General features: G+C 63.9%; 35 protein-coding genes, 2 rRNA genes and 13 pseudogenes (2 of these 50 cut by a window edge). 23 read left to right on the forward strand and 27 right to left on the reverse strand.

Translation table 11 applies throughout. The annotated features are described in order from the left end of the window. Both H9K75_RS13235 and rrf read left to right on the forward strand, forming a co-directional pair. Positions 1-1,862, forward strand: a 23S ribosomal RNA gene (locus tag H9K75_RS13235); it begins 1,014 nt to the left of the window's first position. 129 nt (positions 1,863-1,991) lie between these two features. Continuing rightward, positions 1,992-2,104: ribosomal RNA gene (rrf, locus tag H9K75_RS13240) — 5S ribosomal RNA — on the forward strand. 91 nt (positions 2,105-2,195) lie between these two features. Here the strand turns inward: rrf and ribD are convergent. The 8 genes from ribD to pilV all read right to left on the reverse strand — a co-directional run bounded on the left by ribD (position 2,196) and on the right by pilV (position 9,176). Next, a complete protein-coding gene (ribD, locus tag H9K75_RS13245; RefSeq protein ID WP_226858170.1) occupies positions 2,196-3,332 on the reverse strand; it encodes a bifunctional diaminohydroxyphosphoribosylaminopyrimidine deaminase/5-amino-6-(5-phosphoribosylamino)uracil reductase RibD in 1,137 nt (378 codons plus the stop codon). Positions 3,333-3,360: 28 nt separating this feature from the next. Next, positions 3,361-3,789: a type IV pilin protein gene (locus tag H9K75_RS13250; protein ID WP_187723034.1), complete on the reverse strand. Its 429-nt coding sequence runs from the start codon at positions 3,787-3,789 to the stop codon at positions 3,361-3,363. Next, the gene (locus tag H9K75_RS13255) at positions 3,786-4,520 is read right to left on the reverse strand and encodes a pilus assembly protein (protein ID WP_187723035.1); all 735 of its coding nucleotides are present in this window, start codon (positions 4,518-4,520) and stop codon (positions 3,786-3,788) included. The genes H9K75_RS13250 and H9K75_RS13255 overlap by 4 nt, the downstream gene beginning before the upstream one ends. Further along, complete coding sequence (locus H9K75_RS25185; protein ID WP_319016925.1) at positions 4,520-6,070, reverse strand: pilus assembly protein; 1,551 nt, start codon at positions 6,068-6,070, stop codon at positions 4,520-4,522. The genes H9K75_RS13255 and H9K75_RS25185 overlap by 1 nt, the downstream gene beginning before the upstream one ends. Before the next feature lie 83 nt (positions 6,071-6,153). Beyond that, positions 6,154-6,990 (reverse strand): hypothetical protein, encoded by an 837-nt coding sequence (locus H9K75_RS23955; protein ID WP_226858171.1) that lies wholly within the window; start codon positions 6,988-6,990, stop codon positions 6,154-6,156. A gap of 19 nt (positions 6,991-7,009) precedes the next feature. Next, positions 7,010-7,747: a pilus assembly PilX family protein gene (locus H9K75_RS13265; RefSeq protein WP_187723037.1), complete on the reverse strand. Its 738-nt coding sequence runs from the start codon at positions 7,745-7,747 to the stop codon at positions 7,010-7,012. A gap of 2 nt (positions 7,748-7,749) precedes the next feature. Next, positions 7,750-8,604, reverse strand: a complete 855-nt coding sequence (locus H9K75_RS13270) for a prepilin-type N-terminal cleavage/methylation domain-containing protein (protein ID WP_187723038.1) — start codon at positions 8,602-8,604, stop codon at positions 7,750-7,752. Beyond that, entirely contained in the window at positions 8,595-9,176 is a 582-nt protein-coding gene (gene pilV / locus H9K75_RS13275) for a type IV pilus modification protein PilV (protein ID WP_187723039.1), read from the reverse strand. The genes H9K75_RS13270 and pilV overlap by 10 nt, the downstream gene beginning before the upstream one ends. Positions 9,177-9,464: 288 nt before the next feature. On the opposite strand from pilV, the gene H9K75_RS13280 reads away from it, so the two are divergent. From H9K75_RS13280 to H9K75_RS13305, 7 genes and pseudogenes are all read left to right on the forward strand, one after another. After that, positions 9,465-10,355, forward strand: a complete 891-nt coding sequence (locus H9K75_RS13280; RefSeq protein WP_187723040.1) for an FAS1-like dehydratase domain-containing protein — start codon at positions 9,465-9,467, stop codon at positions 10,353-10,355. A gap of 28 nt (positions 10,356-10,383) precedes the next feature. Then, on the forward strand, positions 10,384-11,553 hold the full coding sequence (locus H9K75_RS13285) for an acyl-CoA dehydrogenase family protein (RefSeq protein ID WP_187723041.1): 1,170 nt from the start codon (positions 10,384-10,386) through the stop codon (positions 11,551-11,553). Positions 11,554-11,605: 52 nt separating this feature from the next. After that, positions 11,606-12,772, forward strand: coding sequence for a CaiB/BaiF CoA transferase family protein (locus tag H9K75_RS13290; RefSeq protein WP_187726039.1), 1,167 nt, complete (start codon positions 11,606-11,608; stop codon positions 12,770-12,772). A gap of 75 nt (positions 12,773-12,847) precedes the next feature. Then, positions 12,848-14,217 (forward strand): annotated as a pseudogene (locus tag H9K75_RS13295) (MmgE/PrpD family protein). A gap of 233 nt (positions 14,218-14,450) precedes the next feature. Then, a pseudogene (locus H9K75_RS13300) lies at positions 14,451-15,415 on the forward strand (tripartite tricarboxylate transporter substrate-binding protein). Positions 15,416-15,795: 380 nt separating this feature from the next. Continuing rightward, positions 15,796-15,960 (forward strand): annotated as a pseudogene (locus tag H9K75_RS23960) (GntR family transcriptional regulator); the annotation flags it as partial. A gap of 191 nt (positions 15,961-16,151) precedes the next feature. Further along, a complete protein-coding gene (locus H9K75_RS13305) occupies positions 16,152-17,150 on the forward strand; it encodes an aminotransferase class I/II-fold pyridoxal phosphate-dependent enzyme (protein WP_226858174.1) in 999 nt (332 codons plus the stop codon). On the opposite strand, the gene H9K75_RS13310 is transcribed toward H9K75_RS13305, so the two are convergent. The 6 genes and pseudogenes from H9K75_RS13310 to H9K75_RS25535 form a co-directional block, all read right to left on the reverse strand. Next, positions 17,122-17,781, reverse strand: coding sequence for a 3'-5' exonuclease (locus H9K75_RS13310; RefSeq protein WP_187723042.1), 660 nt, complete (start codon positions 17,779-17,781; stop codon positions 17,122-17,124). The genes H9K75_RS13305 and H9K75_RS13310 overlap by 29 nt on opposite strands. A 31-nt stretch (positions 17,782-17,812) precedes the next feature. Continuing rightward, the gene (dinG, locus tag H9K75_RS13315; RefSeq protein ID WP_187723043.1) at positions 17,813-20,038 is read right to left on the reverse strand and encodes an ATP-dependent DNA helicase DinG; all 2,226 of its coding nucleotides are present in this window, start codon (positions 20,036-20,038) and stop codon (positions 17,813-17,815) included. A gap of 185 nt (positions 20,039-20,223) precedes the next feature. Next, the gene (locus H9K75_RS13320) at positions 20,224-21,567 is read right to left on the reverse strand and encodes a 3'-5' exonuclease (RefSeq protein ID WP_187723044.1); all 1,344 of its coding nucleotides are present in this window, start codon (positions 21,565-21,567) and stop codon (positions 20,224-20,226) included. Next, positions 21,453-22,232 carry a UvrD-helicase domain-containing protein gene (locus tag H9K75_RS13325; RefSeq protein ID WP_187723045.1) on the reverse strand — a complete coding sequence of 260 codons (780 nt, stop codon included), beginning with the start codon at positions 22,230-22,232 and terminating at the stop codon, positions 21,453-21,455. The genes H9K75_RS13320 and H9K75_RS13325 overlap by 115 nt, the downstream gene beginning before the upstream one ends. Before the next feature lie 90 nt (positions 22,233-22,322). Continuing rightward, on the reverse strand, positions 22,323-23,363 hold the full coding sequence (locus H9K75_RS13330; protein ID WP_404826348.1) for a homoserine dehydrogenase: 1,041 nt from the start codon (positions 23,361-23,363) through the stop codon (positions 22,323-22,325). Positions 23,364-23,443: 80 nt separating this feature from the next. Continuing rightward, positions 23,444-23,884, reverse strand: a pseudogene (locus H9K75_RS25535) (hypothetical protein); the annotation flags it as partial. 108 nt (positions 23,885-23,992) lie between these two features. Between H9K75_RS25535 and H9K75_RS13335 the strand changes: the two are divergent. From H9K75_RS13335 to cobA, 8 genes and pseudogenes are all read left to right on the forward strand, one after another. Further along, a complete protein-coding gene (locus tag H9K75_RS13335) occupies positions 23,993-25,291 on the forward strand; it encodes a nitrate regulatory protein (RefSeq protein WP_226858176.1) in 1,299 nt (432 codons plus the stop codon). A gap of 313 nt (positions 25,292-25,604) precedes the next feature. Continuing rightward, positions 25,605-26,884 (forward strand): annotated as a pseudogene (locus tag H9K75_RS13340) (ABC transporter substrate-binding protein). Positions 26,885-26,943: 59 nt separating this feature from the next. Beyond that, positions 26,944-27,846, forward strand: a complete 903-nt coding sequence (gene ntrB / locus H9K75_RS13345) for a nitrate ABC transporter permease (protein ID WP_187723046.1) — start codon at positions 26,944-26,946, stop codon at positions 27,844-27,846. Continuing rightward, positions 27,843-28,682, forward strand: a complete 840-nt coding sequence (locus tag H9K75_RS13350) for an ABC transporter ATP-binding protein (protein WP_187723047.1) — start codon at positions 27,843-27,845, stop codon at positions 28,680-28,682. Before ntrB ends, H9K75_RS13350 begins: the two co-directional genes overlap by 4 nt. A gap of 174 nt (positions 28,683-28,856) precedes the next feature. Next, positions 28,857-31,344, forward strand: a pseudogene (gene nirB, locus H9K75_RS13355) (nitrite reductase large subunit NirB). Between the two features lie 5 nt (positions 31,345-31,349). Continuing rightward, positions 31,350-31,783: pseudogene (gene nirD / locus H9K75_RS13360) on the forward strand (nitrite reductase small subunit NirD). A gap of 24 nt (positions 31,784-31,807) precedes the next feature. Beyond that, a pseudogene (locus tag H9K75_RS13365) lies at positions 31,808-34,665 on the forward strand (nitrate reductase). 41 nt (positions 34,666-34,706) lie between these two features. Then, a complete protein-coding gene (gene cobA, locus H9K75_RS13370; protein WP_187723048.1) occupies positions 34,707-35,543 on the forward strand; it encodes a uroporphyrinogen-III C-methyltransferase in 837 nt (278 codons plus the stop codon). Here the strand turns inward: cobA and H9K75_RS13375 are convergent. After that, a complete protein-coding gene (locus tag H9K75_RS13375) occupies positions 35,527-35,967 on the reverse strand; it encodes an OsmC family peroxiredoxin (RefSeq protein WP_187723049.1) in 441 nt (146 codons plus the stop codon). The two genes, cobA and H9K75_RS13375, sit on opposite strands and share 17 nt — an antisense overlap. 273 nt (positions 35,968-36,240) lie before the next feature. Here H9K75_RS13375 and H9K75_RS13380 point away from each other — a divergent pair, with 273 nt between their 5' ends. The 5 genes and pseudogenes from H9K75_RS13380 (at position 36,241) to H9K75_RS13400 (ending at position 44,061) form a co-directional block, all read left to right on the forward strand. Further along, on the forward strand, positions 36,241-37,398 hold the full coding sequence (locus H9K75_RS13380; RefSeq protein WP_187723050.1) for an efflux RND transporter periplasmic adaptor subunit: 1,158 nt from the start codon (positions 36,241-36,243) through the stop codon (positions 37,396-37,398). Positions 37,399-37,424: 26 nt separating this feature from the next. Next, positions 37,425-40,537 (forward strand): annotated as a pseudogene (locus H9K75_RS13385) (efflux RND transporter permease subunit). Further along, on the forward strand, positions 40,530-41,807 hold the full coding sequence (locus H9K75_RS13390; RefSeq protein ID WP_226858181.1) for a TolC family protein: 1,278 nt from the start codon (positions 40,530-40,532) through the stop codon (positions 41,805-41,807). The pseudogene H9K75_RS13385 and the gene H9K75_RS13390 overlap by 8 nt, the downstream one beginning before the upstream one ends. A gap of 96 nt (positions 41,808-41,903) precedes the next feature. Then, positions 41,904-42,608 (forward strand): response regulator transcription factor, encoded by a 705-nt coding sequence (locus H9K75_RS13395; RefSeq protein WP_187723052.1) that lies wholly within the window; start codon positions 41,904-41,906, stop codon positions 42,606-42,608. Between the two features lie 16 nt (positions 42,609-42,624). Next, positions 42,625-44,061, forward strand: a complete 1,437-nt coding sequence (locus tag H9K75_RS13400) for a HAMP domain-containing sensor histidine kinase (RefSeq protein ID WP_187723053.1) — start codon at positions 42,625-42,627, stop codon at positions 44,059-44,061. A 26-nt stretch (positions 44,062-44,087) separates the two neighbouring features. Here H9K75_RS13400 and H9K75_RS13405 read toward each other — a convergent pair. Beyond that, positions 44,088-44,482 (reverse strand): annotated as a pseudogene (locus H9K75_RS13405) (YkgJ family cysteine cluster protein). A 725-nt stretch (positions 44,483-45,207) separates the two neighbouring features. Here H9K75_RS13405 and H9K75_RS13410 point away from each other — a divergent pair. Continuing rightward, positions 45,208-45,606, forward strand: a complete 399-nt coding sequence (locus tag H9K75_RS13410; protein ID WP_187723054.1) for a YkvA family protein — start codon at positions 45,208-45,210, stop codon at positions 45,604-45,606. Between the two features lie 141 nt (positions 45,607-45,747). Here the strand turns inward: H9K75_RS13410 and H9K75_RS13415 are convergent, their stop codons facing one another. From H9K75_RS13415 to urtA, 11 genes and pseudogenes are all read right to left on the reverse strand, one after another. Next, positions 45,748-47,205, reverse strand: a complete 1,458-nt coding sequence (locus H9K75_RS13415) for an efflux transporter outer membrane subunit (protein WP_187723055.1) — start codon at positions 47,203-47,205, stop codon at positions 45,748-45,750. 15 nt (positions 47,206-47,220) lie between these two features. Next, entirely contained in the window at positions 47,221-48,363 is a 1,143-nt protein-coding gene (locus H9K75_RS13420; RefSeq protein WP_187723056.1) for an ABC transporter permease, read from the reverse strand. Next, entirely contained in the window at positions 48,360-49,316 is a 957-nt protein-coding gene (locus tag H9K75_RS13425; RefSeq protein ID WP_187723057.1) for an ABC transporter ATP-binding protein, read from the reverse strand. Before H9K75_RS13425 ends, H9K75_RS13420 begins: the two co-directional genes overlap by 4 nt. Beyond that, a pseudogene (locus H9K75_RS13430) lies at positions 49,313-50,280 on the reverse strand (HlyD family secretion protein). Before H9K75_RS13430 ends, H9K75_RS13425 begins: the two are co-directional and overlap by 4 nt. 54 nt (positions 50,281-50,334) lie before the next feature. Then, complete coding sequence (locus H9K75_RS13435) at positions 50,335-50,997, reverse strand: TetR/AcrR family transcriptional regulator (protein WP_187723058.1); 663 nt, start codon at positions 50,995-50,997, stop codon at positions 50,335-50,337. Between the two features lie 110 nt (positions 50,998-51,107). Beyond that, a pseudogene (locus H9K75_RS13440) lies at positions 51,108-51,937 on the reverse strand (urease accessory protein UreD). A 26-nt stretch (positions 51,938-51,963) separates the two neighbouring features. After that, on the reverse strand, positions 51,964-52,656 hold the full coding sequence (gene urtE / locus H9K75_RS13445) for an urea ABC transporter ATP-binding subunit UrtE (protein ID WP_187723059.1): 693 nt from the start codon (positions 52,654-52,656) through the stop codon (positions 51,964-51,966). Positions 52,657-52,662: 6 nt separating this feature from the next. Next, positions 52,663-53,541, reverse strand: a complete 879-nt coding sequence (gene urtD / locus H9K75_RS13450; protein ID WP_187723060.1) for an urea ABC transporter ATP-binding protein UrtD — start codon at positions 53,539-53,541, stop codon at positions 52,663-52,665. Next, positions 53,538-54,739, reverse strand: a pseudogene (urtC, locus tag H9K75_RS13455) (urea ABC transporter permease subunit UrtC). The gene urtD and the pseudogene urtC overlap by 4 nt, the downstream one beginning before the upstream one ends. A gap of 4 nt (positions 54,740-54,743) precedes the next feature. Then, positions 54,744-56,240 (reverse strand): urea ABC transporter permease subunit UrtB, encoded by a 1,497-nt coding sequence (gene urtB, locus H9K75_RS13460; protein WP_226858730.1) that lies wholly within the window; start codon positions 56,238-56,240, stop codon positions 54,744-54,746. A 212-nt stretch (positions 56,241-56,452) separates the two neighbouring features. After that, positions 56,453-57,671, reverse strand: partial view of an urea ABC transporter substrate-binding protein gene (urtA, locus tag H9K75_RS13465; protein WP_187723062.1) — the 3' portion only. It continues 53 nt past the right edge of the window; the window shows 1,219 of its 1,272 coding nt (coding positions 54-1,272); the start codon falls outside the window, past its right edge; it ends in the stop codon at positions 56,453-56,455.

Here is a 57,671-nt window from a genome sequence, read left to right on the forward strand (position 1 = left end):
GGAAACGAAGTGGGAAGGCTAAAACAGTCAGGATGTTGGCTTAGAAGCAGCCATCATTTAAAGAAAGCGTAATAGCTCACTGATCGAGTCGTCCTGCGCGGAAGATGTAACGGGGCTCAAGCCAGTTACCGAAGCTGCGGATGTGCAATTTATTGCACGTGGTAGGAGAGCGTTCTGTAAGCCTGTGAAGGTGTCTGGAGACGGATGCTGGAGGTATCAGAAGTGCGAATGCTGACATGAGTAGCGTTAAAGCGGGTGAAAAGCCCGCTCGCCGTAAGCGCAAGGTTTCCTACGCAACGTTCATCGGCGTAGGGTGAGTCGGCCCTAAGGCGAGGCAGAGATGCGTAGCTGATGGGAAACAGGTCAATATTCCTGTACCGATCAATAGTGCGATGTGGGGACGGAGAAGGTTAGCTCAGCCAACTGTTGGACATGTTGGTTCAAGCCTGTAGTCGTGCCTGGTAGGCAAATCCGCCGGGCTAAGATGAGGGGTGATAACGAGTGTGCTTGCACACGAAGTGAGTGATACCCTGCTTCCAGGAAAAGCCACTAAGCTTCAGCTATTGACGACCGTACCGCAAACCGACACTGGTGCGCGAGATGAGTATTCTAAGGCGCTTGAGAGAACTCAGGAGAAGGAACTCGGCAAATTGATACCGTAACTTCGGGAGAAGGTATGCCCCCGGTATGTGAAGTTGAACAAACGGAGCAGAAAGGGGTTGCAAAAAATCGGTGGCTGCGACTGTTTATTAAAAACACAGCACTCTGCAAACACGAAAGTGGACGTATAGGGTGTGACGCCTGCCCGGTGCTGGAAGATTAAATGATGGGGTGCAAGCTCTTGATTGAAGTCCCAGTAAACGGCGGCCGTAACTATAACGGTCCTAAGGTAGCGAAATTCCTTGTCGGGTAAGTTCCGACCTGCACGAATGGCGTAACGATGGCCACACTGTCTCCTCCTGAGACTCAGCGAAGTTGAAATGTTTGTGATGATGCAATCTCCCGCGGAAAGACGGAAAGACCCCATGAACCTTTACTGTAGCTTTGTATTGGACTTTGAACAGATCTGTGTAGGATAGGTGGGAGGCTTTGAAGTGTGGTCGCTAGATCACATGGAGCCAACGTTGAAATACCACCCTGGTGTGTTTGAGGTTCTAACCTGGATCCATTATCTGGATCGGGGACAGTGCATGGTAGGCAGTTTGACTGGGGCGGTCTCCTCCCAAAGTGTAACGGAGGAGTTCGAAGGTACGCTAGTTACGGTCGGACATCGTGACGATAGTGCAATGGCATAAGCGTGCTTAACTGCGAGACTGACAAGTCGAGCAGATGCGAAAGCAGGACATAGTGATCCGGTGGTTCTGTATGGAAGGGCCATCGCTCAACGGATAAAAGGTACTCTGGGGATAACAGGCTGATACCGCCCAAGAGTTCATATCGACGGCGGTGTTTGGCACCTCGATGTCGGCTCATCTCATCCTGGGGCTGTAGTCGGTCCCAAGGGTATGGCTGTTCGCCATTTAAAGAGGTACGTGAGCTGGGTTTAAAACGTCGTGAGACAGTTTGGTCCCTATCTTCCGTGGGCGCTGCAGATTTGAGGAAGCCTGCTCCTAGTACGAGAGGACCGGAGTGGACACACCTCTGGTGTACCTGTTGTCACGCCAGTGGCATCGCAGGGTAGCTATGTGTGGAAGAGATAACCGCTGAAAGCATCTAAGCGGGAAACTCGTTTCAAGATGAGATCTGCCGGGGCCTCGAGCCCCCTGAAGGGTCGTTGTAGACCACGACGTTGATAGGCTGGGTGTGGAAGAGCAGCAATGCTTTAAGCTAACCAGTACTAATTGCCCGTGCGGCTTGACCCTATAACTTTGATAATGACTTTGAATAGCTCAAGACTTGTAAGTTATGCCAAGACGCAATCAAAACTGATCCCAGACTCTATGAATTCGCAACGCAGTTCCCCCCACAGAACTGCCAAGCACCCCGTTATGCCTGATGACCATAGCAAGTTGGCACCACTCCTTCCCATCCCGAACAGGACAGTGAAACGACTTCGCGCCGATGATAGTGCGGGTTCCCGTGTGAAAGTAGGTCATCGTCAGGCTCTTACAGCCCAAGACGCCCTCCACTCCTCATGAGTCGGAGGGCGTCTTGCTTTGGGGGGACGAAAATCCAGGAGATATCCTCCTGTCGAATCAAAATCTGTCGTGACCAGCGACGATGGCCTGAATCCGCAAATCCGGCCCCACCAGTGCAGCCTGTTGGTACTCGAGTTGCGGCGCGTCTTTCAATTGCGTCAATTCCATCCCTGAAAACGCCGTCTGTGCATTGCCGAGAATGCTGGGAGCCAAGTAGAGCAGGCATTCGTCTATCAGTTGGGCCTGCATCAGCGCGCCATTGAGCGTGCCGCCCGCTTCGACGTGCAATTCGTTGATTTCGCGCTGACCGAGATCCCGGATCACGGCTTGGAGATCGACCTGGCCATTGCTTGCGGGCAGGTGGAAAATTCTGGCGCCACGAGCTTCGAGTGCGGATTGGCGTCTGGCATCCAGTTCAGCGCAGTAGATCAGGACGTCGCGCGGAACATCGAACAGTTTCGCCGTGGGCGGTGTGCGCAACTCGCTGTCGACGATCACCAGCTTCGGTTGTCGTGGGGTATCAACGCCGCGCACGTTGAGCAGGGGATCGTCTCCCAGCACCGTGCCTATGCCGGTGAGAATCGCGCAGGCCTGCGCGCGCCAGCGGTGACCATCGACGCGTGCCGCCTCGCTGGTGATCCATTGGCTCTGGCCGTCGTGCAGCGCGGTTGCGCCATCGAGAGACATGCCGGCCTTGAGGCGCACCCACGGCAGGCCGCGCGACATGCGGCTGAAAAAGCCGATGTTGAGTTCGCGTGACAGCACGCCAGCGGCGGCGTCGATTTCCACCTTCACGCCAGCGGCACGCAGCCGCTCGAAGCCCTGCCCCGCCACGCGGGGATTGGGGTCGGTGATGGCGCCAACGACTTTCCCGATACCGGCGGCGATCAGTGCGTCGCAGCAAGGTCCGGTGCGTCCGTGATGCGAGCAGGGTTCAAGCGTCACATAGGCAGTTGCGCCGCGTACATCCGAGCCGCGTGCCGCTGCGTCGCGCAGCGCCATGACTTCCGCATGCGGGCCTCCGGCCTGCTGGGTGAAGCCGGCGCCGAGTTCCGTGCGGCCATCGACGCTCATGATCACGCAGCCGACACGTGGATTGGGATTGGAGAGAAACAGCGCGTTGCGTGCGAGCGCCAGCGCCTGCTGCATGGGCGATGAGGGATTTGACGCGGCGACTGCGGAATCGGTATTCATGGCAGGGCGATGTTACTTGAGCCTTCATTCAACGTGCCCAACATTCCTTGGCGACATTGCTCACACTGTGGTTCGATGCGCCGCGCGTCCCCGTGTGCGTGAGTGTCAGATCGCCGCAGGGATCTTTCACCATGACGTCGGTGCGCGTGGCGATCACGGTAAAGCCGCTTGCCGTGCTGGCCGTCAGGCTCAACGTGTAGTGCGCAGGCTTGAGCGCTCGCAGCATGGGCTCCAAGGGCTGGCCGGTCGGATATTCGCCATTGGCGGTGTTGGCGCGCTCCATCCATTGCGCCACCTGAAGCAGAGCGGCCCTGGCCTCCGCACGGTGGCCGCGCGCGAGATGCTGGCGGTAGCTGGGCGTGGCCACGGCGGCGAGGATCGCGATAACCGCGAGCACGATCATCATCTCGATCAGCGTGAAGCCGTTGCGGCGAAGGCGAACGGTGGCTTGTTTCATTTGAGGTGTCTCCAGCTTGGGCGCAGAACGCGCGTGGGCAGCGCCTGCAACCTGTCGGTCGTGCCATCCGAGCCTTGGCGCAGTTGAGCGCCGTCGCTGGCGGGCACGCGCAGCTCTTGCCGCGCGGCGGTGGAGCGGGATGCGGGTGCATCATCGGTTGTGACCTGGCCGTCGCCATTGGTGTCCAGAATGCGTGACTTTTGCGCCGCGCCGGTGAGGATGTTGAGCACGGTCCGGTAGGTCTGCCCCGGTCGCGGGTCCTGCTCGCAGGCTTCGATGGGTTGGCCGTCGCCCGCGATCAGGCCGACGGCAGTGGCGGGAACGCGGCTGGTGATTTCAAGCAGGTTGCCGCCGCCATAAAACCCGATGGGATCGAGCACGCGTTCGCGTTCTGCGGGCAGATCGAGGTACCAACCCCTCTTCTCGTTGAGGCCGCAGGGCGAACGCGTGCAATAGTTGAACGGCGCGTTCAGCAGCTGCCAGAATATCCTGCCTGCGCGGGGGTCGCCGGACACGGGCTGGTCCTGCACCCCTTGGGGCATGAGATCGGCCCGCGAGGCGGCGGGCGAGGGGAGTTCGCGGCGCGTGGTGTCGACGAGCGCCTTGCCCTTGTCCTCGCCGCTCTCCTGAATGCGATAGCGCGTGTAGTCCATCACGGCGTAGACAGTCTGCACGGCTGTGTCGCCGCTGTCGGCCTCGGTCAGTTCCTGCCCCGTGCCGAAGGCCACCATCAGACCCCTACCTCGGGATGTACGCGCAATACCGGCGCGACGGTGATCGGCTGCGATTTGCCATTGCGCACAGCGGTGAACAGGGGAGCGCCGCCGAGCGCCACGGCCCAGCGCTGGTCGGAGGCGGCCGCAATGTCGAATTTCCAGAGCCTCCCTTGCAGGTCGCCCGCGTAGACCGCATCCGGAATGCCATCGCTGTTGACGTCGAGAAACTGCGGCGCGGAGAGCCCGTTGGCGACCATGGGCGTCTTGCCAGCAGTCGTTGGGGAGGGCGCGGTCGCCGCAATCTTGATGAGTTCGCGTGCGCCGTCGAGATACTGGATCAGCAGCACCGGCCTGCCATTGGCGCTGCCGTAGCCGTTTCCCAGCACGACGGCCCAGCGCCCATTGTTCAGCCGCGTGATCTGCAAGGCGCGGCGCGCATTGGCCTCGTCCAGCGTGGGCGCGGCGAAGATGTGGCCGACATCGGGATCGCTGCCGTCGGTGCGATCCATGACCACCAGTTCCGACGCGGCGGACTCGGAGAAGCGTTCGGGCGAGGTCGCGTCGAGCACGAAATACCCAGGCCCGCCCGCGCCCATCGCGCCGACGAGAAAGGTTTTCCACTGCGTGCCGATCAACGCGTCGCCGGTGAACGGAGAGCCATCCACGTAGTAGCGATGGCGATAGTCCTGTGCGGCCAGCAGGTGCAAATGCGGGTGTGCGCCCAGCGGCACATAGGCGACAAGCTCGTCACCGGTTCTTGCGCTGAAGCCGTGCAGCATGCCGTCGTTGCCGCCCACGTACAGCACCGGGGGCCTTGAAGCGTGCTGAATCGAAAAGTCACGGTAGCCCTTGTCGGCGTGGCCCGACATCGGCTTGCCCACGTGCCAGATGCGCGAATGCACGATATCGCCCTGACGCGAGCGACGCATGCGGAAGCCGGTCGATGGGTCGTTGGATTCGAGACTGCGGTCACCGCGCAGAAACTGCACCAGGTTCTGCGCGTAGCTCGCAGACGATCCGTGGGACTGTAGTTGCGCTTGCTGCGCGAGGCTTAACGACTGCCAGCGCAATGGGATTCCGCCACCTTGGTCTGTCGCACCGTTGTGCGTGAGAATCACGCGTTGATCGACGCTGGCGAGCGAATCCAGGCTTGCGGCAGTGCTGTGGCGTGGTGGTAATCCCCACTCCGGATTCGGAACGCCTTTTTCGGGGCCCGGCTCCAAAAGGCTGGCGTGGATCTGGCCTGACCAGCCGGAGGCTTCATACGCCGCCACATACGTCGCGTTGCCGCCATTGCTTGCATACCCGCTGATGACCTGACCATCGCTGGGCACGATACGCGCGATGACGCCGCTCATTGCCTGCTTGAGCTGATCGACCGACGGCCCGATCTGGAAATGCTGACCGCGCGAATTCAGCGCCGCGTGTCTCAGGTCCTGTCGCATCGCGTCGATGCTCGCGAACGGGTCCGGCCACGCGAGTGTGCCCACCAGAAGCTGGTCGTAATCCGCATAGGTGTCGGGGGCCGCACTGGCGCCACCAAAATCCACCGTGAAATTCACCATGTGCTGCCAGGTGGCGGGAGAGTTCCTCGGGTTCCAGTAAGGCTTGAGCGTGATGCTGCGCGACGGAGCCGAATGCACTTCGTCTAGGGGTTGGGGATAGACGGCGGGAACACGGTTTTCCAGCGCGGGTTGCAGATCGGTCGCCCAGTACCGCAGTGCCAGCGACGAGGGCGAGAGCGCGTTGCCGCTGTCGCGGTAGATTGCCAGTTGCGGGTTCGACGTGAGGTCGAAAACCGTGCCATCGGGCAGGGGTGAAAGTGCCGGCGTGCCCGACATCGGGGCGGCGTCGCTCGTGTGGCGAACGCGCCGTCGGTCAGGAACAGGTGATAGGCGCGGCGGCAGGACTTGCGTTGGATGCCTGCGGCCTGAGGAGTGCCGGGGAGGTCGTTCCAGGGGCTTTCCGCGTCGGTCTGCATCAGATAGGTTCCCGCGTTCTCCATCAGGCGATTCGCGGCGATGCCGTCGCCGACGCCGAGCGTGTCAAGCCAGTGCCAGAATGCGCCGCGTGTCGATGCCTCGGCGGGGTCTGCCGTGCCGCGAAAGGATGCCATGCGATGGCTTTGCCGATTGTTGAAGCATGCCGACGGCGTTGGCCGTCCTTCGGCGGGCAGTTGGTTGCATCCATGGGTGGCCTGAAAGGCCAGGCGGATCGCGTCATCCGGCAGGACATCGGGTGCGAGCAGTTCACGCAGCAATTGCTTGAGCGCCTGCAGGCGGGTGATGCGTGTGCCGTCCGCGCCGGGAACATCCCTGGTGTCCATGCTGAGCGCGTTGTCCACCGAGACGATCACATTGGGTGCGGGCATGCGAAAGGCAGACTCGGCAGGGAACTGCGCGAAATTCGGCACGGTGGCCATGAGGGGCGCGACCGGCAACGCGCTGAGCAGAGCGAAACTGAGAATCTCGTGAAGGTACGGCATGCAATGTCTCGCCGGGTTCTCATTCCATGGATTGCAAGGACAGCACGGATTGCAGCACCACCTCGGTTCCCTTTTTCCTGCCGCGTGCGTAGATCGTGATCCGGTACAACCAGGGGCGACGCTTGTCCGGGGCATAGGCCGCAAGATGGGGATTCTTTTCATACTCGGAGAGCAGGCCGGTCTCGGTATCTGCAAATGGCAGGATTTCTATCCAATACCAGGCACCTTTCAGGTCCTTGATCTGACGTGCGGTCTCGTTGATGGCCAATATCGGGTTTGCGCCGGAACCGGAGGAAGCGCCCGTGAATTGCCCATACCGGGCACCGACGTCGGAGGAGGTCATCTTCAAAAGCATCGACGGATCGGACCAGAAATCCTGCACGTCAAGCCGCTTTCTGCAGATACCGAATGCGCAGCCTGTCGGCAAGGTGTCCAGATAGGTAATCAATTCCACCATTTCGGCACGATCCGTTGGAAAACGGATGGGCGTTGAAGCGCGGCAGATATTTTTTGCATCACATGGTTTGCCGGATGCTTGCAGACCGCGAATATCGAATTCCGCATCCGTCATGAGAATCTGAGCCGCCTCGAAGGTTCTTTGATAATCGGCCTCGTTGCCGGTCAGGATTTCGTGAAACATTGCGCTGCGGGCTGCCCATATGGCAAACAGGCTGGTCATCAGGACGATGACGAGGACGATATAGAGAGCTACACCATATTCGTCTGACCGCGCGCCGTTGAAGTGGATTTTGGGCATTTCTATTCTCCGGATGAGCGAATGTGGAATAGCTGCCTTGCCACCAGAACCAGCCGACCATGCCTGACTTGCATTTTTCCGTCACATTGCTGGTATTGGTTTTCTACGTCGGGCATCTTGATTCTCGGACTTTCGAGTTCCATGCAGACCTCTACCGCCTGCACATCCCGCCATCGCTGCGGATTGGCATTCACGTCCTTGGGCGAGGAATATTGAAACTGCGGCGTGCCTTCCCGCGCGCTGCTGGAAGTCTTGAGCAGCAGGCGAACCGCGAAATCCTTCACGTTGGCGATGATGGGCTGCGGAGTGCCCGCTACGCCGGTACACATCAGATTGCCATCGCGCAAGAAGAATGCGCTCGAAATAGTGGGTGAAAGTAAGCGGTTGCTTTTGTTTTGGCCCAAACAATCCCGCAGGACTGAATCCCAGGCAGGGCGACTCGAATCCGCGATGAGGGATTCGATAAAATTTTCGTAGTCGATCCGCAAGGCATCGCCCATGGACTTGGATATGGCAGGCGACGAGATTCCGGGAATGAAGGAGTCCACCGATTTCGCCGGTTCACCGGCATTCAGGATCGGCTCGAAAATCACCGGTCTCAGCGCTGCGGTCTCAAGATTGCTTCCGATAAGCGGCTGGAGATTCAGGGCAATGCTTCCGGCCTGCCGAATCTGCTGGCCCATGATGCGCATGGCGACATTGGCGTCCTGTCGCAGATTAGTGGATTCCGCCACCGTGGTCGAAATCGATTGCGAGGTTTGCAGCAAGACCAGAGCCATGGCGATGACCAGCAGACCCAGAGCCAGCCCCACCATTAATTCCACCAGACTCATGCCGCGTTCGGCATTCATGGGCATGATGCCCTCTCAGCCACGCAATGTCCTGGAATACCGATATATTGCAGGTGGCAGACATATTGTTCAGGACAGGTCTGTTGCGAAGCGTCGCTTGCCGATAACTGAAGAAATTGATTCAGCGCCTTGGTTGTTTCGGGCTCCGCGCCTTCGCGCATGTTTTCCTTCCACGCGATCATGACTCCCAATTGCCGGGGCGTGCCTGAGCCGGAATCGGCAGTGCCTTGAAATACGAGCGCGCGTCCATTACCGAGACTGGATTGCGCCCGCTTTTGCCATTCGGAAAATTCGCGCGCTGCCCAATCGTTGGTGTTGCACGGTTGCGTGCAATCTTCGATGCCGGAAATGTCTACAAAGTGGGTGGACAGATAATCACCCATGGGAGGATTGGCGTGGATTCTTTCGCTCAAATCCTCGATCAGCCGAATGGCCTGTGAGCGGCGCATTCCTGCCTGGGCATCGGCGAGCGTGCGCAATTGGATGCTCAGCACGCCAAATACACCAGTCGCCACCACGAGAATGGCGACCAGCGATTCCAGAAGGGTGATTCCACGTTCGGCTCGGCAAGACGGCATGACGGATGTCCTGATGAATCCCGTTCGCCGGTGGCAGGACGGCCCTGCATTAACGCCGTGGGCGGCGCTGCTCGCAATTCGCTTTTGAGGGAGAAGATGAAATTCGCGCGCCTCGGAGCAGGAGTTGTTGATTCAATTCAAAAAATCCAGCGCGCCGTGTGATTACCAAAGGCTTCATGAATGATGAAGGGGCGCTTGCACAGACTGCGATTGTGCTCGGCGGCGGGGCGGGGGAAGATATCCAGCATTTGGAACGCTGTTCCCTACGCCCGAGTGGTCGCAACAAAGATGAGTGAAATACGCCCCCAGATCGATGAAGCCCAGCTCGCGCACCTGCGCACCTGGCTGGGCAAGAGCCAGACCACGACCGACCAGATCACGCAGGCGCCGGTGCGCAGCCTGAGCGCGACACTGGATCGCGATGATGCCGCGCCCGTTGCCGGTACCGATTTGCCGCCGCTTTGGCACTGGCTTTACTTTCTGCCGCACGCGCGCCAGAGCGAAATCGGCGAGGACGGGCATCCCACGCGCGGCGGCTTCCTGCCGCCCGTGGCGCTGCCGCGTCGCATGTGGGCTGGCGGGCGACTGGTGTGGGAAACCGGCAATCCCCTCCAGGTCGGGCAGGAGGTGCAGCGCGTCTCCACGATCCGGTCCGTGAACCACAAGACGGGACGCTCGGGCGAACTGCTGTTCGTGCTCGTGGAGCATCGCTTCTCGAATCCCAACGGCCTTGCGCTGACCGAGGAGCATGACATCGTCTTTCGCGCCGCCGCCGAGCCCGGTGCACCCGATCCCGCGCCGCAGAAGCCGCCGCTAGCTGGCCAGGCCGCATGGTCGCGCCAGATCGTTCCCGATGACGTGCTGCTGTTCCGCTATTCGGCGCTGACCTTCAACGGTCACCGCATCCACTATGACCGCAAATACGTGACCGGCGTGGAAGGCTACCCCGGCCTGATCGTGCATGGGCCGCTGATCGCGACGCTGCTGCTTGATCTGCTGCGGCGCAATCTGCCGGACGCCACGGTGCGCAAGTTCTCGTTCAAGGCCGTGCGGCCAACCTTTGATCTCCACGCCTTCAGCGTGCACGGCAAGCCTTCGGCCGATGGCAAGAGCGTCGAGCTGTGGGCCGAGGACCACGAAGGCTGGCTGACGATGCAGGGCATGGCCGAGCTTGCCTGACACACCTACGTAACCGGGACACACCGCGATGATCGAACAGACGCAATCGAACAATTTTCAGGAAATCCGCGACGCGATTCGCTCGTTGTGCGCGGAATTTCCCGACGAATATTTCCGCAAGGTGGACGAGGCGCGCGGCTATCCCGAGGAGTTCGTGGACGCGCTCACCAAGGCCGGCTGGCTGGCCGCGCTGATTCCCGCCGAATACGGTGGCTCGGGCCTGGGCTTGACCGAGGCATCGGTCATCATGGAAGAGATCAACCGCTCGGGCGGCAATTCCGGCGCCTGCCACGGCCAGATGTACAACATGGGCACGCTGCTGCGCCATGGCTCCGATGCGCAGAAGCAGAAATACCTGCCCAAGATCGCGTCGGGTGAATGGCGTCTGCAGTCGATGGGTGTGACCGAGCCGACCACCGGCACCGACACCACCAAGATCAAGACGACGGCGGTGAAGAAAAAAGACGGTGGCTATGTGATCAACGGGCAGAAGGTCTGGATCAGCCGCATCCAGCACAGCGACTGGATGATCCTGCTGGCGCGCACCACGCCGCTCGCCGACGTCACGAGAAAAAGCGAAGGCATGTCGATCTTCATGGTCGATCTGCGCGAGGCCGAAAAGAGCGGCATGACGGTACGGCCGATCCTCAACATGGTGAATCACGAGACCAACGAGCTGTTCTTCGAGAACCTTGAAATTCCCGAAGAAAACCTGATTGGCGAGGAAGGCAAGGGCTTCAAGTACATCCTCGATGGACTGAACGCCGAACGCACGCTGATCGCGGCCGAGTGCATCGGCGACGGTTACTGGTTCATCGATCGCGTCACGAACTATGTGAAGGATCGCACGGTGTTCGGTCGTCCCATCGGCCAGAACCAGGGCGTGCAGTTTCCGATTGCCGACGCGTTCATGGAGATCGAGGCCGCCAACCTCATGCGCTGGAAGGCCTGTGAGCTGTTCGACAGGCACGAGCCCATGGGCGCTCAGGCCAACATGGCCAAGTATCTGGCGGCCAAGGCGAGCTGGGAGGCAGCCAACGCCTGCCTGCAATTTCATGGGGGCTTCGGCTTCGCGTGCGAATACGACATCGAACGAAAATTCCGCGAAACGCGCCTCTACCAGGTCGCGCCGATCTCCACCAACCTTATCTATTCGTACGTGGCCGAGCACATCCTCGGTCTGCCGCGTTCGTTCTGAGGAGACCGGCCATGCAGTCCGATCAGGCAACGCGCCCGCGCCCCTCGATGGCATCACCGTGGTGTCGCTCGAACACGCCGTGGCAGCGCCGTTCTGCACGCGCCAACTGGCCGATCTCGGCGCACGTGTCATCAAGGTGGAGCGCCCCGGCAGCGGTGATTTCGCGCGTGGGTACGACCAGCGCGTGCTCGGGCAATCGTCGCATTTCACGTGGATCAACCGCAGCAAGGAAAGCCTTGCGCTGGACCTCAAGCAGCCGCTCGCGCGCGACGCGCTGATGCAGCTTTTGGGCACTGCCGACGTGCTGGTGCAGAACCTCGCGCCGGGCGCGGCGGCGCGCATGGGGCTTTCTTACGAGGCGCTGCATGCCGGATTTCCCAGGCTCATCGTCTGCGACATCAGCGGCTACGGAGCAGATGGGCCGTATCGCGACAAGAAGGCCTATGACCTGCTGATTCAGAGCGAGGCCGGCTTCCTGTCGATCACCGGCACGCCGGAATCGCCCAGCAAGGCGGGCATTTCCGTGGCCGACATCGCGGCCGGCATGTACGCCTATACCAATATCCTCTCGGCCCTGCTGCTGCGCGGCAGAACGGGCGAGGGCAGCCATATCGACGTGTCGATGCTTGAGGCGCTGGGCGAGTGGATGGGCTATCCGATGTACTACGCCCACGAAGGCGCGCCGCCGCCGCCGCGCACTGGCGCGTCGCATGCGAGCATCTACCCCTACGGTCCGTTCGTTGCGGGCGATGGCGGCACGGTGATGCTCGGTCTGCAAAACGAGCGCGAGTGGCAGGCGTTCTGCGACAAGGTGCTGCAAAAACCCGAACTGGCGAAGGATCTGCGCTTTGACAGCAACGCGCATCGCAATCAGAACCGCGAGGCCTTGCAGACCGAGATTCTGCGCATCTTCGGCACCCTCACCGCCGAGCAGGTGGTGCAACGGCTCGACGTGGCGGGCATCGCCAATGCGCACGTGAACGACATGGCGGGACTCTGGGCGCATCCGCAACTCGATGCGCGCGGCCGCTGGCGCACGGTGCAGACGCCGCAGGGCGACGTGCCCGCGCTGCTTCCGCCGGGGCTGAACAGCGCGTTCGACTACCGCATGGACGCGGTGCCTTCGGTGGGCGAGCACACGGCCCAGATTCTGGCGTCACTCGGCTGGTCTGCTTCGCAGATCGGCGCACTCCAATCGGGCCACGTCGTCGCCGACTGACGATCGGCGAGCCTGGCTTTTTTTTCAACGCTGAACCACTCACCAGACAAAGCAGCACACTTCGGAGCACAGACCATGAAGCAGGAAGCCGCGGCCAATATCCATCCCCTCGCCGAGTTCGCAGCGGGACTGCGCTTGAGCGACGTTCCCGACGATGTGCAGCGCAAGGCCGAAGACCTGCTGGTCGATTGGTTCGGCTCGGTGCTTGCGGGCCAGAACGCGCGGCCCGTGCAGACCATCACGCGCTTTGCGCTGTCACAGGGCCGAGGCAGGGCGGCGAATGCGAAGTCATCGGCCAGGCGGGCTCCACATCGCCGATGATGGCCGCGATGGCGAACGCCGCCGCCTCGCATGTGGCCGAGCAGGATGATGTGCACAACGGCTCGGTGTTCCATCCGGCAGCGGTGGTGTTTCCGCCCGCGCTCGCCGTGGCGCAGAGTCTCGGTGCGAGCGGCGAGCGCTTTCTGGCTGCGTGCATCGCGGGTTATGAAACAGGCATCCGCGTGGGTGAATTCATGGGGCGCAGCCACTACAAGATCTTCCACACCACCGGCACCGTCGGCACCATCGCTGCCGCCGCTGCCGTGGGCAATCTACTGGAGCTGACGCCGCAGCAGATGCAGCACGCGTTCGGCTCGGCCGGCACGCAGTCGGCGGGCCTGTGGGAGTTTCTGCGCACCGCAGCGGACAGCAAGCAACTGCATACGGCGCATGCCGCTTCGACGGGGCTTGCCGCAGCGTATCTCGCGAAGGACGGCTTCACCGGAGCGCAGGACATCTTCACCGGCGCACAGGGCATGGCCGCCGGCATGTCGACCGATTCGGATCCCTCCCGACTCACCGACCGCCTGGGCACACGCTGGGCCACGCCCGAGACGTCGTTCAAGTGGCACGCGTCGTGCCGTCACACTCACCCGGCGGCGGATGCGTTGTTGCAGGTGTTGCAGCAGCATGGGCTCCAGCTCGCCGACATCGACGCCGTCGTCTGCCATGTACACCAGGGCGCGATTGACGTCCTCGGTCCTGTGGTCTCGCCCGCGACCGTGCACCAGAGCAAGTTTTCGATGGGCACGGTGCTGGCCATCGCGGCGCGGTTCGGTCATGCGGGATTGACCGAGTTCGACGAGCAGTTTCTCGCGCCGGACACCGTGTCGCTGCGCGACCGGATCAGCATGGTGCTCGATGAGGAAGTGGACGCGGCCTATCCGCAGCGCTGGATCGGCAAGGTCACGGTGAAGACCACCGATGGCCGCACGCTGCATGGCCGCGTGGACGAACCCAAGGGCGATCCCGGCAACACGCTGTCGCGCGAGGAAATCACCGACAAGGCATTGCGCCTGGCCGCCTATGGCAGTGGTGATATCCCTGAAGACAGCGTGCGCGCCGCCGTGCAAAGTCTGTGGAGCATTGCCAAGGCCCCGCAGGTAGGTCGTCTGCTGGCCTGAGGCGTGGGCATTCATGCCGAAGATGTTGAGGCAATTGCAGAGACCGAGAAAGACCCAGAGTCGCAGCAGCTACCGCCGAATCGTCCTGCCCAGCATGGCTTCGCGGCGCTGACTGTCCATCCCATCCGTTGATTCGCCAAGGAGACCCCAGCGTGCACCGTTTCATTTCCCTTTCGACCGCCCGGCCGTCCCGGTCAACGCACCAACGGCGCAGCATGTGGCTGTCCGCCACCATGGTTCTCGGCGGCGCAGCCATTCTGGGCAGCGTGGCCGCGCCGGTGAGCGCGGCGGAGTTTCCCGACAAGCCGATCATCCTGGTCGTGCCCTACAGCGCGGGTGGCCCGACGGACGTGGTTGCCCGGCTGCTGGCCGTGCCGATGGGCGCTTCGCTCGGGCAGACCGTGGTGGTGGAAAACACGGTGGGTGCGGGCGGCACCATCGCTCCCGCGCGCGTTGCCCGCGCCAAGCCCGACGGCTACACCATCCTGCTGCACCACATGGGCATGGCAACGGCTCCGGCGCTGTACAAGAAGCTGCCGTATGACCCGCTCAAGGACTTTGAATACGTCGGCCAGGTGCTGGACGTACCGATGACGCTGCTGTCGCGCAAGGAGTTTCCGGCCAATACCTTCCCGGAACTGCTCGACTACGTGAAGAAACATCAGGACAAGGTGACCATGGCGCACGCCGGCATCGGCGCGGTCTCGCAACTGTGCGGCCTGCTGTTCATGAGCCAGATCGGCGTGACCCTGACGACCGTCCCCTACAAGGGCGCGGGTCCGGCGATGAACGATCTTCTGGGCGGGCAGGTCGATCTGCTCTGCGACCAGACCACGCAGACCGTGCCCGTGATCCAGGACGGAAAGCGCGCCAAGGTATTCGGTGTGACCACACCGAAGCGCCTGGCCTCGCTGCCCAATATTCCGACGCTGGATGAGCAGGGGCTCAAGGGCTTTGACGTGAAGGTCTGGCACGGCATGTATGCGGCCAAGGGCACGCCCAAGGAGGTCATCGACAAGCTGAACAAGGCGCTGAATGCGGCGCTGGTCGATGACAACGTGAAGAAGCGGATTGCCGAGCTGAGCTCGGATCTGGTGCCGCCCGAGAAGGCCACGCCCGAGAGCCTGCGCACGCACTTGACCTCCGAAGTGGCGCGTTGGGCAAGGTGATTCGCGCAGCGGGCGTGAGCGCGGAGTGATTTCGCGCAAGCGCTCTTCCAAAATCTAGCGAAGCCGCCGGGCCGAAACCGGCCTTTCGATTCCCATTTCGATCGCTGGTAGTGCCTGAATTTTGTGCAAATGCGCAAAATTCAGGCACTGCTACGCCGTTTACGAAAATTTTTACCTCCCATCCTTGAGCGTTTCGTCGCTCATCGGGCGATGCCGCCCACTTTTCCCCTCGCTGCGCTCTGCTGAGGCCCCGTTTTCGGCCTTCTTCATACTTTTCAGAGGCGAAAAAGCCTGTTTTTAGGTCAAATTGCACAAATTTTGAGCATCACGACGTTTTTGCCTCGACAACTTTTCGCGAGGCAGCAGGCATACAAAAGTTTGTACTAGTACAAACAATACAATGTATGGGATGAATTGGTCAGCACGAAGCATTCAGGGAAGCAATGCCCAGGACATTGCCATCAGCATCGAAAGCGCATTGCGCACCGGAGAACTCCAGCCGGGCGATGCGCTGCCTGCGGTGCGCCACCTCGCCACGCAACTCGGCGTCAATCCCAACACCGTCGCGGCGGCCTATGCGCGGCTGCGTGATGCGGGGCGGTTGATCACATCGGGGCGGCGCGGCACGCGCGTGGCGGGTGAATCGGCGCAGAGTTTGCCCGCTGGGTACGTCGTGCCCCAGGGCTGCGGGATCTCGCGAATGGGCAGCCGGATGCGGCCTTGCTCCCGCAGCTGCGAGCCAGCGCATGGAACAGATTGCTGCAAATGCCGCTGGCCCTGGACACGGCGTCCGGGGAACTGGGTGATGACGAAGACCTGCTTGCGATCAGTCGCGAATGGCTTGTCTCCCAAGGCATTCCGTACGATTGCATCGGGGTGTTTTCCAGCACGCTTGACACCATCGAGCGGGCACTGCGGCAGCACGCTCGCCCCGGTGATCGTGTGGCGATTGAAGATCCGTGCTGGCCGCCTCTGCTTGCGTTGCTGCGCAGCTTGCGCCTGCGTCCCGTGCCTTTGGCAATGGATTCGCAGGGACTGCAATTGCCTTCGTCCCCGGCGCTTCTTTCCAGTTGTGCCGCCGTGGTGCTCACTCCGCGTGCTCACAATCCCACGGGCATGTCCATTCGCCCCGAGCGTTGGCGCGCGCTGCGCAAGCAACTGCGCGCGCTTCCAAATACATTGGTGATCTTCAACGACTACTGGGGACTGCTCGGCAGCACGCCGCTGGTCTGCGCCGATGCGTTGCCTGGCCGTTGGCTTTATGTGATGTCGCTGGGAAAGTCACTGGGCCCCGAGATGCGCGTATGCATCGCAGCGGGACAGCCCGATCTCATTGAAGGCATGCGTGCTCATTTCGCACTCGGCCCGCGCAAGGTCAGTCTTTGGTTGCAACGCCTTGCAGCGCTGCTGTGGCGTCAGGCTGCCAGAGGAAAAGGGCGGGGATCGTTTGTCGGCATGCGAGATGCCTATTCAGCCCGCAGGCAGGCCTTGTTGGCGGAATTGCGCAAGCAGGGAGTCGCGACGGAGCAGGACGATGCTTGTGCGGAAGGCTTGCACCTGTGGATAGGCGTGCCCGACGAACTGGCTGTCGTGCAGGCCATGGCGTCGCGCGGGTGGGCGGTTCAGGCCGGATCGGCCATGGTGCTGAACGCCAGCTCGCCCGCAATCCGTATCAGCATGGGCGCGCTCGACCGGCGCGACATGAAGCGGCTGGCGGCAGATCTGGCCGAAGCGCTCAGCCTCCAAGCGCGGGCGGTTTACTGAAACACGGCTGATTTTCCTGCACCTGACGCACCAGCCACTTGCCCACCGCAGGCCTTGCGCAGCGCTGCAATCCACTGAGCAGTTCATGGCCGGGCTGTGCAATCCCCCAGCGCTCGCGCAAATCGTGCTGGATTCTCGCGAGCAGGAACGCCGCCATCTCCGCATCCGCTAGCGCCCTGTGGGCGCGCCCGGCGCGCGGCAGGCCCAGGTGATCGACGATGTTGCCGAGACTGTGACTGCGGGCCTCCGGATACATGCGGCGGGAGAGGAGCACGGTGCACGCGAATGGATGAGGCGCGGCGACCCCGGCATGCTGCAACTCGGCGCTCCAGAACTTGCTGTCGAACGACGCGTTGTGCGCCACCATGGGCACGTTGCCCACGAATCTTGCAGCCTCGCGCATGACGAACCCGGCATCGGGTGCCTCGGCCACCATGGCATTGGTGATGCCGGTGAGCTGGGTGATGAACGAGGGGATGTAGACGCCGGTGCGCATCAGGCTTTGAAAGCGGTCCACGATCTGGCCGTTCTCCAGCAGCACGATGGCGATCTCGGTCGCGCGTGCGCCCTGCGCGGGCGTCATGCCGGTGGTTTCAAAGTCGATGACGGCGATGAGGTCGTTGGATGGCATGGCGGATGATTCACTGGCTGACGGACTGGCGTCACGCGAGACGCCGCTCCAGCGTGAACGGCGGCAGCCCCTTGAGCAGCAGTTGCCCGTAGCTCGTGCGCACCAGCCGCTTGTCGTAGCAGTAGACATGCGCGCGGTCCTCTTCGGTGCGAATCGCGCGGCCCGCCCATTGGGCCAGGCGGATGGCGGTGGCGGGCACGACGAGTTCGATGAAGGGATCGCGCCCCGAACCGCGCAGCCATTCCGCGCGCGCCTCACCCACCGGGTCGTCGGGCGGCGCGAAGGGCAGCTTGGTGATGAACAGCGATTCGCACAGCGGGCCGGGCAGGTCGAGCCCCTCGCCGAAGGATTGCATGCCGAAGATGATGGACGCGAGGCCCTCGGCCACGCGCTCGCGGTGTCTGGCCAGCAGTTGCTGGCGCGGCAGCGTGTTCTGCACCAGCACGACGTCGCGCATGGCCGTGGGCAGGGCATCGACGGCCTGACGCATCTGATCGCGCGAGGTGAAAAGCACCAGCGCGCCCGCTTCCACCAGCGAGAGATCGGAGAGCAGCGCGTCCACCATTTCTGCGGTGAAGGCCTGCGCGTTCTTCGGATCGGCCTGGGTCTCGGTGGCGATGAAGGTGCCCTGCAGCCCGTAGTCGAAAGGACTCGCCACCTCCAGCGTGGTGACCGCAGCATCACCGTGCAGGCCCGTCTCGCGCAGGAAGAATTCAAACTGGCCGCAGCTCTTGAGCGTGGCCGAGGTGAGTACCGCGCCGCGCACGGCGGACCACAGGTGGTTGCGCAGCGTATTGCCGGGCAGCAGCGGACTGGCATGGGCCTTGACCACGATGTAGTCGCCATCGACCTCGAGCGTGAACCATTTGGCGGCCGGTGCTGCGCCCTCGGGCGTGTCTTCGAGCAGCAGCGACATCGTGGCGTGCACGCTCTCCAGGCGCGGTGCAAGCGCTCCGATCTGCGCATACAGCGTGGACAGGCGGCGGGCCTCGTCGGGCTTGTCCTTGATCTCGCTGCGCAGCGCCTTGGAAATCGCACGCAATGCGGTGAGAAATCCATCAGCATGGTGCGCGACCTGCGACAGCGGCTCGATCAGCGCCTCGGGCAGCACGCCGCCCGGAATGCGCGCGCGCGTGATGTTGTTGTAGGGCGTGGCGTAGCGCGGCGTGGAGCCGAAACGCCCGCTTGCGTTCGCGCCGGCGGATTTGGGTGGATTGAGCGTTTCGCCGTAGATGTCCATCACCAGCCGCGCCACGTCCTGCAACGTGGCCCGAAGGCGCGCGGAGTGATTCGGGATGTCCGCTATCTCCTGCACTTCGAGCAATTGACCGATGCGCAGCGCGCGGCTGGCGAGCTTGTCGATCCAGGTCAGGCGCGAGAGATCGGCCTCGTTGGCGAACTGGCCGAGCGCGGTGGCGGGCAGGTGGTGCGCCTCGTCCACCACGAGCAGGCAGTTGTCGAGTTCGGGCAGCAGGCGCGCGCCGAGCGAGGAGAGCAGCAGATCGTGATTGGCCACGATGACCTGCGCGGCGACCAGTTCCTTGCGGCGCTCGTAGTACGTGCACTGGCTGAACACCGGGCAGTGCTTGCCGGTGCACGAGCTGGCCTCGGCACCCACGGGGCTCCAGACCTCGGCCTCGGGCGGCGTGTCGAGCGTGTCGCGGTCGCCATCCCATGCGCCGCGCGAAAGCGCATCGGCCATGCTGGCATAGAACTTCATGCGCGCCTCGGATTCGGCGCGCGGGCGCTTGGCGCGCGCCGCCGCTTCCTCTTCGGGAAACAGATCGTCGTCGGGCAGTTCGTCCTCGCCCGATGGATCGGCACCGCCCGCGAGCCGCTCCAGCTTGAGTTTGCAGACGTAGCGCCCGCGTCCCTTGGCCAGCGCAAACTTGAAGGGCTTGCTGATGTGCGCGGCGAGCGCGGGCAGATCCTTGGTGACGAGCTGCTCCTGCAGCGCCACCGTGGCCGTGGAGATCAGCACGCGCGTGCCGCGCTCCAGCGCCATCGCAATCGCGGGCACGCTGTAGGCCAGCGACTTGCCGACCCCGGTGCCGGCCTGGATCACCGCAATCGCGCGATCAGGCGGCGGCGCGTCTTCGTCGTCCGCATCGATCTTGCCGAGCTGCGCCTGGCCGAACGCCTTCGCGACCTGCTCGGCCATGAGGCGCTGGCCGGGGCGGCTGCGGAACCCGCTGGTGGCCTGCACCACGGTATCGAACGATTGCAGGGCCTGATCGGCCCATTGCTGTGCGGACATAAAAATTGGAGGTGGACTGGCTGGCGCGGCGGTGCCCGGTTCTGCTCCCTCTGCCGCGTGCCGGAAAGGGCCGACGCAAGGGCAGTGACTTGCCCTGGCTACCACTGTGCATTCATCCAGCAATCTTAGCCGATGCGTGCGGGCCACGTCCGTGTAGGGCTGTGTGCAAAGTGCGCGACCCGGGTTCAGGTTTCGATGGCTGCGTCCGGCGTGGTGCCCGCGCGCCTGTAGCCCATGCGCTCGACGAACGCGCTGGGCCGCTCCGCATGGGCCAGCAGTGTGAGCTGCCGCTTGGCACGGGTGATTGCCACGTAGAGCAGATTGCGTTCCTCGGTCGATGTGCCGTTGCCCGCAGGGAATTCGCCCTGCGTGAGATGCGGCACGAGCACGTGTGCAAACTCCAGGCCCTTGACGCTCACGATGCTCGCGATGTGCAGGCGCTTGCTGTCCTTGAAGTCGCGCTGCTTCTGTTCCAGCTCGTTCAGAAAATGAAAATAGGCAAACGCCGAATCGAACCTGCCTGCCGCGAGTTGCAGGCCCTCGATGTTCGACAGCGCTTCGGAGCGCCGGTCTCTGGACACGTAGACATCGCTGATGATGGCGTGAATGTCGAGCGCCGCGAGAAAGTCACGCAGAAACGTCGGACCGCTCTGCGTGGCGGCAAGCCGCTGTGCGGCGATCAGGCGCTTTTTCAGGTGCGGCTCGGCCGTGCGCAGCACCTGATTGGTGAAGAACGTCGTGAGAAACATGGCGTTGTTGCGCACGGCGCTGATCGCGTCGGCCAGCAACGTGGCCTGGCTCTCGTTCGGTCGATTGGCCACCTCGATCTGCGTGCCGCTGAAGAAATGCAGCGCGGTGAGCACCTGCTCGCGCGTGTCGGCGTGCGTCAGGCTTTGCATGTCGTCGGTTGCAACCGCCATCAGCCCGCGAATGAACAGAATTTCGGGGCGCTTGAGATAGCTCTCGAAGCCGCTCATCGCGAACGCCAGTTCGTTTTCGATCAGCAGATTCTCGATCAGCACCGACTGCACCGGATGCCGCAGCAGAATCGCGAATTCGCTCATGTTGCGGCGCTCACGCTTCCACTGCAGGGCGGCCTCGACCGCCAGCGCCGCGCATTCCTCGGGTGTGGAAAATCGCTGCAACGCGATCTGCGTGTCGTGTCCGGCATGGGAGCTGTAGCGCTTGGCCGCGAGACGTCCGGCCTTGCTCGCGAGGCTCTTGCCAAAGCGGTAGCTGTGCGTGAGCGGATAGCGCTGGATGCTGCGCGCCGTATGTTCCTCGATGGCGCTGCCCATGAATACCGCGTCCGCTCCCGTGGATTCGTGCACCACCTGGTCAACGTCGCCCATGCCGCAGAAGAAACTTTGCGAGGTATTGAGAATTTCGGCCAGCACGCGGAACATGGCGTAGTTCAAGTCGTGCATCTCATCGACCAGCACGATCTGCGCGTCGAATGGCCAGTTGCGCAGGCCCGCCACGGTCTCGCCGTCGTGCAGGTGGCGCGCCAGATCGTAGGTGGCGTCCATCTCGCCGCGAAATCGGGGCGTGTCCGAGTTTTCCTGGCGGCGGATGCGCTCATAAGCCAGATAGACCTTGAGCTGCGTGTAGTCGATGCCGATGCTGCCGGCGTACTCGGGCTCACATGCTGGCCGTCGCGTTCGAGCACGTCGCGCATCGAGCCCTTGAGCCGTGCGTTGATCTTGAGAAACTCCTCGACAAACCAGCTGTCGCCAATCGCGGGCATGTTGAGTTCGTCGCGCCAGCGCTCGTCCTCGTCGTCTTCCACGCGTTGCACTGCGTCCCAGAAGTGCGTGCGCAACTGCTCGTTCTCGTCCACGTACTCGACGCGGTGATCGTCGATGCCCTGAAGAATGGCCTTGCTGAAATCCTCGAAGGTCTGGATGCGCAGTTGCGCGACCACGTTGCGTGCCACGCCGATCTGCGCGAGCGTGCTTTGCAGCGCCACGCACGCGGGTCCGGTGTGCGTGAGCGCGATCAGCCGGTGCACGGGCACGCCGCGCGTGAGGCTCTCCGCCACGCGCAGTGCGAGCGTGGTGGTCTTGGCCGCGCCCGCGTTGGCCTCGACAATGATGGTGCGCTCGTGCGCCACCTGAATCGCGCGCTGCTCTTCGGATGGTGTGATGAGCCGTGGACTGAATCGCGCTGCGGTGCTTGCGGGCTTGTCGGACATGGGATGGAGGAGTCGGATGGAACGGGAACCGTCTGTACGAATCGATCCATTCGTGCAGCGGATCCCCGGTAGTCTTGCACAGTGTGAAGCTCAATCCTCCACATGAACCCGCAGGCGGCGCACGGTGGCCTTGCATTGCGTTTGTACGCGCGACACGGCGCTGTCTGCCATCGCGTCCGCAACCGGCGCGGTCAGCAAGACCAGCGCGGGCGCGGCGCCATCGGCATGCACCCATTTGCGGCGCGCGATGGGCAGCCCGGATTTTTGGAGCGAGCCCACGACGCTGGCCTCGCACAATCCCTTGTCGGCCACGACGTGCAGCATGTGCGCGCTGACCACCTCGCCCGACGCCAGAACACGCGGCGCTTTCGCGTCACGCGCATGCGTTCCCAGAGTCGGAACGCCGGTGCTGGCGCCATTGCCTGCATGCTCCACGGGCAGTCGAGCGAGATCGATGAGATCGGCCACCACGGCCGAAGCCGTAGGCTCGCCGCCCGCGCCCGCGCCGCTATAGAACGCCGGGCCGCAGGCATCGCCATGCACGGCCACACCGTTGCGGGCACCGTCGACCCATGCAAGCGCATTGCTTCGTGCGACCAGCGCGGGATGCACACGCAACTCCAGTGCCTCGCCACGACGGCGCGCGATGGCGAGCAGCTTCACGGCATAGCCCAGCTCGGCGGCTGCCGTGATGTCCGCACGCGTCACGTCGCGGATGCCCTGCACCTGCACCGCTCCGAAATCCACGGGCACGCCGAACGCGTTGGCCGCCAGCAGCGTGAGCTTGTGTGCGGCATCGATGCCATCGACATCGAACGCGGGATCGGCCTCCGCGTAGCCCTGCTTCTGCGCCTCGGCGAGTGCCTCGGCGAAGTCCAGCGAGTCGTCGCGCATGCGGGTCAGGATGTAGTTGCTCGTGCCGTTCAGAATGCCCGCGACCGCGTCGATGCGATTGGCGGCCAGCGCCTCGCGCAGCGTCTTGATGATGGGAATGCTGCCCGCGACGGCGGCCTCATACGCGAGCCGACGGCCATGCGCGGCCGCCGTGGCCGCCAGTGCTTCGCCGTGCACAGCCAGCAGCGCCTTGTTGGCCGTGACGACATGCTTGCCAGCGGCGAGCGCGGCCTGCACCCAGTCGCGCGCGGGCCGGTGCCGCCCGCCACCTCGACCAGCACGTCGATGTCGGGATGCGTGGCAACATGGTGCGGATCGTTGCAAAGCTCCACGTCCAGCAGCGCCGCATCGCCGAGCTTTTCCGCCGCCCGCGCCCGGTCGCGCACGGCCACGGCGACCAGCTTCAGTTCGCGGCCCGCGCGTGCGGCAATCAGCGCCCTGTTGCGGTTGAGCACAGCCCAGGTCCCCATGCCCACGGTTCCGAGTCCAATCATGCCGATGCGCAATGCGCGTGGCGACGCGGCGCGTACGGCAGCATCGAGTGGAACGGGGCGAAGGCGCGGTTCGCTATACATGGTGGTCAACCTCTCCAAAAGCGGCCTGGTCAGGCCAGAAACAAAAAACCCAGCTTGCCAGCTGGGTCGTCCGTTTGGGGAGGCGATGTTTCCAGGTGGCTGCCGGTACAGCCACCCAACACGCGTCAGGTAGCCGTGTTGGAAATCATCGTAATCATTCGAGCACTTTCGGGACGCGCGCATGCGGCGCTCGGGGCGCGACAGGCAGACACGGCGTTGGAGAAAGTGCGGAACATCGGGCCAGTGTACTGCAAAAGGGCGACTTTCGAGCGTTCGGGCACGGACCTTGCAATGTCTGTTCCATTTCCCATGCACATCACCGGCGCGCTTTCCATGAAATCACCGCTGCACTATCTTGCCGCCGCCAGGCGGGCCGAAATCGCCGAGCTGCAGCAGTTGCGCAATGCCTGTTCAATCGTGATTCGCGTGTCGGCGCTGATCCACCAGTTGCAGAAGGAGCGTGGCCTGTCCAGTCTGCTGACGGCCAGCCAAGGGGTGCAGGGAGCCGCCGCGCTGGCCGCGCAGAGACTGGCCGTGGATGCGGGCATCGACGACGTGCGCAACGCACTCGACGTGCAAGACACGCACCCGCACCACACGGCACGCCTGTATCACGCGATCGCCTATCTGTTGCAGGGGCTTCAGGCATTGCCCGCGCTGCGCGCGAGCGTCGATGCGCTGACGCTGACCACGCACGAGAGCACGGCGGCCTTTGTGCGGCTCGTGGGCGGCTGCCTCGCACTGGTGTTCGACGCCGCTGACGGTGCGTGCGACCCGGACGTGTCGCGCCTGCTGGTGGCGATGTTCCATTTCATGCAGGGCAAGGAACTGGCGGGGCAGGAGCGCGCGACGGGTGCGGCGGCGTTCGGCTCGCGTGTGAACGATGTGCAGCGGCAGCGCCAATGGCTCGACCTGATCGAGTCGCAGGAACAGTGCTTTCAGGTGTTCGCGGAATTCTCGCCACCGGCTGTTCGCGAGCGCTGGCAAGCGGTGTCCGCGCAGGGCGCCGACATGGCGACCATCGAGCGACTGCGCCGCGTGGCCTGCACGGCGCTGGCTGGAGACAGTCTCGATGCGGACGCAGGGGAGCGCTGGTTTGCCGCGTGCTCCTCACGGCTTGATGCGATGCACGCGCTCGAAGCATGGATCACCGCAGAACTGGCAAGGCTATGCGCCGACAAGCTGGAGACGGCACACAGCGCCCTGCATGCATTGCAGCAGCCATCGCAGCAGTCGCAGGAATGCCGGCTTGCCGATCACGGCGGAATGGAATTCTTTGCCGTCGATGCGCCCTGCGACCTGCCACCGCGAGGCGCTGCCGCCTATGGTCCGCAAATCGAACGTTCGATTCAAGCGCTGGTGCAGGAGCAGTCCCGGCGATTGCAGCTCATGCAGGCCGAGATCGACAAGACCCGCGCAGCGCTTGCCGAACGCAAGACCATTGAACGCGCCAAGGGCGTGCTCATGCATCTGCGGCAGATCAGCGAGAGCGACGCCCACAAGCTCATGCGCCAGACCGCGATGAACCAGAACCGGCGCTTGCTCGACGTCGCGCAGGCCATGTTGTCGGCGGCCGATCTATTGCCCTAGCCCCCGCGCGGGCAGGCGGCATTCCAGCGCGCACCAAATTGCGTCAGCGCGATGCTGCGATGCACCATGCAAGGGCCCGATGGCGAGCCTGGACCACGCCGACCGGCAGCAGATCCGGGTAGAGAACCATGGCACGGATCGTGCGAGCAGTTCTCCGCAAGTGTCGGCCAAAGGCGGTCGGCGCGCGGCACTCGTGCCAGAGATTTCCGGACAACGGCGTCCCTCCTTTCCCGTCTGCCATGCGCAGGCGAAAAGGCGGACGCCGTTTTGTTTTTCTGCCCCTGTCACCACGAAGTTTCGATGGAGTCCGATCATGAAGAAAAAGAACGTGAATGAACCCGCAGCGGCGTCGCCGCTGGCCGCACCCACGCGCCGCGGCTTTCTGCGCAGCGGCGCGCAGGCCGCGGCGGGCACGGCGCTCTACGCCACCCTGGGCCATCATGGTGTCTGGGCGGCGGGGTCGGACGCTCCCGAGCAAAAGGAGGTGAAGATCGGCTTCATTCCGCTCACCGACTGCGCGAGCGTGGTGATGGCGTCGGTGCTGGGCCTCGATCAGAAATACGGCGTGAAGATCGTTCCCAGCAAGGAGGCCAGTTGGGCCAGCGTGCGCGACAAGCTGGTCAACGGTGATCTGGACATGGCGCATGTGCTGTACGGCCTGATCTATGGCGTGCAACTCGGAGTCGGCAGCGCGCAGAAGGACATGGCCGTGCTGATGAGCCTGAACCGCAACGGCCAGGCGATCACGCTGTCGAAAAAAATGGCAGACAAGGGCGCTGTGGACGCGGCGAGTCTCGCCAAATCGATGGCCGCGGAAAAGCGCGAATACGTGTTTGCGCAGACCTTTCCCACGGGCACGCACGCGATGTGGCTGTACTACTGGATGGCCAGCGCCGGTATCAACCCCTTCAAAGACGCCAAGATCATCACCGTGCCGCCGCCGCAGATGGTGGCCAACATGCGCGTGGGCAACATGGACGGCTATTGCGTGGGCGAGCCCTGGGGTCACCGCGCGATCATGGACTCCATCGGCATCACCGCCGCCACCACGCAGGACATCTGGCGCGACCATCCCGAAAAGGTGCTGGGTTGCAGCGCGGACTTCGTGGCGAAGAATCCCAACACCGCGCGCGCCGTGATCATGGCGGTGATGGAGGCGGGCCGCTGGATCGACGCGAGCATGCAGAACAAGCTCAAGATGGCGGAAACCATCGCCGCCAAGTCGTATGTGAACACCAGCGTCGATGCCATCAATCAGCGCATCCTCGGGCGCTACCAGAACGGGCTCGGCAAGACCTGGGACGATCCCCATCACATGAAGTTCTTTGCCGATGGCGACGCGAACTTTCCCTACCTGTCGGACGGCATGTGGTTTCTCACGCAGCACAAGCGCTGGGGCTGCTCAAGGCGCACCCCGACTATCTGGCCGTGGCCAAAAAAATCAACCGCATCGAGCTGTACACGCAGGCGGCATCGCAGCTCAAGGTGAGCGTTCCAGCGTCAGCCATGCGCAGCAGCAAGCTCATGGATGGCGTGGTCTGGGACGGCAGCGACCCCGCGCGTTATGCCGATGCCTTCAAGGTCCGGGCGTAACCGCTCGACCGGTCCGCCAGCCTCCATCCCTCATCCTCGATCCACCGGAGCATAGAACCATGGTCAGTGCCGTTTTTCACGATCCCACAGGTGCGGTGGCCGATGCGCCAGCGCTGCCCGCAGCGGTGCGTGCGCGCAAGCTGGAGTCCACGCAGATCGCAGCGCCGCGCGTTCCCCTGGGGCAGCGCCTCGGCGCGGGATTCAACCGCGCATTGCCTCCGGTGCTCGGGTTTGCGTTGCTGCTGGTGCTCTGGTCCATCGTGGCGCGAAGCGATGGCATCCCCGGCCCGCTGGCGACCTGGAAGCAGGCGCTCATCGTGTTCGGCGCTCCGTTCTACAGCAACGGGCCCAACGATCAGGGCGTCGGCTGGAACGTGCTGGCGTCGCTCGAGCGCGTGTGCATCGGCTTCGGTCTGGCAGCCCTCGTGGGCATCCCGCTCGGTTTCCTGATCGGGCGATTCGAGTTTCTCTCGCGCATGTTCAATCCGCTGATCAGCCTGCTACGCCCGGTGTCGCCGCTGGCCTGGCTGCCGATTGGCCTGCTGGTCTTCAAGGGCGCGAACCCGGCGGCGATCTGGACCATTTTCATCTGCTCGATCTGGCCGATGGTCATCAACACGGCGGTCGGCGTGCAGCGTGTGCCGCAGGACTACATGAACGTGGCGCGGGTCCTCCATCTCAGCGAGTGGAAGATCATCACCACCATTCTGTTCCCCTCGGTGCTGCCCTACATGCTGACCGGCGTGCGCCTTGCCGTCGGCACGGCGTGGCTGGTGATCGTCGCGGCCGAGATGCTCACGGGCGGCGCGGGCATCGGCTTCTGGGTCTGGGACGAGTGGAACAACCTCAACGTCAAGAACATCATCATCGCGATCTTCGTGATCGGTGTGGTCGGCCTGTTACTGGAGCTGGCCCTCGTGAAGCTGGCCTTTGCATTCACATTCGAGGAGGTGAGGACATGAGCGCGGTTCTGAACACTGAAGGCGTCACGGTTCCGACGCTTGCAAGGTACATCGACGTGCAACACGTGGAGCAGACCTTCAGGACGTCCAAGGGCGTGTTTCCGGCGCTCAAGGACATCAACCTGCGCGTCGTGCGCGGCGAGTTCGTGAGCCTAATCGGGCATTCGGGCTGTGGCAAGTCCACGCTGCTCAATCTGATCGCGGGGCTGACGACGCCGACCAACGGCGTGCTGATGTGCGCGGGCCGCGAGATCAAGGGACCGGGCCCGGAGCGCGCGGTGGTGTTTCAGAACCACTCGCTCCTGCCCTGGCTCACGTGCTGGGACAACGTGCACCTGGCCGTCGAGCGAGTCTTCGGGCGCAGCGTGAGCAAGGCCCAACTGGCCGAGCGCACCGATGCGGCGCTGGCGCTCGTCGGACTCACGCATGCGGCGCACAAGCGCCCCGGCGAGATTTCGGGCGGCATGAAGCAGCGCGTGGGAATCGCGCGTGCGTTGTCGATGGAGCCGCAGGTGCTGCTCATGGACGAGCCCTTCGGCGCACTCGATGCGCTCACGCGCGCCAGGCTCCAGGATGAGCTGCTGGAGATCGTCGCGCGCACCCAGCGCACCGTGGTGATGGTGACGCACGACGTCGATGAAGCGGTGCTGCTGTCCGACCGCATCGTGATGATGACCAACGGGCCTGGCGCAACCATTGGTGAGGTGCTTTCCGTACCGCTGGCGCGACCACGCAACCGGGTGGCGCTTGCGGACGATCCCGCATACCAGCGCTGCCGCAAGGCCGTCATCGACTTTCTGTACACGCGCCAGGGACATGTGGAGAAGCCGCACTGAAGTGGTGCCTCTATCTGGCACGAGGTTTGCGTGATGGAAGTGTGGCCAAAGTGGGTCACGGAGGCATCGGACAAGGTTGTCTGTTGCACGGGACAAAGACGTCTTGGCCGCCCATGAGCATTCGTGGGCGCTGCGGGACGTCTTTTTTGCTTTCAAATGCCCACGGAGCGTGAGATGAAAAAATCCAGACTGGTCATGATCGGCAACGGAATGGCGGGCGTGCGCACGCTCGAAGAACTGCTCGCCATTGCGCCCGATCTCCATGACATCACGGTGTTCGGTGCCGAGCCGCATCCCAACTACAACCGCATCCTGCTCTCGCCCGTGCTCGCCGGTGAGCAGACGCTCGAGGAAATCGTGCTCAACGACTGGTCCTGGTATCAGGACCACGGGATCACGCTGCACGCGGGCTGCACCGTCACCGACGTCGATCGCGCGCGACGCATCGTGCAGGCGGTCGACGCGAATGGCGCTGTGGTCAGCGCGCCGTATGACCGGCTCATCATGGCGACCGGCTCCAACCCGTTCATGCTGCCCATTCCGGGCAATGAGCTGAAGGGCGTGCTCGCATACCGCGACATCGCGGACACGCTCGCGATGATCGACGCGGCGGCGCGCTACAGGCACGCCGTGGTGATCGGCGGTGGCCTGCTCGGGCTCGAAGCGGCCAACGGGCTGATGAAGCGCGGCATGGAGTGCACCGTGGTGCATGTCGGCGACTGGCTCATGGAGCGGCAACTGGACGATACCGCCGGCGATCTGCTCAAGAAATCGCTGATCGAGCGCGGCATGAAATTCCTGTTGCAGGCGCATACGCAGGAGCTGCTCGGCGACGAGCACACGGGCCGCGTGCGTGCCGTGCGCTTCAAGGATGGCAGCGAGGTGCCCGCCGATCTGGTGGTGATGGCGGTCGGCATTCGCCCCAATACCGGGCTCGCGGAACGCATGCATCTGCATGTGAATCGCGGCATCGTGGTGAGCGACACCATGCAGACCGTGACCGACGCGCGCATCTACGCGGTGGGTGAATGCGCGGCGCATCGCGGTGTCGCGTATGGACTGGTCGCTCCGCTGTTCGAGCAGGGAAAGGTGCTTGCCAATCATCTCGCGGAGTTCGGCATCGGGCGCTATCAGGGCTCGCTCACCTCCACCAAGCTCAAGGTGACGGGCATCGACCTGTTCTCTGCGGGCAATTTCCGGGGCGGTGGCGCGACCGAGGAAATCATCATGAGCGACCCGGGCGGCGGCGTCTACAAGAAGCTGGTGCTCGAGGACGACCGGCTCGTAGGGCCTGCCTGTACGGCGATACCGTGGATGGCAGTTGGTACTTCAAGCTGCTGCGCGAAGGGCGCAGCGTGGCCGACATCCGCGATAGGCTGATGTTCGGCGAATCGAATCTCGGAGACGCCGGTCATCAGGGCCAGAACAAGGCCGCGGCCATGGCCGATGGCGACGAAGTCTGCGGCTGCAACGGCGTGAGCAAGGGCAGTATCTGCAAGGCGATCAAGGAGAAAGGGCTGTTCACGCTCGATGAGGTGAAGAAGCACACCAAGGCCAGCGCAAGCTGCGGATCGTGCACGGGGCTTGTGGAGCAGATCCTGATGTTCACCGCAGGGGCGACTATTCGCAGACCCCCAGGCTCAAGCCGTTGTGCGGCTGCACCATGCATGGGCATCAGGCGGTGCGCGATGCGATCCGTGAGCACCGGCTGCTGTGCGTGAACGACACCTTCCGCTTTCTCGAATGGAGCACGCCCGATGGCTGCGCGACCTGTCGTCCGGCCATCAACTACTACCTGATCAGCACCTGGCCCAAGCTCGCGCGCGACGATCCGCAAAGCCGCTTCATCAACGAGCGCAGCCACGCCAACATCCAGAAGGATGGCACCTACAGCGTGGTGCCGCGCATGTGGGGCGGCGAGACCACCGCCGACGAACTGCGCCGCATTGCCGACGTGGTGGACAAGTACGCCATCCCGACGGTCAAGGTCACGGGCGGGCAGCGCATCGACCTGCTGGGCGTGCGCAAGGAAGACCTGCAGGGCGTCTGGAACGACATAGGCATGCCCTGCGGCCATGCCTATGCGAAAGCCCTGCGCACGGTGAAGACCTGCGTGGGCAGCGAATGGTGCCGCATGGGCACGCAGGACAGCACGCAGCTTGGCAAGGATCTGGAACACGCCATGTGGCGCATGTACGCGCCGCACAAGGTGAAGTTTGCCGTCAGCGGCTGCCCGCGCAACTGCGCGGAATCGGGCATCAAGGACGTGGGCATCATCGGCGTCGATTCGGGCTGGGAGATGTACGTGGGCGGCAACGGCGGCATCAAGACCGAGGTCGCGCAGTTCTTCACCAAGCTGAAGACCGCCGAGGAGGTGATGGAGTACACGGGGGCCTTCATGCAACTCTACCGGCTCGAAGGCTGGTATCTGGAGCGCACGGTGCACTATCTCGCGCGCGTCGGGCTTGACTACGTGAAGCGCCGCATCCTCGACGACGAGGCGGGCCGCAAGGCGCTGTGGGCCGATCTCCAGGCGGCGCTCGAAGGCGAGCCCGATCCGTGGTTCGAGACCCGGCGCGCGGCGGTCGACACGCGCCAGTTCATCCCCATCCTAGCGGCGGCAACCGGCGCCGGGACCCACACCACGGAGATCACGGCATGAGCGCGATGAAACACAACGAGTGGGTCGCCGTCTGCGCGGTCGACAACATTCCGGTCCTCGGAGCAAGGCGTGTGGCGCGTGAGCGCGGGCTGGACGTGGCGATCTTCCGCAACTCGGAGAACCGGGTGTTTGCGCTGCTCGACCGCTGTCCGCACAAGGCGGGCCGCTATCGCAGGGCATTGTGTTCGGCGAAAGCGTGGCGTGCCCGCTGCACAACTGGACGATAGCGCTCGATACCGGAATGGCCGCCGCGCCGGACGAGGGAAGCACGCCGTGCTTTCAGGTTCGCGTGTTGGGCGGCATCGTGCATCTGAGCGCGACCGAGCTGGCGGAACATGCGCTGGGTCTCACGCGGCCGCACGCGGGACCTGCCTGCGGCGGCGCCGCGCACGAAGGCAAGGCGCTGCGCGGCGTACCGATTGCGCTTCAACGCGTTTAGGCGCACTCACCACGGCGGGCCGCCATGCAAGAAACCAGATCCACCTGCCCCTATTGCGGCGTTGGTTGCGGAGTCATCATCGAGTCGGTGGGCGATGACATCACAGGCGTGCGCGGCGATCCCGAGCATCCCGCGAACTTCGGCAGGCTATGCACCAAGGGCAGCACACTGCATCTCACGGCCACGCCAACCCTGGCCGCGCAGTCCCGCTTGCTCACGCCGCAATCACGGGCGCAGCGCGATGCGGAGCCCGCACCGATCCACTGGGATTCGGCGATGGCGCTCGCGGCTTCGCGCTTCGGGGACGTCATTGAGCGGCACGGGCGAGACGCCGTGGGTTTCTACCTCAGCGGGCAGTTGCTGACCGAGGACTACTACGTCTTCAACAAGCTCGTCAAAGGACTGATCGGCACCAACAACATCGACACCAACTCGCGCTTGTGCATGAGCAGCGCGGTGGCCGGCTACAAGGCAACGCTGGGAGCCGATGCGCCGCCCACGTGCTATGACGATTTTCAGCATGCGGGGTGCATCTTCATCGCGGGCAGCAACGCGGCGTGGGCGCATCCGGTCGCATTTCGCCGCATCGAGGAGGCGCGCGCTGCCAATCCACGCATGAAGATCATCGTCGTCGATCCGCGCCGCACCGAAACCGCGGCGCTGGCCGATCTGCATTTGCCGCTGCAACCGGGCACGGACGTGATGCTGTTCCACGGGCTGTTGCACATCATGCTGTGGGAAGGATGGGTGGATGCCGCATACATCGATCGCCATACCCGTGGATTCGGCGAACTCAGGGCGCTGGTGCGCGAAGCAACGCCGGAGCGCGTCGCCGCCATCTGCGGCCTGAGCCGGGACGGTCTGCAACGCGCGGCACGCTGGTTTGGGCTCGGCGGCGGGGACGAGCGCGATGTCGGCGCGCGCTCTGCCACGCTGAGCCTCTACTGCCAGGGGCTGAACCAGAGCAGCAGCGGCACGGCCAAGAATGCGGCGCTGATCAACCTGCATCTGGCCACCGGGCAGATCGGTCGCGCGGGCGCAGGGCCGTTTTCGCTGACCGGGCAACCCAACGCCATGGGGGGCGCGAGGTCGGTGGCCTGTCCAATCTGCTGAGCGCGCACCGGGACATGGGCAACCCTGTGCATCGCGCCGAGGTCGCGGCATTGTGGGGCGTGGAGCGTGTGCCGGACAAACCCGGCAAGGCCGCCGTGGAGATGTTCGAGGCCGCTGCCGATGGCGAGATCAAGGCGCTCTGGATCGCGTGCACCAACCCTGCGCAGAGCATGCCCCGGCAGTCGCTCGTGCGTGCGGCGCTGCGCCGAGCGGAATTCGTCGTCGTGCAGGAAGCCTTTGCGCGCACCGCGACTGCGGCGTTTGCCGATCTCCTGCTGCCCGCCACGACCTGGGGCGAGAAACTCGGAACCGTCACCAACAGCGAACGCCGCATCTCGCGCGTGCGCGCCGCCGTTGCGCCCAGAGGCCTGGCGCGGCATGACTGGCAGATCGGCGTGCAGTTTGCGCGGGCGCTGGAGCAACGGCTCGGCGCGGGACAGCCAAGCCTCTTTCCCTACGACACGACCGATGGCCGGGCCGGTGCCGAGGCCATCTGGAACGAACATCGTGAAAGCACGCGCGGTCGCGATCTGGACATCACCGGCCTCAGCTGGTCCGTGCTTGACGAGCGCGGCCCGCAGCAGTGGCCGTATCCAGAGGGCGCGAGCAGCGGCAGGGCGCGCCTCTATGAGGACGGTATCTTCCCGACCGCCGATGGCCGCGCGCGTTTTGCCGCGCAGTCATTCCAGCCACTCGCGGAAGCGCCCGACGCGCGCCATCCGTTCAGCCTGAACACCGGCCGCCTGCGCGATCAGTGGCACGGCATGAGTCGCACGGGGCTGTCGGGCCGGTTGTTCGCGCACGAGCCCGAACCGCAATTGCAGATGCATCCGCAAGACATGCAGCGGCTGCTTTTGCAGGGCGGCGATCTGGTGCATTTGACCAGCAGGCGTGGTGCCATCGTGGTGCCCGTGAGGGCCGATGAACAACTGGCGCGCGATCAGCTTTTTCTCGCAATGCATTGGGGCGGCGAGTCCTTGGGCGGGCGCAGCGCAAAGGGTCAGGCGCTGGCCGGTGTGAACGCGCTCACCAGCGCCGCGCGCTGTCCACAATCACTCCAGCCTGAACTCAAGCACGCGGCGGTGAAGGTGCTCAAGGCACAGATGCCGTGGCGCTGTCTCGGCATGGCCTGGCTACCCGCAGAGGGTGCGTTGCAGACGCGCGATGCGCTGGCCGCATTGATGAGCGAATTCGATTTTGCGAGCTGTGTGCTGTTCAGCAACCCGGTGTCGCTGGCCGATGCGGCCACGGCGCGCACCGGCGTGCAGTTCCGCGCGGCGGCGTATGAGGCACCCGCCGCTGCGGCCTTGCAGCGCGTGACGCAATTGCTCGGGCTCGACGATCCTCGGGCATTGCGCTATGTGGACACGCGACGCCAATGCAGCCGCACGCTGCGGCTGGTTCAGCGCGCGGATCACAGCGTGCTCGACGCCTTTGCGCTGTATGGCGACGCAAGCGCGGGCCCGTGGCTCGGCGAGCTGCTCAAGGGCGAGCTGTCCACGCAGCCCTTCGGACGCATGCTGCTGGCCTCGGGCGCCAAGGCGCCGGGCGCAGGGCGCGCCGCTTCGCCGCAGGTGTGCGCCTGCATGAACGTGAATGCGGACGCCATCACCCAGCACCTGAAGGCGCATCGAGTGCAATCGGAAGACGAGCGCCTGCAAGGACTCAGGACCGCGTTGGGTTGCGGAACCGGTTGCGGTTCATGCATTCCGGCCCTCCGGCAGATGGTCCGCGAGGTCGAATCTCAGCCGCTTCGTGCGGCGGCGTGAGCAGTACGCAAGCAAGCCCATCAACCATCGGGAGATCCGTCATGAATGCATCGCTGCAATCCTCCATGAAATCGTGTGGTCGTTGCTACCTGGTGGGCGCGGGGCCGGGCGATCCGGAGTTGCTCACGATAAAGGCCTGCAACGCACTTCGAAGCGCGACCGTGGTGCTGGTCGATGACCTGGTCTCGCCGGAAATCGTGGCGCTCGCGCCGAGCAATGCGCGCGTCATCCACGTGGGCAAACGCGGCGGGCGCCTGAGCACGCCGCAGGGGTTCATCGAGCGCCTCATGCTGCTCGCGCTGCGCGAGGGCGAGACCGTGGTGCGCTTGAAAGGCGGAGACCCCTTCATCTTCGGCCGTGGTGGCGAAGAAGCGGAGCATCTGCGCGCTGCGGGGGTTCATGTGGAGGTGATCAACGGCATCACCTCGGGACTCGCCGCGCCTGCGTCGCTCGGCATTGCGCTCACGCATCGCGACCACGCGCAGGGAGTGATGCTGATCACCGGCCATGCGCGCAAGGATCGTGCGGCTGTGAACTGGAGCGAAATCGGGCGCGCCGCTGCCCGGTGCCGCACCACGCTGGTGATCTACATGGGCGTGTCTTCGTGTGGCGAGATCGAGGCCGGGCTGCTCGATGGCGGGCTCGACGCGCAGACGCCCGTTGCGCTGATCAGCCATGCGAGTCTCCCGGCGCAGCACTATGTGATCACGCAGTTGTCACGGCTTGGCGCGGCATTGAACGAAGCGGGCCTCGCCAGCCCGTGCATCTTCGTCGTGGGCGATGTGGTGCGCACACGCGACCCTGCGGCGCTGCCGATTGGCGAGGAAGCCGCCGCATTCCTGCGGCAGCATCAACAGACCATCAGTTTGACAGCGTAGCGACCAGCGAGATTTCGGGCACGCTCGCGAGCGCCTTGGACAACGGGCAATTGGCCTTGGCCGCAGCGGCGATGGACTGGAATTTGGCGTCGTCGATGCCGGGCACCTTGGCATTCAGCGTCAGCGCAATGCGGTCGATCTTGAACGCATCGCCGTCTTTCGCAAGGCGCACCTTGGCCGTGGTGTCCACGGTCTCGGTCTTGATGCCCTCAGCATCACACGCGAACGAAAACGCCATGGCAAAACAGGCGGCGTGCGCCGCGCCCAGGATTTCCTCGGGATTCGTCGCCTTGCGGTCGTCGCCGAAGCGGCTGGCAAAACCGTACGGCGCCTTGTTCAGCGCGCCGGTCTCGGTCGAGATTTCTCCCTTGCCTTCCTTGCCCGCGCCTTGCCAATGTACCGAAGCACTTTTTTCTGCTGCCATGTGAACTCCTTCATTTTTACGAAGCCGCCAAGTTAACCCGTGCGCGGCATGACGCAAAGCGAATGGGGCCAAAAACGGGCGATCTCCTACAACAGCGCGATGGCCGTGAAAACGTCGCGTGTAGGACGGCACCTTACCAAACGTTAATGAAAGCGTTATGCACTGGCTTGGATCGGCTCCGTAGCATCGCCGCATGGCCCGAGAGCGAGACGACGTAACCGTAACGCGCGCATGGGCCGCCCAAGGACGAGGTTCATGATGAGTGGTCAACGGATGAGACGAAATGTTCGAGTGACGGCCAAGGCCGCCATGCTCGCGGCGGTATTGGTGGCAACGACGGGATGGTTGGCGGGGTGCGATTCCTCGAAGGCGTCCACGACGGAGTCGGCGCAGCAGGTGCCCGAGAAGAAGCCCGCGCCTGAATCGAAGGACAAGGACGTGGTGCGCCTCCAGCCCGCGTCGGTGAAGATGCTCGACATCGAGACGGTTGCCCAGGCCAATGGCGCGCGCCTTGCGTGGGCGCCCGCGCAGGTCGCCTTCGTCGAGGACAAGACCGCGGCGGTTTCGGTGCCGGTGGCGGCCCGCGTGGTGTCCGTCAATGCGCACGTCGGCGATGTGGTGAAGGCGGGCGACGTGCTTGCCACGCTCGTGAGCCCCGATGCACTGCGCACGCGCCATGAACTCGCAGCGGCCCGAAGCGCGCGCGACGTCGCCGCCGTGGAGGCGCAGCGCCATCAGACCATGGTGGACAAGGGCGTTGGCATCGACGTGGATCTGCGCGCCGCGCAAGCGAAGCTGCGCGAATCGAGTCAGGAACTCTCGCGTGCAGCGGGCACCGTGGCGCTGCTCGGCTCGGGCGACAGCGACCGCATCGTCCTGCGCGCACCGCGTGCCGGTGTGATCGCCGAGCGCAAGGCGCAGGTGGGCGCGTCGATGGACGCGGGCTCCGCGCTGTTCACCATCGGTGACCAGAGCGCGATGAACGTGATTGCACAGGTGTTCGAAAGCGATCTGCAGGGCATCAGGATCGGCAGCCCGGTGCAGGTCGAGGTGCAGCAGTTGGCCAAGCCGCTGGCGGGCAAGGTGCGCTATCTCGGCGCGACGCTCGACAAGGATTCGCGCCGTGCTTCGGTCGTGGTCGATCTGGACGAGCAGAACTCCGCGCTGCGCGCCGGCATGCAGGTGCGCGTCGGCGTGCAGATGTCGTCGACACGCGATCTGATGATTCCCGTGACTGCCGTGCTGATCAAGGATGAAAGCCGCAGCGTGGTGTTCGTGCAGCGCTCGGCCACCGAGTTCGAAGCGCGCACGGTGCAACTCGGCCGACCCGCGCACGGCATGGTGCCGGTGATCGGCGGCCTCCAGCCGGGCGAGAAGATCGTGGTGCGCGGCGGCCTGCTGCTCGACGGCGCGGCCAACCAGTTGCTGTGAACGCAGACTTTCAGGAGCGATAACGGATGCTGCGTTCTTTCATTTCCTTTGTCGTGCACCGCCGCCTGCTGGCGCTGTGTGCCACGGCGCTGATAGCGATCTACGGCGTGTGGTCGTATCTGCATACCGCCATCGAAGCCTACCCCGACGTGACCAACGTGCAGGTCGGCGTGATTGCGCAGGCTCCGGGCCTTGCGCCCGAAGAGGTCGAGCGCCAGATCACGCAGCCGCTGGAGCGCGAGCTCAACGGCACGCCGGGGCTCGTGTCGCTGCGCTCGGAGAGCTACTTCGGGCTGTCGATGATCAACCTCGTCTTCAACGACGACGCGGTGAGCTTCAACGCGCGCGCCGAGGTTTCGCAGCGCCTGCCGCAGGCCGATTTGCCACCGGGCGTGACGCCCGAGATGGCACCCGACTACACGCCGCTTGGCAAGATCTTCTACTACCGCCTGACCAGCGACCGTCACACGCTGTCGCAGTTGCGCACCGAGCAGGAGCGGCATGTGGTGCGCGTGCTCAAGCAGGTGCAGGGCGTGGCCGATGTGGTGAGCATTGGCGGCTTCGTGAAGGAGTTCCACGTCGAGGTCGATCCCGACAAGCTCTACGCATTGGGCATTTCGCTCGATGACGTGAGCGAGGCGCTTGCCAAGTCCAACCGCAACGTCGGTGGTGGCCTGATGCGCCGTGGCGAGCAATCGCTGATCGTGCGCGGCATCGGCCTGCTGCACTCGCCGCAGGAAATCAACGAGGTGGTCGTTGCGATGCGCGGCGGCGCGCCCGTCACCATCGGCGACGTGGCGCGCGTGGTGCAGTCGCACACGCCGCGCCAGGGCTCGGTGGGGCAGGACGAGCACGATGACATCGTGCAGGGCATCGTGCTGCTCAAGCGCGGCGAGAACCCGTCCGTGGTGCTTGACAACATCCACGCCAAGGTGGACGCGCTCAACCAAAAGGGCCTGCCCGAGGGCATGCACATGACCACCAACTACGATCGTTCCGATCTGGTCGGTCACACGCTGGCGACCGTGCAGCACAACCTGCTGTTCGGCGCCACGCTGATCATCGCCGTGCTCTGGCTGTTCCTGCGCAGCATTCGCGGTTCGCTGATCGTGGCGACGGTGATTCCGCTGTCGCTGCTGGTGGCCTTCATCGGCCTGCATCTGCTCGGCATGCCCGCGAACCTGATTTCGATGGGCGCGATCGACTTCGGCATCATGGTCGATGGTGCGGTGGTGCTGGCGGAAAACATCATCCGCAACGCCCGCATGCGAAAGCCGCAGACGGCCAACGACATGCGGCACATCATCATCGACTCGGCCGTGGCCGTTGCCAAGCCGACACTGTTCGCGATGGCCATCGTGATCGCCGCGCTGATCCCGGTGTTCTCGCTGCAGAGTATCGAGGGCCGTATCTTCCGGCCGCTCGCACTGACCTACAGCTTTGCGCTGCTCGGTGCGCTGGTGTTCGCCATGGGGCTCGTGCCCGCGCTGTGCGCGCTGTTTCTCAAGCCCAAGCACGTGATGGTCGATGAGCCCAAGATTTTCGACCGCGCCCACCACGGCTACCAGCACTGGATCGGCAAGGTGCTGACCGCCGGACGCAGCCGGGCCACGGTGGTGATTGCAGCGGTTGCGATCCTGGTGGTGGCAGGCCTGTCGGCGAAGTTCCTTGGCACCGAGTTCCTGCCCGAACTCGATGAGGGCGACGCCTACGTGCTGGTGCAGATGCCCGCCTCGGTCTCGCTCGAAAAAGGCCAGGAAGTGCTGCGCGACGTGCGCCTGCGTCTCAAGGCTTTTCCCGAAGTGATTTCGGTGACGACGGAACAGGGACGCCCCGAATCCGGTACCGACAACGAGACCCTGAACCTGGCGAAGACTCTGGTGCGACTGAAGCCGCACGGCGAGTGGCGCAAGGGGCTGACCAAGCCCGACCTGATCGAGCAGATGCGTGCCACGCTCGGCGAGGTTCCCGGCGTGGCGTTCAACTTCGCGCAGCCGATCCGCGACAGCGTCGAAGAGTCCACGTCGGGCGCGCGCGGCCAGGTGGTGCTCAAGCTCTACGGGACCGACATTCCCACGCTGCGCGCACTGCTCAAACAGACCGTGAGTCTGGTCAAGGACATCGAAGGCGTGGTCGATCTCGATCTGTACCGCGATGCGCCCGCGCCGCAGTTGCATGTGGAGTTCGACCGCGCCGCGCTCGCGCGCCAGGGCATTGCGATGGAGACCGCGCAGAAGACGCTCGAAGTCGCGCTCGCGGGCAATATCTCGACCACCTTGTGGGAAGGCGAATATCCCGTGCCGGTGCGCGTGCGTCTGCCATACGTGGACCGCATGGACGAAGAACGCATCCGCAACATTGCGATTCCGCTGCCCGACGGTGGATCGGTGCCGCTGCATTCGGTGGGCACGGTGGGCATCAAGATCGGCAACTCGTCGATCTTCCGCGAAAGCAATGCACGCTACATGGCGCTCAAGTTCAACGTCGAGGGCCGCGACATCGGCTCGGTGGTGCGCGACACGCTCGCCACGTTCAGCCAGAACGTCAAGCTGCCCGAAGGCTACGAGGCCGTGTGGGGCGGCGAGTGGGAAAACCAGCAACGCGCTGCGGCGCGCCTGAAGGTCGTGGTTCCCCTGTCGCTGCTGATCGTGTTCGCGCTGCTGTTCAGCGCGCTCGGACATGCGCGCAGCGCGGGCGTGATCCTGTTGTGCGCGCCATTCACGATGGTGGGCGGCATCGTCGCGCTGCATCTGGCGCACATCGAGCTGTCGATCAGCGCGGCCATCGGGTTCATCGCGTTGCTCGGGCAGGTGGCGCTTGCCGGTCTGCTGGTGGTGTCGGCGGTGGAGGAGCTGCGCCGCCAGGGCATGCCGATGATGCAGGCGCTGGTGGAAGGGACGGCGGAGCGCATGCGCTCTATCGTGCTCGTGGCGCTGCTCGCGCTGCTCGGGCTGTTGCCGATGGCGCTCTCGACCGGCGTGGGCAGCGAAACGCAGCGCCCGTTTGCCTCGGTGATCGTCGGTGGCATGGTGATCCTGCCGATTGTTGCCCTCGTGCTGCTGCCGGTGCTGTATGCGCTGATGGGCCCAAGAACATGTTGACTCAGGAAGAAATCGATGAAAGCGCGCAAGATGACTAAGTTGGCCAGCGCCCTACTGCTGCTGGCTTGCGGGCTGCCATTGCCGGTGCTGTCTCTCGCGGCCGATGGCGGCGTGCCGGTGGCCTCTGCCGCGCCCGTTGCAGCAGGCCAGGCGGCGACGCCTCAACAGCCGGTGACGTTCGAGGAATACCTGCGGCTGGTGGCGCGCAATCAGCCATCCCTCGCGGCGGATCGCCTCGAAACGGGATTGGCGCGTGCCGACACCCGCAAGGCATCGGCGTTTCCCAATCCCACGGCCAGCGCCTACGGCAAGCCGGGTGAGCACGGCGTCGGCATCGAGCAGCCGATTCCCATTTTCGGCCAGCGCGGTGCGCGCATCGAAAATGCGAAGAAGGGCGAGATCACTGCCGCCGCCCACGTGGACGTTGCCGTGAACAACGCGCTCAACGAGGCGGCCCAGGCATTCAACGAGTTGCTGGTGGCCCAGAAGCGTGTGGAGGTCTGGCAGGACGCGCAGCAATCGCTCGACAAGGCTGCCTACATCGTGCGCGGCCAGATCGACGCCGGTGCGCGCAGCAGATACGACGGCTCGCGCCTGACGCTGCAATTGGCGCAAATGGGCATGCAGTTGGCGAAGGCAAAAGCCGCGCTGCGGGCGGCTTCGACCCGGGCCGCGCAGTTGGCCGCCATCCCCACGTGGAACGCGCGCGCCGAAGGCAGCGTGCAGACGCTGGAGCAGACGCTACCGAGCTTTGATACGCTGTGGAACCAGGCGAGCACGCGCCTGCCCGGATTGCGCTCGGCGCAGGCCGAGCTGGATCAGGCGCGCCACAAGATCGAGCTTGAAAAGCGCAATGCGCTGCCCACGCCCAGCATCGGCGTCACACGCGTGAAGAGCCGCCCCGACGGAAATTACACGCAATGGGGCGTGTCGATGGAGATACCGCTGTTCGACCGCAACCAGGGCGCCATTGATCGCGCAAAGATGGAAGCCGAGCAGGCCGAACTGCGCTTGCAGGCCGCGAACCAGACCGCGCAGTCGGACCTGTATGGCGCCTTGCAGCAGCTTGAACTCAAGCGCGACACGGTGCACGCTTACGAGAAACAGGGCCTTGCGCAGATCGACCCGCTCAAGCAAATGGCCAACGATGCGTATCGACTCGGCCAGGGCGGCATTCTGGAGCTGATCGACGCGCTTACGTCGATTACCGAGCACCGCCTTGAGTATCTGGAACTGGTCAAGGACTATCTCGACGCCGAATGGCAAGTGCGCCTCGCAACCGGCAACGTACCGCTTTCGGACTACTGATCGGCAAAAAATCAACAGGGCCATTCGACGGCCCTTGTTGTTGGAGCCAGGCGCTGCGCATTTATAGTGACGGTACCCGTTTGCCCTGATCCGCTCATGTACCGTTACCTCATCATCGAAGACGACGCGCTCAACGCGGGCTACATCGCGGACGGGCTGCGCCAGCAGGGTGCGCAGGTCAGCGTGTGTTCCGACGGCGTGCAGGGGATTGCGCTGGCCGTTGGCGAGCAATGGGACGTGATCATTTTGGATCGCATGCTGCCCGACGAATTCGACGGCCTGCAGATTTTGCAGACGCTGCGCTCGCTCGGCAAGATGACGCCGGTTCTGGTGCTCAGCGCCTTGTCGGCCACCGACGAGCGCGTGCGCGGCCTCAAGGCCGGGTGCGACGACTACCTGACCAAGCCATTTGCGTTTTCGGAACTGTCCGCGCGCCTCGAGGCGCTGGTGCGGCGCGCGCAGGTGCCTGCGCCGATACGCGAAATGAAGCTCGCCGACCTGCGGATCAACCTCATGACGCGCAGCGCCGACCGCGCCGGCGTGCCGCTCGCGCTGCAACCGCGCGAATTCCGCTTGCTCGCGTTTCTCATGCAGCACGCGCACCAGATCGTCACGCGCACCATGCTGCTCGAATCGGTATGGGACTACCGCTTCGACCCGCAGACCAATGTGATCGACGTGCACATCAGCCGCCTGCGCGCCAAGGTGGACAAGGGCTTCGAGCCCGCGCTGATCCACACCGTGCGCGGCGTGGGCTACAGCCTCACCGACAAGCCGCAGCAGTTGCCCCCAGGCTCCTGAAAGGCCGGTTGCCCGCATGTCTGCCCGCACCAAACCCTGGAGTTCCACTGCGTTTCGCCTGGCGCTGAACTATGGCGGTCTGCTGGTGCTCACCATGTGCATCGTGCTTGCCGTGTTCTATGTGCAGACCGTGGGCGTGCTGCGCGCGCGCGCGGACAGGCAGGCGGAAACCCATCTCAGGCGCCTTGTGGAGCATGCCCAGCAATTCGGGCAGGACGCGCTGGAAAACGAGGTTCGCCAGTTCCTGCAGGATGGGGTGAACACGGACACCGAGATCGTGATCCTGATGGACGAGCGCGGCGTGCCCATCATCGGCAACGCCTCGGCGGTGCCGATTCGTCGCCTCGGAACCATGGGAACCCGCGACCTCAAGGTGCGCCGTGCAGATCACATCGTGCTGGCCCGCGTAGCGGTTGCCGAGCTGCCGAGCGGGCAATTTCTCGCCGTGGGCACCGACATGCAGCAGCAGCGCGACATCGAGGAACTGATCGGCCGCGCAAGCCTGCTGGCCGCGGTGATCGCCTTCGTCATGGCGGTGATCGGCGCGCTGATGTTTCGCCGCGTGGTGGATGATCGCGCGGCGGACATTCGCACCTCCATGGCACGCGTGGCCGCCGGAGACCTGCGCGAGCGCATTCCGGTCACGCGGCGCAACGACGAATTCACGCTGCTCAACCGCGACATCAACGCCATGCTCGACCGGCTCGAACAGCTCATGGAAGGCATCCGCCATGTTTCCAACACCATCGCGCACAACCTGCGCACGCCACTTACGCGCATCACCCTGCAACTGCGCAATGCCCGGCAACTCACGCCAGACGCGCAATCGGCAACGCTGGCGCGGGTGTCGGGCGAGGTGGAGGAACTGGGCATCGTGTTCGACAAGCTGCTGCAGATCGCCGAAGTCGAAAGCGGCACCAGCCGCGCCGATTTCGAACGCGTCGACGTGCAGGCCCTGTTGCTCGACGTGGCCGAGTTCTATGAACCCGTCGTGCAGGAAGGCGGCGGCGAACTGCAACTGCGCGTGCAGGGACACCCACAGGCATTGGGCGACGGCAACCTGATCGCCAGCGCCGTGGCGAATCTGCTCGACAACGCGATCAAATACGGCGGCTCGCTCGAATCGGAGGCTGAGCAGCTGCCGGTGCAGGTGGTGCTGAGCGCAGCCAGCGCGCAGTTCGATGGCGACAGCGGCGCCCTCGGCACCGAAATCCTCGTGCAGGACAACGGCCCCGGCGTGGATCCCGCCTCCATCGAAAAAATGACCACGCGTTTCTTTCGCGCCCGCAAGGATCGCAGCGGCTATGGGCTGGGCCTGGCAAGCGTGCACGCCATCGTGCAACTGCATGGGGGACGACTCGACTTCAGCAATCTTCCGCGCGGCCTGCAGGCACGCATCTGGCTGCCGCAGATGCCGCCGTCGATGGAGAACACCGCGTTGCCGGACGACTGAATCGAATCACTACCGGTAGCGCAGATTCAAAACTTGCGACCGTAAGCGCAGAAACCGGGCTTGGGCCCTTCCCAGGATGCAGCCGACACGTCTGCGGCCGCGTCTCATACACCGTGCAGCGACGCGATTGCTCGTCCAAAAATTGGCAGTCGCCACTCGCCCGCCGCCCCATCGTGAAAATCACGTTCTTGTGGTTGAAATGATCGATCAGCCGCATCTTCAACAGCCGCCTGGCGATCAGCTTCGCATCGACATGCTCCGCCTCGAACGCATCCACGATCCCAAGCCGCACCAGATCCGCCAGCCCCACCTCCAGCGGCATCGTGCAGCAATTGGCAGCGCAGGTATCGCACATGCCGGCACGGTAGCGCGTCCAACTGTCGAGGCGGTTGACGTCTACGATGCTGATGGGGGATTTCATGGTGGGGTGCTGGCGCTGGTGTGAGCGGGGCGGATAGGCGAATGGAGATCGGGAGTGTACTTCTGCGCATGATTGGAAGCCGTCGTTCGAGGCGCCGCTCGTACCCAAAACCAAGGTAGATACCGCCGCGTTGGCGTCGACGCCTTTACGGCATCTTTGCAATGACACGGTCAAGAAAGCTTGGAGGAACGGTGACGTATTGATTGTCACCAGGCCCCAAAGAAATCCAACGCACTTTTTCTCTGGGCAATCCCATGCTTCCACGCTTAACATGGGTGCGGAAACAAAAGATTTTTTAACCAAATCGCCCTTCGAATCCAGAATTTTTACTTCGAACAAGAAGTCGGTGAATTGAGTGGGTTGACGTATCGTATATATTTCTGCCGTGTACAAATCATCATCTGAGTGAATTGTTTTCGTTAGCTTTCCGTTCGAGCTCTCATATATGAGAAATGCATACCAAACGATTAAGGCGGCAGTAGTCAGGGCAAAGATTGGTATGAGAAATTTCTTATTCATAGCTTAACTTTCAATATTTTGTCCTCTTGTTGAATGTTGGTTGGTTCGTGCTCTGTATTCCATGAAGATTCGTTTGGAATTGGTGCGCAAAATGGTTGCGCGTCTGACGAAGGCAAGCGGAAGATACTTGAAGGATATACTCCTCGCTTCTATGAAGACATGGAAGAAACGCTTCTGGCCGACTGACCAGTGCGCCAAGACCTCCCATGACCCTCAGCGACAGACTCAAGAGTTGGGCAAAGCGGATCAAGCGCGATGGCGTGACACTCTGGTTCGCAGGAAAGCATCCCCAAACGCCGTGGTTTGCCAAATCCCTGGCGCTCTTTGTCGTGGCTTATGCGCTCAGTCCCATCGATTTGATACCCGACTTCATCCCGATTCTGGGTCTTGTGGACGACATCCTTTTGCTTCCGGCGCTCATCTGGCTGACGGTCAAGCTCTTGCCAACGTCGGTACTCGCGGACTGTCGTTATCAGGCTGATGCGTGGCTGGCCGCCAAAGGTTCCAAGCCGAGTAGCACCTTGGGAGCCGTCATGATCATCGTGCTTTGGGCAGCGATTGGGATGGCTGCATGGTTCTGGCTGGCTCCCCTGGCGCGTGCATGAAGGAGTGATCCGCTCGCAGCGGCAATTAGCGGTGCGAACCCCTGAGATGAAGGACCCGGAGGTCAGGCAGTGCATACAGGGCTGAGATCGCAGCCATTGAGCTTGGTATGCGATACCCATTTGGGCAGGCCCCAATTGACTTCACGGCACCTCGCTGCCGCCCAACGATTGCAACAACATCGCCGTGCCGGACAGCCGCCTGGCCTGCGACTGGGTGCGTGCCAGTGCGGTCTCGAGTGTTCGGCGTTGGCTGTCGAGCATGCTGAACTGGCTGATGCCGCCCGCCGCGAAATTGTTGCTGGCGATGGAAAGGCTGGTTTGCGCCGCGTTGGCCGCGTCGGCGGTTTGCGCGAGTTCTGCGGCGCTGTTGACGATGGCGGCGAGCGCGTCGGCCACCTGTTGCAGGGCCTCAAGCACGGTCTGCTGGTAGTTGGCGAGCGCCGCTTCCTGCGCGGCCTGTGCGGCGCGTTGGCGGGCGCGTAGTTCACCGCCGTGAAACAGCGGCTGCGTGATGCCGAGGCCGACGTTCCAGATGTTCAGGCCCTTGATGATGTCGGCAATGCGTGTGCGCTGCGAGCCCAATGCGCCGGACAGCGTGAATTGCGGATAGAGATTGGCGGTGGCCACGCCCACATTGGCGCTGGCCTGATGCAGCAGCTCCTGGGCCGCGCGGATGTCGGGGCGTTCGCGGGCCAGGGTGGAGGGCAGCGTCACCGGCACGGTGGTGGCCAGTGTCAGCGAATCCAGCGGGATGTCCGGTAGATCGGCGGCGCTTGCGGGCGCTCGTCCCAACAAGGTGGCGAGCCTGTGTTCGGTCTGCGCGAGTTGCGTGCGCAATGCGGGAATCGCGGCGCGTGTCTGCGCGAGCAAGGTGCGCTGGCCCTGCACGTCCAGTCGCGAGAGGCCGCCCGCTTCGAGCCGTTTTTGTGCGATGGCGAGTTGTTGGCTCTGTGCGTGCGCCAATTGCTCGGACAAGTCGATCTGCGCCCGCAGCGATGCACGATCGATCACCGCTGCAACCACGGCACCGGCCAGTGTGAGGCGTGCGGCGTCAAGTTCAAACCGTTGATGGTCCACTTGCGCGCGCAGTCCTTCAAGCGTGCGCCGATGGGCTCCGAAGAAGTCAAAATCATAGGATACGCTGACCGTGGCGTTGGCCAAGGTGAACGGTCCCGGTGACGGAATTTGCGTGATCCCGAAGGCACCCACGTTCACACGCTGGCGCGTTGCATTGAGCGACGCGTCAACCTGCGGCAACGACGTGGCGCCCGCAGTGGCAGCGTAGTTCTGCTGCGCCTGCGCGAGCGTGGCGCGTGCGCTTGCAATCGTGGGGCTGGCTGCAAGCGCGGTCGCCACCAATTGGTCGAGTGCGTCGTTGTGGAACTGCTTCCACCACTGCGGCGGCGCGTGCTCGGCAGTCGCAAACGTTTGCGCGTGTCCTGCCTGGCCCGTGGTGGATGCGGTGGTCACGGGAAGGCTTTGGCGCGCGTAGCCGGGCGTGTCCGATGTGACGGGCTCGCGGAAATCGGGGCCGCTGCTGCACGCCAAGAGCAGCAGCAGGGGCAGCAGGAGGGCCGGAAGCAATGTCTTGGCTGGCATTTTTTCTCACCTCCCTCAATCGAGCGTGCGCCGGTAAAACCGCAGCGCAACGAACAGCACTACCACCGTGAATACGCCGAGCGGCCATACCGACGGCCACAGTTCGGTCCAGCCATTTCCCTTGAGCAGGATGCCGCGGATCAAGCGGTTGAAATAGGTCAGCGGCAACACGTTGCCAATCGCCTGCGCCCATGGGGGCATGCCCGCGAATGGAAACATGAAACCCGAGAGCAGGATGTTGGGCAGAAAATAAAAGAACGTGAGCTGCATGGCCTGCAACTGGTTCTTGGCGAGTGACGACAGCGTGATGCCCACCGTCAGCGTGGCGGCGATGAACAGCAGCGAGGCCAGATAAGTGGCGAGCAGACTGCCTTCGAGCGGCACGTGGAATACGAGTCGCGCGGCCAGCAGGATGATGGACACCTGAACCAGGCCGATGATCACGTAGGGAAGAATTTTCCCGGTCATCACCTCGATGGGCAGCACGGGCGTGGCGAGCAGGTTTTCCATCGTGCCGCGCTCGCGTTCGCGCGTGACGGCCAGGCCCGTCATCATCACCATCGTCATCGTCAGGATCACGCCCATGAGTCCGGGCACGACGTTGTACTGGCTGATGCCCTCGGGGTTGTAGAGCCGGTGCACCTCGATGTCGAAGGGCGCGGGCTGGGCGTTGAGGTGCGCCAGCGGACCGGTGAGATCTCGCCGGGCGACCTGGGGCGCAAGCGCACTCAGCGCGGCCAGGGCGTTGCCGGTGGCGGTGGGATCGGTGGCGTCGGCCTCCACCAGCAGGGCCGGGCGCTCGCCGCGCAGCAGTTTGCGCGTGAAATCGGACGGTACGTTGAGCACGAACTGCACGCCGCCCTGGGCGAGCGCCTTTCTTGCCGAGGCCTCGTCGCCGAAGGTCTCGACCACGTCGAAATATTCCGAGTTCTTCATCGCCGCCAGCACGCTGCGCACCACCGGTCCCGAGTCGTTCATGATGACGGCCGTGGGCAAGTGCTTGGGGTCGCTGTTGATCGCGAAGCCGAACAGTGCCAACTGCACGAGCGGCATGCCGATGATCATTGCAAAAGTGATGCGGTCGCGGCGCAGTTGCAGAAACTCCTTGAGCACGACGGCCCACCAGCGCGACCACGAAAAGCGGGGGCGGGACGTCATGGCCTGGCTCCGAAGTTGTCGCTCGACTGACTCATCATGTAGATGAATACGTCTTCCAGGCCGGTGTCTACCGGCCCTGCCTGCAGAGACTTGCCCGCATCCACCTGCGCCAGCGCCGCTTCGATGGCGTGGGGATGGCGCGCGCTCACGTGCAGCGTGGAGCCAAAGACCACGGTCTGCGCAATGCCCTCGCACTGGCGCAGTTGTTCGGAAATTTCCGTGAGATGAGCGCCGCGTACCTCCCAGGTGGTCAGGCCCTGCCCAGCGATGATTTCCTGCGCCGTGCCGTGGGCCATGAGCTTGCCATAGGCGATGTAGGCGAGCTTGTGGCAGCGCTCGGCCTCGTCCATGTAGTGCGTGCTGACCAGCACCGAAATGCCTTCGGCTGCAAGGCGGTGCAGCTCGTCCCAGAAGTCGCGCCGCGCCACCGGATCGACCCCGGCCGTGGGCTCATCGAGCAGCAGCAGGCGCGGCTTGTGGAGCATGCACGCGGCGAGCGCGAGGCGCTGCTTCCAGCCGCCTGAGAGCGAGGCCGTGAGCTGGCCGGCGCGGCTTTGCAGTTGCAGCGATTCGAGCGCCTGATCGACCGCGTTGCGGCGGTCCGGCATCTCGAAGATGCGCGCAATGAAATCGAGGTTTTCGCGGATCGTCAGGTCTTCCCAGAAGGAGAAGCGCTGCGTCATGTAGCCCACGTTCCGCTTGATCAGCGCGGCCTCGCGCAGGATGTCATAGCCCAGGCAGGTCCCGCTTCCGGAATCGGGCGTGAGCAGGCCGCACATCATGCGGATCATGGTCGTCTTGCCGCTGCCGTTGGGGCCGAGAAAGCCGAAGATCTCGCCACGCGCGACCTGCAGGCTCACGTCGTTCACGACGTGCTTGTCGCCAAAGCTCTTGTTGAGATTTCGCACGTCGATGGCGTAGCCGCCCGCATCGGCAACCGCATCGGCGTTCATGGTTTCGTCACCTCAACGGGCTGGCCAGGGTGCAGTCTGGCAAGGTCGGCGTCGTCGGGGCGCGCCTCCACCATGAAGACCAGCCTCGAGCGGCTTTCGTTGCTGTAGATGACGGGCGGTGTGTATTCCGCCGTGTTCGAGAGATAGCTGACTCTGGCAGCCATGCCGGAGTCGCAACCGTCACAGCGGACCTTGAGTGTCTGCCCGGGCGCGAACGATGCGAGCGCCGATTGCGGTACGAAAAAACGCAGCTTCACGTTTTGCGGAGGCAGCAGTTGCACCACGGGATTGCCTGCGGCTACCCATTCGCCCGGGCGATACAGCGTATCGGTGACGAGCCCGTTGGCGGGTGCACTCACCTGCGTTTGCGAGAGATTCCACGTCGCCAGCCTGAGCGCAGCGGCTGCCGATTCCACCTGAGCCTTCTGCGATGCGACCTGCTCGTTGCGTGTGGGCATCTGCGCCACGGCCACCTGGTGGCGCAACTCGCTTTCGCGCGCGGCCGTGGCGGCGGCGTTTTCACGCGAATCGTCACGCTGGCCCTGGAAATGCCGCCGCCGCGATACTGGGCTTCGTCGCGCTCGAGTTGCAACGCCGCCTTGCGTGCGTCCGCAGCCGCCTGCGCGAGTTGCGCCTTGATCACCGCAATTTCCGGCAGCCGCTTGCCGGTCTGCATGTCGGCGAGCAAGGCACGCGCCGCATTGAGCTGCTGCTGCGCCTGCGCGAGTGCGGCGGTCTCGCGTTCGGCCTGCACCGCGAACAGCGGCGCGTTCGCCTGCACGGTCTGGCCGCGCTGCACACTCAATTGCTCGAGCCGCCCGGCCTGCGACGCGGCCAGCGACACATATTCGCCCTCCACATAGCCTTGGTAGGTATCGACGGGCGGCTTGTCGCAGGCCGCCACCAATGCGGCGAGCAAGGGGCTCAGGCGGATCAGCAGGGCAACGGGAGAGCGGCGTTCCATCGTGTGTGGCTCCGAATCAATGATCAATCAATCAATCAGTCAGTCGTCAGTCAATCAATCAGGCGTGTGGCCGGGGTTGCAGGCCCCCAGCAGCAGCGCGTGCACATGCCGCTTGAGCGCGACAGCGTCGAGCGTGGCGATTCCCACCTGCCCCTGCCATACGGTGGCGGTGGCAAACGGCAGCATCACGAGGCCGAGAATCGATATGAAAAGCATGCCGGGGTCGACCAGCGCGTTGATCCGTCCGGCGCGCTGCGCCTGCAACAGTGCGTCGCCAAGCTCGCGAATGCGGTCGAACGGAATGCGCGCCTTCATGCGTTGGTGCAGCAGGCCGCTGGTGTTGGCCACCTCTCTGAGCCAGAGCGAAGGCAGCCACGGGGACTGCACGATGACGACGAACATCCGGTCGATCAGGCGTTCGATCAGCGCAATCGGATCATTGGCGTCAGAGTCGCTGTCGTGCCAGACGTATCTAGCGAGTGGTGCGAGCCGCTCGTCGGCCACGGCGTCCAGCAACGACTCGCGATGGGTGAAGTGGTAGTGGACCATCGCCGAGGTGACGCTTGCCGCGGCCGCGATGCGTGCGACGGTCGTGCCGGCAATGCCATGCTCGGCAAACAGACGCACGGTGACGTCAAGCAGTTGCTCGCGCAGGTTGGCATCGGGGGTTGCGGGTCTGCGTCCCACTTGTCGGACGGACTTTTTTGCGGCTGGCATGTCAGCATTCTAATAATTAATTAACGAATCAGTTAATTAGAAATGTAACGCTGCCACGAAAGAAAAAAAAGTCTACTCAAAGAGTCCCCGAAGTGTCCGATGACGCGCCGCTACATCGCCCAGATGCGCGGCGAGCAGGCCTTGATGCCCCATGCCTGAAGCCGCCACAGCGCCCACACGCGCTGCCAGGTTTGCGTGAGCGGTTCGACCACGGGGGCGAGCCCGCGCAGCACCAGCATGTGCGCGTTCGCAGCGGTGACACCGGCGATCACCCCGGGGGCAGATCGCAGAGCAGTGCCTGTGTGGCCTCCAGCAAGCCCTCGCGAAGCGCGCGCGGCATGGGTGTGCCGCTGGCGAGAATCAGGCTGCCGAAGCAGCGCGCGCCCGCAAGCCCGAGCGGACCGTTCATCAGGCGCTGGTCTTGTGCGTCGAGTACGCCGTGTTCGAGAAATCGTCCGGGCCAGACGATGTGTTGCGTGAAGCGGCCGGTGCTGAAGGGCAGGTCCGCATGGGGCAGGCCGAGGGCGGTGATGTCCCAGGTCATCAGGTGCGCATCGGGCGCGAGATCGAGATGCAGTTCGTTCGATGCGTCGCACGCGTCGTAGGCAATGGCCTCGAGTGGCAGCCACTCCAGTCGTGCGCCGGGTGCCACGGCGATGCGCGTGCGTTGCATGGCGTGTGCGCCGTTGCTGCGATAAAAACGCGTGGCGCCCGGCGTGGTGACCAGCGCGTGCGCGCCTTCGTTGACGTGCACGTCGATGTCCAGCACATCACCGCCGACGAGGCCACCGGGCGGATGCACGAGCACGTTGTGGCAGACCCCCGGGCCTTCGGGATACAGCGTGCGCAGCACGCGCAGCGGGCCGTCGTGGCTGAAGTGCAGCGCCGTGGTTTCGCTGCGGCGCGAATAGTCGAGATCGAGTCGAGCGTGCCAGACCATTGCATGCGCGAGCTGCGTGCCGCCGTTCAGATCGCCACCAGTTGGCGCACGCCCTTGGACTGCATCTCGCTGCCCGGGCCGCTCGCGATGACCTCGCCGCGTTCCATGACCACGTAGTGATCGGCCAGTTCCTCGGCGAAATCGTAGTACTGCTCGCAGAGCAGGATCGCCATGTCGCCGCGATTGGCGAGCATGCGGATCACGCGGCCTATGTCCTTGATGATGCTCGGCTGTATGCCTTCGGTGGGCTCGTCGAGGATCAGGATCTGCGGCCTGGGCGCAAGCGCGCGGGCAATCGCCAGCTGCTGCTGCTGGCCGCCCGAGAGATCGCCGCCGCGCCGGTGCAGCATGGTCTTGAGCACCGGGAACAGTTCGAACAGTTCGTTCGGAATCTGCGCGCCGCCGGGTTGGTAGGCCAGGCCCATGCGCAGGTTGTCCTCGACCGACAGGCGCGAGAAAATCTCGCGGCCTTGCGGCACGTAGCCCATGCCGCTGCGCGCGCGGTCATAGGGCGCGCGGCGCGAGATGTCGGCACCCTGCCATTCGATCCGGCCACTCTTGATCGGCACCAGTCCCATCAGGCTCTTGAGCAGCGTGGTCTTGCCGACGCCGTTGCGGCCCAGCAGCACGGTGACCTTGCCTTGCTCGGCCTTGAGGTTCACGTCGCGCAGGATGTGCGAGCCGCCATAGAACTGGTGCAGGTTTTCAATCTTCAACATCGCTCATCACCTTCCCAGATAGACCTCGATCACGCGCTCGTCGGCCTGCACCTGGGCGAGCGTGCCCTCGGCCAGTACCGCGCCATCGCACAGCACCGTCACCTTTTCGGAGATGGTGTCGATGAAAGACATGTCGTGCTCCACCACCATCAGCGAGTGCTTGCCCTTGAGGCTCAGGAACAGCTCGGCGGTGCGCACCGTTTCCTCGTCCGTCATGCCGGCCACGGGTTCGTCGAGCAGCAGCAACCGGGGCTCCTGCACCAGCAGCATGCCGATCTCGAGCCACTGCTTCTGGCCGTGACTCAGCAGGCCGGCCTGACGCGTCACGCTGCCCGCGAGATGGATGGTGTGCAGCACTTCGGCAATGCGATCGCGCTGCGCGCCGGTCAGGCGGAAGTTCAGCGAGCGCGCCACGCCCTTGTGCGTCTTGAGCGCGAGTTCGAGGTTCTCGAAGACCGAGAGCTGCTCGAACACGGTCGGCTTCTGGAACTTGCGGCCAATGCCCATCGCGGCGATCTGCGGTTCGTTGTAGCGCAACAGGTCGATGGTCGAGCCGAAGAACACCGTGCCCTTGTCGGGCCGGGTCTTGCCCGTGATGACGTCCATCATCGTGGTCTTGCCCGCACCGTTCGGGCCGATGATGCAGCGCAGTTCACCGGGGGCGATGTCCAGGTTCAGGCCGTTGATGGCCTTGAAACCGTCGAAGCTCACGTGCACGTCTTCGAGATACAGAATGCGCCCGTGCGTGACATCGACCTCGCCGGGCAGCACGCGCCGCGCGGTGCTGGCAACGCGGTCGCCCGACTCCGTCGCGCCGGATGTGGCCCTTGAATGGTGCGACTGCGTGATGCGCTCGGTACCGGCTTCCATGAGATCGGGGGTCATGCGCGTGCTCCTTCGGCAATGGGACCTGTGGCCGCAGCTTTGGCCGACGTGGTGGTGGCGACGGAGGTCGCCGCCTGCGCCTTGCCACGGCGTGCCGCGCGGTGCTCGCGCCATTGGCGTGACAGGCCCACAATGCCGCCCGGCATGAACAGCGTGACCGCGATGAACAGCAGGCCCAGCACATACAGCCAGTACTCGGGCGCGGCCATGGTCAGCCAGCTCTTGCCACCGTTGACGACGAACGCGCCGATGATCGGGCCGATCAGGCTCGCGCGGCCACCCACGGCGGTCCACACCGCCATCTCGATGGAGTTGCCCACGCTCATCTCGCCGGGATTGATGATGCCCACCTGCGGCACGTAGAGCGCGCCCGCGAGGCCGCACATCATCGCGGAGATCACCCAGATCGTGAGCTTGTAGGAAAGCGGGTTGTAGCCGCAGAACATGGTGCGCGATTCGGCATCGCGCACCGCCTGCAGCACGCGTCCGAACCGGGATTGCACGAGCCAGCGCGCCAGCAGATAGCAGCCGAGCAGCGCCACGCCCGAGAGCGTGAACAGCAGCACGTGCATCCGCGGCGTGTTCAGCGAAAAGCCCAGAATCGACGTGAACCCGGTAAAGCCGTTGTTGCCACCAAAGCCGGTTTCATTGCGAAAGAACAGCAGCATGGCGGCATAGGTGAGCGCCTGCGTGATGATCGAAAAATACACACCCTTGATGCGCGAGCGAAACGCGAAGTAGCCAAACACGCCGGCGAGCAGACCCGGCACCAGCAGCACCAGCACAGCGGTGGCGATGAAGCTGCCCGACAGCGACCAGACCCATGGCAGCTCCTTCCAGTCGAGGAACACCATGAAGGGCGGCAGTGCGCCGGGCCGGAAGCCTCGCGCATCAGGTACATGCCCATCACGTAGCCGCCGAGCGCAAAGAACAGGCCGTGGCCCAGGCTCAGGATGCCGGTGTAGCCCCAGATCAGGTCGATGGCGAGCGCGCAGATCGCATAGCACATGAACTTGCCGAGCAGGCCGATCATGTAGTCCGAGAGATGCAGCGCATGGCCGTCGGGCACCAGGAGGTTCAACGCCGGAGCGATGGCCGCAATGCAGATGAAGGCGATGAGAAACAGGCTCCAGCCGCGCCCCGTGAGCAGCGGTGCGGGCCTGGGCAATTCGAGCGAGTGGTGGATGGTTGTTGGCATGGATTCAGGCCTCCGCGCTGCGGCCCTTCAAGGCAAAGATGCCTTGCGGACGCTTTTGAATGAAGATCACGATGAACAGCAGCACGGCAATCTTGGCAAGCACCGCGCCGGTCCAGCCTTCGAGCAGCTTGGACAGCACGCCGAGGCCGAGCGCCGCATACACCGTTCCGGCGAGTTGGCCGACACCGCCGAGCACCACCACGAGGAACGAATCGACGATGTAGTTCTGCCCCAGATCCGGGCCCACGTTGCCGACCTGGCTCAGCGCGCAGCCTGCAAGACCCGCGATGCCCGAGCCGAGCGCAAATGCATAGGTGTCGGTGCGCGCGGTGTTCACGCCGACACACGAGGCCATCGCGCGGTTCTGCGTGACGCCGCGCACGAACAGGCCGAGACGCGTGCGCGCGATCATGAAGGCCACGCCACCCAGCACGAGGAATGCGAAGATCACGATGCAGATGCGGTTCCACGGCAGCGTGAGGTTGGGCAGCAGCGCAATGCCACCGCTCATCCACGAGGGGTTCTCGACGCCCACGTTCTGCGCGCCGAACACGCTGCGCACGGTCTGTTGCAGCACGAGGCTGATGCCGAACGTGGCGAGCAGTGTCTCGAGCGGCCGCCCATACAGAAAGCGGATCACGCCGCGCTCCAGAATCGCGCCGACCAGCGCCGACGCGAGGAAAGCCACCGGAATCGCTGCCACCAGATACCAGCCGAACGCGGCCTCGGGCAGCCAGCGCTGGAACAGCAGTTGCACCACATACGTGGCATACGCGCCGATCATGATCAGCTCGCCGTGCGCCATGTTGATCACGCCCATCAGGCCATAGGTGATCGCGAGCCCGAGCGCGGCGAGCAACAGCACCGAGCCGAGGCTGACGCCGCTGAAAATCTGCCCGAGGCGCTCGCCCCAGACCAGACTGTCGTCGATCTCGGCGAGCGCGCGCCTGAGGGCCTTTTGCACCGCTGGGTCCTGCTCGTCGGTCAGGCGCTGGTTCAGCAGCAACTGCGTCTCGGGCGTCTTCAGATGCGTGAGCGTGCCGATCGCCTGCATGCGCTGCTGCGGATCGTCGCTCGTCAGCAGGCTTGCGGCCCTGGCGCGTTCGAGCAGCGTCTTCACGCGCGCGTCCTGCTCCTTGTCCAGCGCCCGGTCGATGATCTCCACGCGCGATGCGTCGGGCTCCTCGGCGAGTTGCGCCGCGGCCTTGCGGCGCGCCTCGACGTCGTCGCTGCCGAGCGCCAGCGCGGCCTGCGCCGCGTCGATCACGCCGCGCAGATAGTTGCTGTTGACCACGTCCTCGGCATCGGCGGGAAGCCGGGTCGCCGCGCCTGACGCAGGATCGATGGCCTTGTCACCGCGAACGATGAAGGCCTTGCCGTTGGCGGTCTTCACCTCGTCGTTCGCCAGCGCCGACAGGTATGCGGCGAGTTGTGCATCGGGCGTCTGCACGGACTTGTTGATGGCCTCCACGCGCTGGTCGTTGTCGTCGGCAGCGGCCATCTGGAAGGCCTGATCGGCGCTGAGCGCGTGAGCCCCGAGGCTGGTGAGCAGGGCCACGGAGGCGACGACCGCCGTGGCCAGCAAAGGCGCGAGCTTGCGTCCGGGAAATTGAATGCCGAATGTGCGTGTCATATGTTTACCGTTGCCTGCCCGAATGGCTCCCTCGCCCCCGAAGGGGCAGAGGGCAGGGGTGAGGGGCTGACGCCCGCAACTCACATCGCAGACTTGCCGTCCGGCTCGTCCTTCTTCTTGTCGTTGCCATCGATGAACGGGCTCCATGGCTGGGCCTTGATCGGTCCCTTGGTCTTCCAGACCACGTTGAACTGGCCGTCGGCCTTGATCTCGCCAACCATCACCGGCTTGTGCAGGTGGTGATTCTTCTCGTCCATCTTCACCGTGAAGCCATCGGGCGCGACGAAGGTCTGTCCGGCCATGGCGGCGGTCACCTTGTCGACGTCGGTGCTCTTGGCCTTTTCAACGGCCTGCTTCCACATGTGGATGCCGATCCAGGTGGCTTCCATCGGGTCGTTGGTGAGTGGCTTGTCCTTGTGGCCGGCGATGTTCTTCGCCTTGGCGTAGTCGCCCCACTGCTTGATGAACGCGGTGTTCGTCGGGTTCTTCACGCTCATGAAATAGTTCCATGCGGCGAGGTGACCCACGAGTGGCTTGGTGTCCACGCCGCGCAGCTCTTCCTCGCCCACGCTGAAGGCGACGACGGGCACGTCCTTGGCCTTGAGTCCGGCGTTGCCCAGTTCCTTGTAGAACGGCACGTTGGAATCACCATTGATGGTCGAAATCACGGCGGTCTTGCCGCCAGTGGAGAACTTCTTGATGTCCGAGACGATGGTCTGGTAGTCGCTGTGTCCGAACGGCGTGTAGGTTTCGATGATGTCGGCTTCCTTCACGCCCTTGGACTTCAGGAACGCGCGCAGGATCTTGTTGGTGGTGCGCGGGTACACATAGTCGGTGCCCAGCAGCACGAAGCGCTTGGCACCGCCGCCTTCCTTGCTCATCAGGTATTCGACAGCGGGAATCGCCTGCTGATTGGGCGCGGCGCCGGTGTAGAACACATTTTTCGACAGCTCTTCGCCCTCATACTGCACGGGGTAGAACAGCAGACCATTGTTTTGCTCGAACACCGGCAGCACCGACTTGCGCGACACGCTGGTCCAGCAGCCGAAGACCACGGCCACCTTGTCCTGCGTGATCAGTTGCTTGGCCTTTTCGGCGAACAGCGGCCAGTTCGAGGCCGGATCGACCACCACGGGCTCGAGCTTCTTGCCGAGCACGCCGCCCTTGGCGTTGATGTCGTCGATGGCCATGAGTACCGTGTCCTTGAGCACGGTCTCGGAGATCGCCATGGTGCCCGAGAGGCTGTGCAGCACGCCGACCTTGATGGTGTCCTGTGCATGCACGGCTGTCGTTAGTCCA

It is taken from the genome of Diaphorobacter aerolatus, from assembly GCF_014489535.1.
GTDB classification, from domain to species: domain Bacteria; phylum Pseudomonadota; class Gammaproteobacteria; order Burkholderiales; family Burkholderiaceae_C; genus Diaphorobacter_A; species Diaphorobacter_A aerolatus.

What these genes read in the sequence shown, in the direction of transcription:
- H9K75_RS13380 (WP_187723050.1), top strand. Translation starts at nt 36,241, where the DNA reads ATGAGACGAAATGTTCGAGTGACGGCCAAGGCCGCCATGCTCGCGGCG.
- H9K75_RS13305 (WP_226858174.1), top strand. Translation starts at nt 16,152, where the DNA reads ATGCCGCTGGCCCTGGACACGGCGTCCGGGGAACTGGGTGATGACGAA.
- H9K75_RS13390 (WP_226858181.1), top strand. Translation starts at nt 40,530, where the DNA reads ATGACTAAGTTGGCCAGCGCCCTACTGCTGCTGGCTTGCGGGCTGCCA.
- cobA (WP_187723048.1), top strand. Translation starts at nt 34,707, where the DNA reads ATGAATGCATCGCTGCAATCCTCCATGAAATCGTGTGGTCGTTGCTAC.
- H9K75_RS13310 (WP_187723042.1), bottom strand. Translation starts at nt 17,781, where the DNA reads ATGCCATCCAACGACCTCATCGCCGTCATCGACTTTGAAACCACCGGC.
- H9K75_RS13285 (WP_187723041.1), top strand. Translation starts at nt 10,384, where the DNA reads ATGATCGAACAGACGCAATCGAACAATTTTCAGGAAATCCGCGACGCG.
- H9K75_RS13410 (WP_187723054.1), top strand. Translation starts at nt 45,208, where the DNA reads ATGACCCTCAGCGACAGACTCAAGAGTTGGGCAAAGCGGATCAAGCGC.
- H9K75_RS13350 (WP_187723047.1), top strand. Translation starts at nt 27,843, where the DNA reads ATGAGCGCGGTTCTGAACACTGAAGGCGTCACGGTTCCGACGCTTGCA.
- H9K75_RS13270 (WP_187723038.1), bottom strand. Translation starts at nt 8,604, where the DNA reads ATGCCCATGAATGCCGAACGCGGCATGAGTCTGGTGGAATTAATGGTG.
- H9K75_RS13425 (WP_187723057.1), bottom strand. Translation starts at nt 49,316, where the DNA reads ATGAACGCCGATGCGGTTGCCGATGCGGGCGGCTACGCCATCGACGTG.
- H9K75_RS13265 (WP_187723037.1), bottom strand. Translation starts at nt 7,747, where the DNA reads ATGCCCAAAATCCACTTCAACGGCGCGCGGTCAGACGAATATGGTGTA.
- H9K75_RS23955 (WP_226858171.1), bottom strand. Translation starts at nt 6,990, where the DNA reads ATGCCGTACCTTCACGAGATTCTCAGTTTCGCTCTGCTCAGCGCGTTG.
- dinG (WP_187723043.1), bottom strand. Translation starts at nt 20,038, where the DNA reads ATGTCCGCACAGCAATGGGCCGATCAGGCCCTGCAATCGTTCGATACC.
- H9K75_RS13335 (WP_226858176.1), top strand. Translation starts at nt 23,993, where the DNA reads ATGTCTGTTCCATTTCCCATGCACATCACCGGCGCGCTTTCCATGAAA.
- H9K75_RS13435 (WP_187723058.1), bottom strand. Translation starts at nt 50,997, where the DNA reads ATGCCAGCCGCAAAAAAGTCCGTCCGACAAGTGGGACGCAGACCCGCA.
- H9K75_RS13375 (WP_187723049.1), bottom strand. Translation starts at nt 35,967, where the DNA reads ATGGCAGCAGAAAAAAGTGCTTCGGTACATTGGCAAGGCGCGGGCAAG.
- H9K75_RS13255 (WP_187723035.1), bottom strand. Translation starts at nt 4,520, where the DNA reads ATGGTGGCCTTCGGCACGGGGCAGGAACTGACCGAGGCCGACAGCGGC.
- H9K75_RS13395 (WP_187723052.1), top strand. Translation starts at nt 41,904, where the DNA reads ATGTACCGTTACCTCATCATCGAAGACGACGCGCTCAACGCGGGCTAC.
- H9K75_RS13320 (WP_187723044.1), bottom strand. Translation starts at nt 21,567, where the DNA reads ATGGACGCCACCTACGATCTGGCGCGCCACCTGCACGACGGCGAGACC.
- urtB (WP_226858730.1), bottom strand. Translation starts at nt 56,240, where the DNA reads ATGGCCGCTGCCGACGACAACGACCAGCGCGTGGAGGCCATCAACAAG.
- ribD (WP_226858170.1), bottom strand. Translation starts at nt 3,332, where the DNA reads ATGAATACCGATTCCGCAGTCGCCGCGTCAAATCCCTCATCGCCCATG.
- urtD (WP_187723060.1), bottom strand. Translation starts at nt 53,541, where the DNA reads ATGACCCCCGATCTCATGGAAGCCGGTACCGAGCGCATCACGCAGTCG.
- H9K75_RS13325 (WP_187723045.1), bottom strand. Translation starts at nt 22,232, where the DNA reads ATGTCCGACAAGCCCGCAAGCACCGCAGCGCGATTCAGTCCACGGCTC.
- H9K75_RS13250 (WP_187723034.1), bottom strand. Translation starts at nt 3,789, where the DNA reads ATGAAACAAGCCACCGTTCGCCTTCGCCGCAACGGCTTCACGCTGATC.
- pilV (WP_187723039.1), bottom strand. Translation starts at nt 9,176, where the DNA reads ATGCCGTCTTGCCGAGCCGAACGTGGAATCACCCTTCTGGAATCGCTG.
- ntrB (WP_187723046.1), top strand. Translation starts at nt 26,944, where the DNA reads ATGGTCAGTGCCGTTTTTCACGATCCCACAGGTGCGGTGGCCGATGCG.
- H9K75_RS25185 (WP_319016925.1), bottom strand. Translation starts at nt 6,070, where the DNA reads ATGGTGAATTTCACGGTGGATTTTGGTGGCGCCAGTGCGGCCCCCGAC.
- H9K75_RS13420 (WP_187723056.1), bottom strand. Translation starts at nt 48,363, where the DNA reads ATGACGTCCCGCCCCCGCTTTTCGTGGTCGCGCTGGTGGGCCGTCGTG.
- H9K75_RS13415 (WP_187723055.1), bottom strand. Translation starts at nt 47,205, where the DNA reads ATGCCAGCCAAGACATTGCTTCCGGCCCTCCTGCTGCCCCTGCTGCTG.
- H9K75_RS13280 (WP_187723040.1), top strand. Translation starts at nt 9,465, where the DNA reads ATGAGTGAAATACGCCCCCAGATCGATGAAGCCCAGCTCGCGCACCTG.
- urtE (WP_187723059.1), bottom strand. Translation starts at nt 52,656, where the DNA reads ATGTTGAAGATTGAAAACCTGCACCAGTTCTATGGCGGCTCGCACATC.
- H9K75_RS13400 (WP_187723053.1), top strand. Translation starts at nt 42,625, where the DNA reads ATGTCTGCCCGCACCAAACCCTGGAGTTCCACTGCGTTTCGCCTGGCG.